At 71.6% G+C, this 57,315-nt stretch carries 47 protein-coding genes (1 of these 47 only partly in view); 23 read left to right on the plus strand and 24 right to left on the minus strand.

Features of this window, described 5'->3' with window-relative positions; all coding sequences use genetic code 11:
• Window positions 1–132: 132 nt before the first annotated feature.
• Window positions 133–3,150 (minus strand): excinuclease ABC subunit UvrA, encoded by a 3,018-nt coding sequence (uvrA, locus tag ACFYQ6_RS00860; RefSeq protein ID WP_388759550.1) that lies wholly within the window; start codon window positions 3,148–3,150, stop codon window positions 133–135.
• A gap of 175 nt (window positions 3,151–3,325) precedes the next feature.
• Between uvrA and ACFYQ6_RS00865 the strand changes: the two genes are divergently transcribed.
• Complete coding sequence (locus ACFYQ6_RS00865) at window positions 3,326–4,015, plus strand: maleylpyruvate isomerase family mycothiol-dependent enzyme (protein ID WP_388759552.1); 690 nt, start codon at window positions 3,326–3,328, stop codon at window positions 4,013–4,015.
• A gap of 10 nt (window positions 4,016–4,025) precedes the next feature.
• On the plus strand, window positions 4,026–4,682 hold the full coding sequence (locus tag ACFYQ6_RS00870) for an MBL fold metallo-hydrolase (protein ID WP_388759555.1): 657 nt from the start codon (window positions 4,026–4,028) through the stop codon (window positions 4,680–4,682).
• Window positions 4,683–4,748: 66 nt separating this feature from the next.
• Here the strand turns inward: ACFYQ6_RS00870 and ACFYQ6_RS00875 are convergent, their stop codons facing one another.
• The 5 genes from ACFYQ6_RS00875 to ACFYQ6_RS00895 form a co-directional block, all read right to left on the minus strand.
• Entirely contained in the window at window positions 4,749–5,756 is a 1,008-nt protein-coding gene (locus ACFYQ6_RS00875; RefSeq protein ID WP_361583206.1) for a TerC/Alx family metal homeostasis membrane protein, read from the minus strand.
• A gap of 267 nt (window positions 5,757–6,023) precedes the next feature.
• The gene (locus ACFYQ6_RS00880; RefSeq protein WP_361583209.1) at window positions 6,024–7,961 is read right to left on the minus strand and encodes a TerD family protein; all 1,938 of its coding nucleotides are present in this window, start codon (window positions 7,959–7,961) and stop codon (window positions 6,024–6,026) included.
• Window positions 7,962–8,073: 112 nt separating this feature from the next.
• Entirely contained in the window at window positions 8,074–8,652 is a 579-nt protein-coding gene (locus ACFYQ6_RS00885) for a TerD family protein (RefSeq protein WP_124718298.1), read from the minus strand.
• Between the two features lie 130 nt (window positions 8,653–8,782).
• The gene (gene uvrB / locus ACFYQ6_RS00890) at window positions 8,783–10,912 is read right to left on the minus strand and encodes an excinuclease ABC subunit UvrB (RefSeq protein WP_361583211.1); all 2,130 of its coding nucleotides are present in this window, start codon (window positions 10,910–10,912) and stop codon (window positions 8,783–8,785) included.
• 39 nt (window positions 10,913–10,951) lie between these two features.
• Window positions 10,952–11,821, minus strand: coding sequence for an MHYT domain-containing protein (locus ACFYQ6_RS00895; protein WP_388759560.1), 870 nt, complete (start codon window positions 11,819–11,821; stop codon window positions 10,952–10,954).
• 214 nt (window positions 11,822–12,035) lie between these two features.
• Between ACFYQ6_RS00895 and ACFYQ6_RS00900 the strand changes: the two genes are divergently transcribed.
• Both ACFYQ6_RS00900 and ACFYQ6_RS00905 read left to right on the plus strand, forming a co-directional pair.
• Window positions 12,036–12,908: a glycerophosphodiester phosphodiesterase gene (locus tag ACFYQ6_RS00900; protein WP_388759563.1), complete on the plus strand. Its 873-nt coding sequence runs from the start codon at window positions 12,036–12,038 to the stop codon at window positions 12,906–12,908.
• A gap of 46 nt (window positions 12,909–12,954) precedes the next feature.
• Complete coding sequence (locus ACFYQ6_RS00905) at window positions 12,955–13,500, plus strand: methylated-DNA--[protein]-cysteine S-methyltransferase (RefSeq protein WP_388759566.1); 546 nt, start codon at window positions 12,955–12,957, stop codon at window positions 13,498–13,500.
• Between the two features lie 170 nt (window positions 13,501–13,670).
• On the opposite strand, the gene ACFYQ6_RS00910 is transcribed toward ACFYQ6_RS00905, so the two are convergent.
• Window positions 13,671–14,369, minus strand: a complete 699-nt coding sequence (locus ACFYQ6_RS00910; protein WP_388759568.1) for a 2-phosphosulfolactate phosphatase — start codon at window positions 14,367–14,369, stop codon at window positions 13,671–13,673.
• 357 nt (window positions 14,370–14,726) lie between these two features.
• Here ACFYQ6_RS00910 and ACFYQ6_RS00915 point away from each other — a divergent pair, with 357 nt between their 5' ends.
• Entirely contained in the window at window positions 14,727–15,674 is a 948-nt protein-coding gene (locus tag ACFYQ6_RS00915; protein WP_361583224.1) for a pseudouridine-5'-phosphate glycosidase, read from the plus strand.
• Entirely contained in the window at window positions 15,671–16,564 is an 894-nt protein-coding gene (locus ACFYQ6_RS00920) for a PfkB family carbohydrate kinase (RefSeq protein WP_361583227.1), read from the plus strand. The genes ACFYQ6_RS00915 and ACFYQ6_RS00920 overlap by 4 nt, the downstream gene beginning before the upstream one ends.
• Window positions 16,565–16,580: 16 nt before the next feature.
• Here ACFYQ6_RS00920 and ACFYQ6_RS00925 read toward each other — a convergent pair whose 3' ends face one another.
• Window positions 16,581–17,243, minus strand: coding sequence for a uridine kinase (locus ACFYQ6_RS00925; RefSeq protein ID WP_361583230.1), 663 nt, complete (start codon window positions 17,241–17,243; stop codon window positions 16,581–16,583).
• Between the two features lie 34 nt (window positions 17,244–17,277).
• On the opposite strand from ACFYQ6_RS00925, the gene ACFYQ6_RS00930 reads away from it, so the two are divergent.
• Window positions 17,278–17,643: a nuclear transport factor 2 family protein gene (locus tag ACFYQ6_RS00930; RefSeq protein ID WP_361583233.1), complete on the plus strand. Its 366-nt coding sequence runs from the start codon at window positions 17,278–17,280 to the stop codon at window positions 17,641–17,643.
• A 16-nt stretch (window positions 17,644–17,659) separates the two neighbouring features.
• On the opposite strand, the gene ACFYQ6_RS00935 is transcribed toward ACFYQ6_RS00930, so the two are convergent.
• Together ACFYQ6_RS00935 and ACFYQ6_RS00940 are read right to left on the minus strand one after the other, a co-directional pair.
• The gene (locus tag ACFYQ6_RS00935; protein ID WP_361583235.1) at window positions 17,660–18,187 is read right to left on the minus strand and encodes a cupin domain-containing protein; all 528 of its coding nucleotides are present in this window, start codon (window positions 18,185–18,187) and stop codon (window positions 17,660–17,662) included.
• A 36-nt stretch (window positions 18,188–18,223) separates the two neighbouring features.
• Window positions 18,224–18,931, minus strand: coding sequence for a helix-turn-helix domain-containing protein (locus ACFYQ6_RS00940; RefSeq protein ID WP_361583238.1), 708 nt, complete (start codon window positions 18,929–18,931; stop codon window positions 18,224–18,226).
• A gap of 86 nt (window positions 18,932–19,017) precedes the next feature.
• On the opposite strand from ACFYQ6_RS00940, the gene ACFYQ6_RS00945 reads away from it, so the two are divergent.
• From ACFYQ6_RS00945 to ACFYQ6_RS00955, 3 genes are all read left to right on the plus strand, one after another.
• Window positions 19,018–20,229, plus strand: coding sequence for a pyridoxal phosphate-dependent aminotransferase (locus ACFYQ6_RS00945; protein ID WP_361583241.1), 1,212 nt, complete (start codon window positions 19,018–19,020; stop codon window positions 20,227–20,229).
• Entirely contained in the window at window positions 20,226–20,846 is a 621-nt protein-coding gene (locus ACFYQ6_RS00950; protein ID WP_388759574.1) for a peptidase, read from the plus strand. Before ACFYQ6_RS00945 ends, ACFYQ6_RS00950 begins: the two co-directional genes overlap by 4 nt.
• A gap of 113 nt (window positions 20,847–20,959) precedes the next feature.
• On the plus strand, window positions 20,960–21,451 hold the full coding sequence (locus tag ACFYQ6_RS00955; RefSeq protein WP_388759577.1) for a DUF3574 domain-containing protein: 492 nt from the start codon (window positions 20,960–20,962) through the stop codon (window positions 21,449–21,451).
• 54 nt (window positions 21,452–21,505) lie between these two features.
• On the opposite strand, the gene ACFYQ6_RS00960 is transcribed toward ACFYQ6_RS00955, so the two are convergent.
• From ACFYQ6_RS00960 to ACFYQ6_RS00970, 3 genes are all read right to left on the minus strand, one after another.
• Complete coding sequence (locus tag ACFYQ6_RS00960; RefSeq protein ID WP_361583250.1) at window positions 21,506–22,783, minus strand: SWIM zinc finger family protein; 1,278 nt, start codon at window positions 22,781–22,783, stop codon at window positions 21,506–21,508.
• Window positions 22,780–25,686 carry a DEAD/DEAH box helicase gene (locus ACFYQ6_RS00965; protein ID WP_388759581.1) on the minus strand — a complete coding sequence of 969 codons (2,907 nt, stop codon included), beginning with the start codon at window positions 25,684–25,686 and terminating at the stop codon, window positions 22,780–22,782. Before ACFYQ6_RS00965 ends, ACFYQ6_RS00960 begins: the two co-directional genes overlap by 4 nt.
• A gap of 380 nt (window positions 25,687–26,066) precedes the next feature.
• Window positions 26,067–27,122, minus strand: a complete 1,056-nt coding sequence (locus tag ACFYQ6_RS00970; protein ID WP_361583453.1) for a slipin family protein — start codon at window positions 27,120–27,122, stop codon at window positions 26,067–26,069.
• A 224-nt stretch (window positions 27,123–27,346) separates the two neighbouring features.
• Here ACFYQ6_RS00970 and ACFYQ6_RS00975 point away from each other — a divergent pair, with 224 nt between their 5' ends.
• Window positions 27,347–27,703, plus strand: a complete 357-nt coding sequence (locus ACFYQ6_RS00975; RefSeq protein ID WP_388759584.1) for a hypothetical protein — start codon at window positions 27,347–27,349, stop codon at window positions 27,701–27,703.
• Here ACFYQ6_RS00975 and ACFYQ6_RS00980 read toward each other — a convergent pair.
• From ACFYQ6_RS00980 to ACFYQ6_RS00990, 3 genes are all read right to left on the minus strand, one after another.
• On the minus strand, window positions 27,685–28,158 hold the full coding sequence (locus ACFYQ6_RS00980; protein WP_361583259.1) for a DoxX family protein: 474 nt from the start codon (window positions 28,156–28,158) through the stop codon (window positions 27,685–27,687). The two genes, ACFYQ6_RS00975 and ACFYQ6_RS00980, sit on opposite strands and share 19 nt — an antisense overlap.
• A gap of 139 nt (window positions 28,159–28,297) precedes the next feature.
• The gene (locus ACFYQ6_RS00985) at window positions 28,298–28,996 is read right to left on the minus strand and encodes a class I SAM-dependent methyltransferase (RefSeq protein ID WP_361583261.1); all 699 of its coding nucleotides are present in this window, start codon (window positions 28,994–28,996) and stop codon (window positions 28,298–28,300) included.
• 37 nt (window positions 28,997–29,033) lie between these two features.
• Window positions 29,034–30,155, minus strand: coding sequence for an ADP-ribosylglycohydrolase family protein (locus ACFYQ6_RS00990; RefSeq protein ID WP_388760885.1), 1,122 nt, complete (start codon window positions 30,153–30,155; stop codon window positions 29,034–29,036).
• A gap of 145 nt (window positions 30,156–30,300) precedes the next feature.
• Between ACFYQ6_RS00990 and ACFYQ6_RS00995 the strand changes: the two genes are divergently transcribed.
• Window positions 30,301–30,543, plus strand: coding sequence for a DUF6343 family protein (locus ACFYQ6_RS00995; protein ID WP_388760888.1), 243 nt, complete (start codon window positions 30,301–30,303; stop codon window positions 30,541–30,543).
• 23 nt (window positions 30,544–30,566) lie between these two features.
• Here the strand turns inward: ACFYQ6_RS00995 and ACFYQ6_RS01000 are convergent, their stop codons facing one another.
• The 4 genes from ACFYQ6_RS01000 to ACFYQ6_RS01015 all read right to left on the minus strand — a co-directional run bounded on the left by ACFYQ6_RS01000 (window position 30,567) and on the right by ACFYQ6_RS01015 (window position 34,333).
• Window positions 30,567–30,935 carry a tetratricopeptide repeat protein gene (locus ACFYQ6_RS01000; protein ID WP_145802325.1) on the minus strand — a complete coding sequence of 123 codons (369 nt, stop codon included), beginning with the start codon at window positions 30,933–30,935 and terminating at the stop codon, window positions 30,567–30,569.
• 208 nt (window positions 30,936–31,143) lie between these two features.
• Entirely contained in the window at window positions 31,144–31,746 is a 603-nt protein-coding gene (gene coaE / locus ACFYQ6_RS01005) for a dephospho-CoA kinase (RefSeq protein ID WP_361583264.1), read from the minus strand.
• A gap of 43 nt (window positions 31,747–31,789) precedes the next feature.
• Window positions 31,790–32,728: a PAC2 family protein gene (locus ACFYQ6_RS01010; protein WP_361583267.1), complete on the minus strand. Its 939-nt coding sequence runs from the start codon at window positions 32,726–32,728 to the stop codon at window positions 31,790–31,792.
• 81 nt (window positions 32,729–32,809) lie between these two features.
• A complete protein-coding gene (locus ACFYQ6_RS01015; protein ID WP_388760891.1) occupies window positions 32,810–34,333 on the minus strand; it encodes a flavin monoamine oxidase family protein in 1,524 nt (507 codons plus the stop codon).
• A gap of 389 nt (window positions 34,334–34,722) precedes the next feature.
• On the opposite strand from ACFYQ6_RS01015, the gene ACFYQ6_RS01020 reads away from it, so the two are divergent.
• Complete coding sequence (locus tag ACFYQ6_RS01020; protein WP_388759588.1) at window positions 34,723–35,682, plus strand: right-handed parallel beta-helix repeat-containing protein; 960 nt, start codon at window positions 34,723–34,725, stop codon at window positions 35,680–35,682.
• Window positions 35,683–35,780: 98 nt separating this feature from the next.
• On the opposite strand, the gene rpsA is transcribed toward ACFYQ6_RS01020, so the two are convergent.
• A complete protein-coding gene (rpsA, locus tag ACFYQ6_RS01025; RefSeq protein WP_356884803.1) occupies window positions 35,781–37,292 on the minus strand; it encodes a 30S ribosomal protein S1 in 1,512 nt (503 codons plus the stop codon).
• A gap of 397 nt (window positions 37,293–37,689) precedes the next feature.
• On the opposite strand from rpsA, the gene ACFYQ6_RS01030 reads away from it, so the two are divergent.
• Complete coding sequence (locus ACFYQ6_RS01030) at window positions 37,690–38,514, plus strand: class I SAM-dependent methyltransferase (protein WP_361583272.1); 825 nt, start codon at window positions 37,690–37,692, stop codon at window positions 38,512–38,514.
• A 46-nt stretch (window positions 38,515–38,560) separates the two neighbouring features.
• Window positions 38,561–41,191: an ATP-dependent helicase HrpB gene (gene hrpB / locus ACFYQ6_RS01035; RefSeq protein WP_388759592.1), complete on the plus strand. Its 2,631-nt coding sequence runs from the start codon at window positions 38,561–38,563 to the stop codon at window positions 41,189–41,191.
• 498 nt (window positions 41,192–41,689) lie between these two features.
• On the opposite strand, the gene ACFYQ6_RS01040 is transcribed toward hrpB, so the two are convergent.
• Entirely contained in the window at window positions 41,690–43,366 is a 1,677-nt protein-coding gene (locus ACFYQ6_RS01040) for a lytic transglycosylase domain-containing protein (RefSeq protein ID WP_388759595.1), read from the minus strand.
• A gap of 186 nt (window positions 43,367–43,552) precedes the next feature.
• Here ACFYQ6_RS01040 and ACFYQ6_RS01045 point away from each other — a divergent pair, with 186 nt between their 5' ends.
• Entirely contained in the window at window positions 43,553–44,518 is a 966-nt protein-coding gene (locus ACFYQ6_RS01045; protein WP_388759597.1) for a DUF4184 family protein, read from the plus strand.
• Window positions 44,519–44,552: 34 nt separating this feature from the next.
• Here the strand turns inward: ACFYQ6_RS01045 and polA are convergent, their stop codons facing one another.
• The gene (gene polA / locus ACFYQ6_RS01050) at window positions 44,553–47,264 is read right to left on the minus strand and encodes a DNA polymerase I (RefSeq protein ID WP_361583284.1); all 2,712 of its coding nucleotides are present in this window, start codon (window positions 47,262–47,264) and stop codon (window positions 44,553–44,555) included.
• A 305-nt stretch (window positions 47,265–47,569) separates the two neighbouring features.
• Between polA and ACFYQ6_RS01055 the strand changes: the two genes are divergently transcribed.
• From ACFYQ6_RS01055 to ACFYQ6_RS01085, 7 genes are all read left to right on the plus strand, one after another.
• Window positions 47,570–49,837 carry an FdhF/YdeP family oxidoreductase gene (locus ACFYQ6_RS01055; RefSeq protein WP_361583287.1) on the plus strand — a complete coding sequence of 756 codons (2,268 nt, stop codon included), beginning with the start codon at window positions 47,570–47,572 and terminating at the stop codon, window positions 49,835–49,837.
• A 122-nt stretch (window positions 49,838–49,959) separates the two neighbouring features.
• Entirely contained in the window at window positions 49,960–50,430 is a 471-nt protein-coding gene (locus tag ACFYQ6_RS01060) for a hotdog fold thioesterase (RefSeq protein ID WP_145802307.1), read from the plus strand.
• Between the two features lie 606 nt (window positions 50,431–51,036).
• Window positions 51,037–52,245 carry a branched-chain amino acid ABC transporter substrate-binding protein gene (locus tag ACFYQ6_RS01065; protein WP_361583465.1) on the plus strand — a complete coding sequence of 403 codons (1,209 nt, stop codon included), beginning with the start codon at window positions 51,037–51,039 and terminating at the stop codon, window positions 52,243–52,245.
• A 108-nt stretch (window positions 52,246–52,353) separates the two neighbouring features.
• The gene (locus ACFYQ6_RS01070; protein WP_356736136.1) at window positions 52,354–53,283 is read left to right on the plus strand and encodes a branched-chain amino acid ABC transporter permease; all 930 of its coding nucleotides are present in this window, start codon (window positions 52,354–52,356) and stop codon (window positions 53,281–53,283) included.
• 5 nt (window positions 53,284–53,288) lie between these two features.
• Window positions 53,289–55,097 carry a branched-chain amino acid ABC transporter permease gene (locus ACFYQ6_RS01075; RefSeq protein ID WP_361583290.1) on the plus strand — a complete coding sequence of 603 codons (1,809 nt, stop codon included), beginning with the start codon at window positions 53,289–53,291 and terminating at the stop codon, window positions 55,095–55,097.
• A 5-nt stretch (window positions 55,098–55,102) separates the two neighbouring features.
• The gene (locus ACFYQ6_RS01080; protein ID WP_388759603.1) at window positions 55,103–56,062 is read left to right on the plus strand and encodes an ABC transporter ATP-binding protein; all 960 of its coding nucleotides are present in this window, start codon (window positions 55,103–55,105) and stop codon (window positions 56,060–56,062) included.
• Window positions 56,059–56,775 carry an ABC transporter ATP-binding protein gene (locus ACFYQ6_RS01085; protein ID WP_109880125.1) on the plus strand — a complete coding sequence of 239 codons (717 nt, stop codon included), beginning with the start codon at window positions 56,059–56,061 and terminating at the stop codon, window positions 56,773–56,775. The genes ACFYQ6_RS01080 and ACFYQ6_RS01085 overlap by 4 nt, the downstream gene beginning before the upstream one ends.
• A gap of 75 nt (window positions 56,776–56,850) precedes the next feature.
• On the opposite strand, the gene ACFYQ6_RS01090 is transcribed toward ACFYQ6_RS01085, so the two are convergent.
• A protein-coding gene (locus tag ACFYQ6_RS01090; protein WP_145802285.1) for a response regulator crosses the window boundary here: on the minus strand, window positions 56,851–57,315 show its 3' portion. 192 nt of this gene lie beyond the right edge of the window; 465 of the gene's 657 nt are visible here — the last part of the coding sequence; its start codon lies off the right edge, out of view; the stop codon is at window positions 56,851–56,853.

Genomic DNA, 57,315 nt, shown 5'->3' on the forward strand with positions numbered 1-57,315 from the left:
GGCCCCTCCCCGGCCTTTCCCCCGGCTTCCGGCCGTACCCCCCCCGGCCCCCCGCCCCCGGGGGGGGGGGCCCCCCCCGGGGCCCCCCCCCCCGCCCCCGGGGCGGGGGCCCCCGCCCCGTCCGGCGGCTGGTCAGGCCTTCCGCGCGCGGACGGCCTTCTTGGGCGCGGGCTTCTCGGCTGCCGCCTTCTTGGCGGTCCTGGCCGTGGCCGTCCTGCGGGCCGTCGAGGCCTTCGCGGCCACGGTCTTCTTCGCGGGCGCCTTGCGTGCCTTACGGGCCGAAGGCACCACCGCCTCACCGATCCGCTCCGCGCCCAGGATCTCCTGGAGGAACTTCCCGGTGTGGCTGGCCGGCACCGAGGCGACGTGCTCCGGCGTGCCCTCGGCGACGACGAGACCGCCCCCGCTGCCGCCCTCCGGACCCATGTCGACGACCCAGTCGGCGGTCTTGACGACATCGAGGTTGTGCTCGATGACGATCACCGTGTTGCCCTTGTCGACAAGGCCCGAGAGCACCGTGATGAGCTTGCTGATGTCCTCGAAGTGCAGACCGGTCGTCGGCTCGTCCAGGACGTAGACCGTGCGCCCGGTGGAGCGCTTCTGCAGCTCGCTCGCCAGCTTCACGCGCTGCGCCTCACCGCCCGAGAGCGTGGGCGCGGACTGGCCGAGCCTGACGTACCCGAGGCCCACCTCGTTGAGGGTGCGGAGGTGACGGGCGATCGTCGGGACGGCCTCGAAGAACTCCAGGCCCTCCTCGATCGGCATGTCCAGCACCTCGGCGATGGACTTGCCCTTGTAGTGGACCTCCAGCGTCTCCCGGTTGTAGCGCGCACCGTGGCAGACCTCGCACGGGACGTACACGTCGGGCAGGAAGTTCATCTCGATCTTGATCGTGCCGTCGCCCGAGCAGTTCTCGCAGCGTCCGCCCTTGACGTTGAAGGAGAAGCGGCCCGGCAGATAGCCGCGCACCTTCGCCTCCATCGTCTCGGCGAACAGCTTGCGGACGTGGTCGAAGACCCCGGTGTACGTGGCCGGGTTGGACCGCGGGGTACGGCCGATCGGCGACTGGTCGACATGCACGACCTTGTCGACCAGGTCGTCCCCGTCGACCCTGGTGTGCCGTCCCGGGACGGACTTCGCGCCGTTGAGCTCCCGCGCCAGGTGGGTGTAGAGGATGTCGTTGACCAGGGTCGACTTGCCCGAGCCGGAGACACCCGTGACGGCGGTGAGCACACCGAGCGGGAAGGAGACGTCGATGTCCTGGAGGTTGTTCTCCCGGGCGCCGTGCACGGTGAGCAGGCGCTTCGGGTCGACCGGACGCCGGATCTCCGGCAGCTCGATCGCCCTCGCGCCGGAGAGGTACTGGCCGGTGACCGACTCCTCGTTGGCCAGGAGCTCCTCCAGCGAACCGGAGTGGACGACCTTGCCGCCGTGCTCACCGGCACCGGGGCCGATGTCGACGACCCAGTCCGCGACCTTGATGGTGTCCTCGTCGTGCTCGACGACGATGAGGGTGTTCCCCATGTCCCGGAGTCGGACCAGGGTCTCGATCAGGCGGTGGTTGTCACGCTGGTGCAGGCCGATGGACGGCTCGTCCAGGACGTACAGCACGCCGACGAGGCCTGAGCCGATCTGGGTGGCGAGCCGGATGCGCTGGGCCTCGCCGCCGGACAGGGTGCCCGCGGCCCGGTTCAGCGAGAGGTAGTCGAGACCGACGTCGACGAGGAACCGCAGCCGCTCGTTGACCTCCTTGAGGACCCGCTCGGCGATCTTCTTGTCGCGGGCGTTGAGCTTGAGACGGCCGAGGAACTCGGCGCACTCGCTGATCGACATCGCGGCGACCTCGGCGATGGACTTCTCCATCACCGTCACCGCGAGCACCAGCGGCTTGAGGCGGGTGCCCTCACAGGTCGGGCAGGCCACCTCGCGCATGTATCCCTCGAAGCGCTCCCTGCTGGAGTCGCTCTCGGCCTCGGAGTGGCGCCGCTTGATGTACTGGGCCGCCCCCTCGAAACGGGGGGTGGTGTAGGCGCGCTCGCGGCCGTACCTGTTGCGGTAGCGCACCTCGGTCTGGATCTTGTGCCCGTGGAGCAGCGCCTTCTTGGCGCGCTGCGGCAGTCCCGCCCAGGGGATGTCCGTGCGGAAGCCGAGGGCATCCGCGAGCGCCGAGATCTGGCGCCCGAAGTACTCCTTGGTGTGGCCGTGCGACCAGGGGTGGATCGCGCCCTCGTCGAGGGACTTGTCCTCGTCCGGGACGATCAGCTCCGGGTCGACCTCCATCCGCGTGCCGATGCCGGTGCAGTCGGGGCAGGCGCCGAACGGGGAGTTGAAGGAGAAGGAGCGGGGCTCCAGCTCCTCGAAGGAGAGGTCGTCGTACGGACAGTAGAGGTGCTCGGAGAACATCCGCTCACGCTCGGGGTCGTCCGCGTCGAGGTCGACGAAGTCGAGCACGACCATGCCGCCGGAGAGGCCGAGGGCGGTCTCGACGGAGTCGGTCAGCCGGCGCTTGGCGCTGTCCTTCACCGTGAGGCGGTCGATGACCACCTCGATGGTGTGCTTCTCCTGCTTCTTCAGCTTCGGCGGCTCGGACAGCTGGATCGTCTCGCCGTCGACCCGGGCCCTGCTGTAGCCCTTGGTCTGGAGGTCGCCGAAGAGGTCGACGAACTCTCCCTTGCGCTCGCGCACCAGCGGCGAGAGCACCTGGAAACGACTGCCCTCGGGCAGGTTCAGCACCTTGTCCACGATGGCCTGCGGCGACTGCCGCGAGATGGGCCTGGCGCACTCGGGACAGTGCGGCTTGCCGATCCTGGCGAAGAGCAGCCGGAGGTAGTCGTAGACCTCGGTGATGGTGCCGACCGTCGAGCGCGGGTTGCGCGAGGTCGACTTCTGGTCGATGGAGACGGCGGGCGAGAGGCCTTCGATGAAGTCCACGTCCGGCTTGTCCATCTGGCCGAGGAACTGCCGGGCGTACGAGGAGAGCGACTCCACGTAGCGCCGCTGCCCCTCGGCGAAGATCGTGTCGAACGCGAGCGAGGACTTGCCCGATCCGGAGAGCCCGGTGAAGACGATGAGGGAGTCACGGGGGAGATCGAGCGAGACGTTCTTCAGGTTGTGCTCGCGCGCGCCACGGACGATGAGACGGTCGGCCACGCCGGTCCGCACCTTTCTGGAGAGAAGTGGGAGAACTGAGCCCCTCTCCCAGGGTATGGGGGGCGCCACAGCGATGTACGAAGCTTTCGACTCCGAGCGTATAGCACGCGCATTCGATTTACGGACGACCGCAGACCGCATCACCCGAACGAGTGGTGAGAGCTACGCTCGAGCCATGACTGATCATGCGCGCGACCTGGAAGCTGTACGTGAAGCGACCGATCGACTGCTCAGCGCCATGGGCGAATTCGACGACGGTTCCGTCACAGAGCCGTCGTTCCTGCCGGGCTGGAGCCGCGGCCATGTTCTCGCCCACCTGTCACGTAACGCCGACGCCCTCGTAAATGTTCTCCGGGGGCGCCCCATGTACGCGAGCAGCGAAACCCGGGACCACGAGATCGAGCGTGATGCGCCGCGGCTCCTGCCCGAGCAGCTCGCGGACCTGAGCAAGAGCGGGGCGGCCTTCCTCGCGGCAGCGGCGGAGCCGGCCGACTGGTCGCGCACGGTGACGCTGCGCAACGGCGTGACGGACTCGGCGTCCCGGGTTCCCTTCCGCCGCTGGGTCGAGGTCGAGCTGCACCATGTCGACCTGGGGACCGGGTACGGGCTGGAGGACCTGCCGGACGAGTTCGTGACCCGGGAGAACGACTTCCTGGCCGAACGTTTCGCCGGGCACCCCGGCGTCCCGCCCACGACCGCCGTCACCGAGGACGGCCGGATCTGGACGACGGGCGGCGGCGCCGACGGCCCGCCGGCCACCGTCCGGGGCACGGCCACCGACATCCTCGGCTGGCTCTGCGGGCGCCGTGACGGCTCCGCGCTCACCGTCGACCGTGGCAGCCTTCCCGCGCTGCCCCCGCTATAGGCTGCGTCACATGACGTACAGCGGAACGGTCAAGGTCGGCGGACCTGCGGATGTGCACGAGCTGACGGATCTGATGATCTCCAAGGTCGCCGTCGGTTCGATGAACAACAACGCGTACCTGCTGCGCTGCCGGGCCACCGGCGAGCAGCTCCTGATCGACGCGGCGGCGGATGCGGCGACCCTGCTGCGGCTGATCGGCGAGGACGGCATCGCGTCCGTCGTCACGACGCACCGGCACGGTGACCACTGGCAGGCACTCGGCGAGGTGGTGGCGGCCACCGGCGCGCGGACCTACGCCGGGCGCTACGACGCCGAGGGCATCCCGGTACCGACCGACGAGCTCGTCGAGGACGGCGGCACGATCCGGGTGGGGCAGGTCATGCTGACCGCCAGGCATCTGACCGGTCACACCCCGGGCTCCATCGCCCTGGTCTACGACGACCCGCACGGGGCCCCGCACCTGTTCACCGGGGACTGCCTCTTCCCCGGCGGTGTGGGCAACACGCACAAGGACCCGGAGGCCTTCGCGAGTCTGCTGCACGACGTGGAGACCAAGCTCTTCGACCGGCTGCCGGACGAGACGTGGGTCTACCCGGGCCACGGCCACGACACCACGCTCGGCGCCGAGCGTCCGCATCTGCCCGAGTGGCGCGAACGCGGCTGGTGAGCCGGTGAAAGCCTGACGGCCGGGTGCCCCCAGGGGCCCCGGCCGTCGGTGTGTGTCGGTCCTGCGCTACTTCTCCGCGCCGACGTTCTCGCTGTCGTCCTTCTGCTCGTCCTTCGCCGCGGCCTCGGCCGCCGCCGTCTTCTTGTTGGCGATGAGGCTCGTGATCGTGGTGACCACCAGCACGGCACAGATGAAGGAGAGGGAGAACGCGATGGTGATCTCCGGGACGTGCACCCCGGACTCGTGCAGCGCGTGCAGCACCAGCTTGACGCCGATGAACCCGAGGATCACCGAGAGCCCGTAGCTGAGGTGGACCAGCTTCTTCAGCAGACCGCCGATGAGGAAGTACAGCTGACGCAGGCCCATCAGGGCGAAGGCGTTGGCGGTGAAGACGATGTACGGGTCCTGGGTCAGGCCGAAGATCGCCGGGATCGAGTCCAGCGCGAACAGGATGTCGGTGGTGCCGATGGCGAGCATGACCACCATGAGGGGGGTCATGATGCGCTTGCCGTTGTTCCGGATGAAGAGCTTGGTTCCGTGGTAACGGTCGGCGACACCGAAGCGGTGCTCGATCGACTTGAGGAGGCGGTTCTCCTCCCAGTCGTCCTCGTCCTCGTCGGCCCGTGCCTCCTGGATGAGCTTCCAGGCGGTGAAGATCAGGAACGCGCCGAAGATGTAGAAGATCCACGAGAAGTTGGCGATGACCGCGGCACCGGCGGCGATGAAGATCGCACGCAGCACCAGGGCGATCAGCACACCCACGAGCAGAACCCTCTGCTGCAGATGGGAGGGCACCGAGAACTTCGCCATGATCAGGATGAAGACGAAGAGGTTGTCGACACTGAGCGACTTCTCGGTGATGAATCCGGCGAAGAACTCGCCCGATGCCTGGCTCTCGCCGAACAGCAGCAGACCGAGTCCGAAGAGGCCGGCCAGTGCGATCCAGACGATGGTCCAGATTCCGGCTTCCTTGGTCGACACGTCATGGGGCTTGCGCCCGATGAAGAAGTCGACGGAGATGAGGGCGACGAGACCAAGGATGGTCAGCGTCCAGAGAGTCCATGAAACGTCCACTGCGCCTCCGGCAGTTCGCTACGGCTATAGATCAGCGTCGTCGCTGCCGGAGGTCTCTTCCACCCGGGACACGCGGGCTGCGTGCCGGGCCGACGCCCCGGGACCGGTCACAGTCCGTACTGACGGGAACGCCGCGATCGGGAGTACTCCCCTCCGCACCAAGAACAGTACATGAAGCACCAAGAAACGGTAAAGTCCTCGCCAAGGCGTGATCAAAATACCTGGTCAGAGGCTATATGGAGCAGACTTGACCCGCTGTCGTCCCTCTCAGCGGTAGCCGGCGCGCCGGGCAGCCGCCACCAGCGCCAGGACCTCTTCCAGGACCCGGCTCCCCTGCGGCACCCTCAGCGGTTCGTACGTCCAGGCCTGTCCCACCCACGGGTCGGCGAGGTGGTCGTCGGCGACGGGGGTGATCCGCAGCAGGGAGCGCCACAGGGGGTCGAGGACCGGGCCGTAGGCGCGGGCTTCCTCCCGGTCGGCGACCATCAGCAGGTGCACACCCACCGAGGGGCCTTCGTCGGCCAGATAGCGCAGCTGGGTGACGGCCCGGTCGTCGAAGCCGTGCGGGAAGTCGTTGACGATCAGCAGCTGCTCGCCCGGGTCGAGGTCCGGAGGCAGGGAGTCGGCGGCCCCGGCCCGGAGCGCCATCTGCACCAGATCGACGCGCCGGGTGAGGTGGGCGAGGACCGAGGACACGCCGGCGGCCCCGGCGGCGGGCGGACCGGACAGGGCCCCGGAATCCACCAGGGGTGACAGCGCGGCGGCGGCGGAGCCGGCCGGGTCGATGACGTGCACCGAGAACTCGTTCGCCGGGTAGACCGCGAGCAGCCGGGCGGCCAGGGCGACCGCGGTCTCCATACCCAGCCTGCGCAGCTGGTCCCCGTCCGTCGCCGCGGCGGCCTCCGAAGCCGTGCGTCCGCTGTCGACCCAGATCCCACGCTCCAAGGGGAGGCGCACCAGCAGCGGGATGCGCAGGTCGGTGCGCTCCGGGAGATGGAGGTCGCCGATGCGCAGCGCCATGGGGATCTCCATCGGGACGCGGTAGCCGTGCCAGACGGGGTTGTCCCAGCCCGCGTAGGAGGCGGGGAGGGCGGGCTCCACGACGGCGGACTCGGCGGCCAGCTGGGCGAGGTCGCGGTCCAGCACCTCGCGGGCCCTGGCGGTCAGATCGTCACGCTTGGCCCTGGCCTCCTCGCGGACACGGTCGCCCGTGCCTCCGATGCGGCTGCGGGGGTCGGAGAGGGCCCGGTCGAGCTCCTGGTCCATCCGGGACTCGGCGAAGTCGACGGCGCTGCGGTAGGCCGCGACCGCCCGCGCGAGATCCTGGAACATGTCCCAGACCTGGTTGTACAGGCGCTCGTCCATGGACCAGCCGGTGGCGTCGCCCGCGACGGGCTGCGCGGGCCGGCCCGGCTCGGAGGGCGGGGCAGCCGGAGGCGGCGGGGGCGGGGCCGAGGTCTGGCGCCGGGGGTGCGCGTAGTCGATGGGACCGCCCGGCGCGGTGGCCGGGGGCTGAGGCGTGCTGTCGCCCAGTGGCTCGGGCGCCGGGCGGCCGGGCGGCTGTCCGGCGCCTCCGGACGGCGCGGGGCCCGCCGGGTGGCGGACCCGCTCGCCGTCCGGGGCGCGGGGCGGCGGGGGCGCCACGGAGCGCGCGAGCCCCGAGGCGACGGCCTGCTGTATCGAGGCGGCCAGCTCCGCCGCGTCCGCCACGCCCTGGTCGGCGAGCATCTCGGCGAGCCCGGAGGCGTACCCCTGGCCCACGGCGCGGACCTTCCAGACGCCCTGGCGCCGGTACAGCTCCAGCGCCGACACGGCGGACTCGGTGTCCAGGCCCGTCAGGGTGAATGTGGCGATCTCGGTGCCGTCGAGTCCGGTGACGGCGACGAAGGGCGCGGCGACCGCGCCGAACCTGACCGGCCGCCCGGCCCCCGTCGGCAGGGCGAGGAGCACGGTGACGCGGTGCACCGCGTCGGGCAGGGCGTCGAGGTCCACGGCCAGGCGGTGGTCGGCCGCGGCCTGACGGGAGACCTCCAGGCCGGGCAGCCGGTGCGATCCGGGATGGGCGATCCACTCGGCGCCACGGACCGTGCCCCGCTCGTCCCCGAGCGTGGCCCCGGCCACGACCGGTGTGCCCGCCGACACCCTGATCTCCAGTCGGGTCTGGGGCAAGGTGTGGTTCTGCCCCCGGACCAGCTCGGCCGTCATTGCCCTGTCCCCTCGACGTTCGGTTGGAGCCCTGCCATGGGCGCAGCTCCCGGCGGCGGTGCCTCCGGGAGCTGCTCGTACGGATCCGCGGGCCGTGCCGCCCGCGCCTCGTCTACAGGTGCGGCAGGATCGCCGGCATCAGGTCCTGGAACGTCCGGCCGTTGGCCGGGTTGCCCAGGGCGGTCATCTGCCACCCGTTGCCCGCGCGGTGCACCTTGGCCATGATCTGCGCCGTGTACTGGCCGCCGCCGTCCAGCGTGTAGCGGGCGAGCTCCTGGCCGTTGGTCTCGTCGACGATGCGGCAGAAGGCGTTCTGCACCTCCTGGAACGTCTGTCCGGTGAAGGAGTTCACCGTGAAGACGATCTGGTCGATGTGGACCGGGACCCGCTGGAGGTCGACCAGGATCGCCTCGTCGTCGCCGCCCGAGCCCGCACCGCCGACGAGGTTGTCACCGGTGTGCTTGACCGAGCCGTCGTCGCTGACGAGGTGGCGGAAGAACACGACGTCCACGGGCTGCTTGTCGGCGAAGAGAACCGCCGAGGCGTCCAGGTCGATCTCCCGCGTACGCGAGCCGAACAGCCCGCGGCGCGGGGCCGCCTGCCAGCCGAGCCCCATCCGTACCGCGGTCAGGGTCCCCCCGTCGCTCTTCTGCAGGCTGATGGCCTGGCCCTTGGTCATGTTGACCGTCACGCGCTGTCCCCTCTCCGCTTGCCCCGCAGCAGTCGATGTGCGGTTCCCCGCACCCTACGCAGTCCCCGGCGGCGAGAAGCAGTGATGGGCCGTTTTTGTGTCGTTCCTGCAACACTGCGGGTCCCACCGGTCAGGCCAGCCCCGCTTCCCTCATCTGACGCAGCTCCTTCTTCAGCTCCCCGACCTCGTCACGGAGCCGGGCGGCGACCTCGAACTGCAGGTCGGCAGCCGCCGCCCGCATGCGGTCCGTCATCTCCTCGATGATCCCCGCGAGCTCCGTCGCGGGGCGGTCGGTGACCACCGCGCCTTCGGCCTTGCGGCCCTTGTCCTTGCGGCCGGCCGGGGTCTGCGTGCCGAGCGTGGGCACCGGCGCCTTGGCTCCCTTGGTCTGCCGGTAGCCGGTGCCGAGCAGCTGCTCGGTGTCGACCTCCTCACGGGCGATGGAGGCGACGATGTCGTTGATCTTCTTGCGGAGCGGCTGGGGGTCGACGCCTCGCTCGGTGTTGTAGGCGATCTGCTTCTCGCGGCGGCGGTTGGTCTCGTCGATGGCCTGCGCCATGGCCGGGGTGACCTTGTCGGCGTACATGTGGACCTGCCCCGAGACGTTACGGGCGGCACGTCCGATGGTCTGGATCAGCGAGGTGCCCGAGCGCAGGAAGCCCTGCTTGTCGGCGTCGAGGATGGCCACGAGGGAGACCTCGGGGAGGTCGAGGCCCTCACGCAGGAGGTTGATGCCGACCAGGACGTCGTACTCCCCGGAGCGCAGCTCGCGCAGCAGCTCGATGCGGCGCAGGGTGTCCACGTCGCTGTGGAGGTAGCGGACCTGGATGCCGAGCTCGAGGAAGTAGTCCGTGAGGTCCTCGGACATCTTCTTGGTGAGGGTGGTGACGAGGACGCGCTCGTCCTTCTCGGTCCGCTTGCGGATCTCGTGCACCAGGTCGTCGATCTGTCCCTCGGTCGGCTTGACGACGACCTCGGGGTCGACGAGCCCGGTGGGCCGGATGATCTGCTCGACGAAGCCGTCGCCACGGGACATCTCGTACTTCCCGGGGGTGGCGGAGAGGTAGACCGTCTGCCCGATCCTGCCGAGGAACTCCTCCCACTTCAGCGGGCGGTTGTCCAGGGCGGAAGGCAGCCGGAAGCCGTGGTCCACGAGGGTCCGCTTCCGGGAGGCGTCGCCCTCGTACATCGCGCCGATCTGCGGCACGGTGACGTGCGACTCGTCCAGGACGAGGAGGAAGTCCTCGGGGAAGTAGTCCAGGAGGGTGTTGGGGGCGGTGCCGGGAGAGCGGCCGTCGAAGTGCATCGAGTAGTTCTCGACGCCCGAGCAGGTGCCGATCTGGCGGAGCATCTCGATGTCGTACGTCGTGCGCATGCGCAGTCGCTGGGCCTCCAGCATCTTGCCCTGCTTCTCCAGCTCGGCCAGGCGCTGCTCCAGCTCCCGCTCGATGCCGCCGACCGCCTTCTCCATGCGCTCGGGCCCCGCCACGTAGTGGCTGGCCGGGAACACGTGGAGCGAGGAGTCCTCGCTGATGACCTCGCCGGTGAGCGGGTGGAGGGTCGAGAGCGCCTCGATCTCGTCACCGAACATCTCGATGCGGACGGCGAGCTCCTCGTACACCGGGAAGATCTCGATGGTGTCGCCGCGCACCCGGAAGGTGCCGCGGGTGAACGCCAGGTCGTTGCGGGTGTACTGGATCTCGACGAAACGGCGCAGCAGCTGGTCCCGGTCGATCTCGTCGCCGACCTTGAGCTGGACCATGCGGTCCACGTACTCCTGCGGTGTACCCAGGCCGTAGATGCAGGAGACGGAGGCGACCACGACGACGTCGCGCCGGGTGAGCAGGGAGTTCGTCGCCGAGTGCCGCAGCCGCTCGACCTCCTCGTTGATCGAGGAGTCCTTCTCGATGTAGGTGTCCGACTGCGGGACGTACGCCTCGGGCTGGTAGTAGTCGTAGTACGAGACGAAGTACTCCACGGCGTTGTTCGGGAGGAGCTCGCGGAACTCGTTGGCCAGCTGGGCGGCCAGCGTCTTGTTCGGCGCCATCACCAGGGTGGGGCGCTGCAGCTTCTCGATCATCCAGGCGGTCGTCGCCGACTTCCCGGTGCCGGTCGCGCCGAGCAGGACGACGTCCTTCTCGCCGGCGCGAATACGCCGGTCCAGCTCGGCGATGGCCGCGGGCTGGTCACCGCTGGGCTGGTAGGGACTGACGACCTCGAAAGGCGCCACCGAACGTTCGATCTTCGAAACGGGCCGCATGCACCCACCGTACGACCCCCCACTGACAACGGCCGGTGATCAGCGGTTGCGCTGCTGCCGGTACTCGCGGTGGGAGACCGCTTCGTAGGGCGTGTGCCGGCGCTGCACGGGGATGGCCGTCACCCTTCCGCCGCGGCCCGGGGTACGGCCGGCCGGCCGCACGGGGCCCGCGGCGGTGGCGGTCACCACGAGCGGGTCGATCGTCACGACCACGGCGGCGAGGAGCAGGAAGCAGCCCGGCCCGATCATCATCGGCAGGAGCAGCGAGACGGGCGCGTCGCCGGGTGGTGCGGGCACCGCGTCGGGATGCAGGTGCACCTGGAGCGCGGCCATCCCGGTGTAGTGCATCCCGCTCACCGCCACGCCCATGACCACGCTCGCGCCGAGGCTGGGGAGGAAGCCGTCGATGGAGACGGTCGCCCACAGGGCGGCGGTGGCGGCCACGACGGCGATGACGACGGAGAGCGAGACGGTGAGCGTGTCGTATTCGAACAGCCCCTCGAAGCTCATGCCGGCCATGCCCAGGTAGTGCATGGAGGCGACGCCCAGGCCGGTGATCGTCCCGCCCGTTACCAGCGCCATGGGGGTGGCACCGCGGTAGCCGACGAGGAAGATGCCGATCCCCACCATCACGATCGCCACGGCGAGGCTGGCGATCGTGAGTGGCCGGTCGTAGCTGACGGGGGCCTCGCGGACGCTGAAGCCCAGCATCGCGATGAAGTGCATAGTCCAGATGCCGGAACCGATGGAGGTGGCCCCCAGGGCCAGCCAGCCCGCTCTGGACACCCCCCTGGTGCGCAGGGACCGGTTGGTGCAGCGCAGACCGAGCGCCGCACCGAGGCAGGCCATGAGGAACGCCGCGACCGGCGTCACGAGGCCGTAGGTGAATCCGTCAACTGTGCCCTGCATCCTGGTACGCCCTTCGCGGTGGCCCGGGTTCGGGGGTGACCCTAAAGGGCAAGGCCCGGCAAGCAAACATAAGAACGGCATTTTATCCGCTCCCCGAGCGGGCCGGGCCCAAGTACCCGACAATCCGTTCACATCATGGTCACCGTCCTCCCGCCGTCCGTTGGGGATCGGCTGAGAGTCTCTTCCTGCCCTTACACCGATGCGAGGAGTACACGTGTCCGCACGCACAGCAACCGCCTCCGCCGCCGTCGCCGGCCTGCTCGGCGCCTGCGTCCTCCTGCCCGCCACCCAGGCGCAGGCCTCCGGCGCCCAGGACGGCCCGGCGGTCTACGCCCACCGCGGAGCCTCCGCCTACGCCCCGGAGAACACCCTGGCGGCCGTGGACGCGGCCGACGACCTCGGTATCGCGTGGGTGGAGAACGACGTGCAGCTCACCAAGGACGGCGTGCTGGTGGTCGTGCACGACACCACGCTGAGCAGGACCACCGACGCCGAAGAGGTCTTCCCCGGCCGGGCACCCTGGGCGGTCAAGGACTTCACCGCTGCCGAGATCGCGAAGCTGGACGCGGGCAGCTGGTTCGGCGACCGCTTCGCCGGTGCCAGGGTGCCGACGCTGGCGCAGTACCTGCACCGTGTCGAGCGCAACCACCAGAAGCTGCTGCTGGAGATCAAGAGCCCGGAGACCTACCCGGGTATCGAGAGGGAGACCCTGCGCGTCCTGCGTGAAGGGGGCTGGCTGGACCGCGCCCACGTCAAGCAGCGGCTGGTCATCCAGAGCTTCGGTGCAGAGAGTGTGAAAACTGTCCACGCCCGGCGTCCGGACGTCGTCACGGGCTTCCTGGGCACCCCGGCGGTGGCCGATCTGCCGTCCTACGCGAAGTTCACCGACCAGATCAATCCGGCGTACACCTCGATCGACGGCGACTACGTCGCGGCGGTGCAGAAGCTGAAGGGTGCCCACGGCAAGCCGCTCCGGGTGAACACCTGGACGGTGAACGACGCTGCCGCCGCGGTGAAGGTGGCCCGTTTCGGCGTCGACGGCATCATCACGAACTACCCCGACGTGGTCCGCGACGCCACTCGCTGAACCGCGGGCCGGGGGCGTTGTCGGTGGCCGGTCGTACGGTGGTGGCATGGAGAACGGCGAGCAGGTCGTGGAATGGTCGGTCGTGCCGAGCGACATCGGCCCCCTGCTGCTCGCCGCCACCCGCGCGGGCCTGGTGACCGTCGCCTTCCACGCGCACCCCAGGGCCCGGGACCGGGCACTCGGGCAGCTGCGGACACGCCTGGGCGCGGAGCTCGTGGAGGCACCGCACTCCGCGCGGCTGGCCGGGCCCGTCGGCCAGCTCGCCGCGTACTTCGCCGGCGGTCTGCGGGAGTTCTCACTGCCCCTGGACTGGTCGCTCACCTCCGGCTTCAACCGCGAGGTGCTCCGGGAGCTGGCCTCGGGCGTGCCGTACGGGACGGTCGTGGGCTACGGGGACCTGGCCGCCCGGGTCGGCCGGCCCGGCGGGGCACAGGCCGTGGGGGCGGCCATGGGCTCCAATCCCCTTCCGCTGGTGGTGCCCTGCCACCGGGTGGTGGAGAGCGACGGGGGCCTCGGCGGATTCGGCGGCGGGCAGGAGACGAAGCGCCGACTGCTGGCGCTGGAGGGGATACTCCCGCAGCCCCTCTTCTAGAGCTCACCGGACTTCCAGGGCCCGTCTGGCTTCTGTGGCCCGTCGGACCTTGAGGGCCCGCCGGACTTCCAGGACCCGTCGGGCTTCTGTGGCCCGTCGGCCTTCGAGGGACCGCCGGGCTTCCAGGGCCCGTCGAACGAGAGGCCCAGCCGTGCCGGCGCGGCAGCGGCTCAGCCGAGTCCGGAAGGGGCGCCGGGCACGGTCACGGGGCGGAGCACCGTCAGCGACTCCTCCCGGCGGGCCAGCATCGCGAAGGAGAACCTGTCGATCTCCAGGCAGAGCTCGACGTCGTCCGGGTGGTACCCGCTCCGCCGCCCCGCGGCGAGATCGGCGGCGGCGCGGGAGGTCCTCGCACGGTGGACGTACGGTGCCGCCTCGACCTCGCCTCCGGCCATGGACCGGCCGATGTATTCGGCGCAGGCCAGGTCCTCGTCGGCGCGGCCGTCCTCCCCGGTGACGACGAACGTGACGGGGCCCCCGCCGTCGGCCCGCAGGTACCGCGCGGTCGGGCCGGCCACCACGAAGCTCGCGCACAGGACCAGCGGTGCGTCGGCGACGGCCAGCGCGCCCACGGTCCCCGCCGTCGTCTTCTGCACCAGCGTGCGGCCCGTGAAGTCGCACGACCTCAGCAGGGCGGGTGAGTTCACCGCGTCGAAGCCGGCTGCCCGCTCCCCGTCCTTCAGGGCCAGCCAGCCCGGCCGGCTCTTCTTCAGGGCGAGTGCCTCCCTCTCCGTGGAGGCCAGGACTATCTTCTCCACGCCACGCGAGAAGGCCCAGGCGGCCACGGTGAAGGCGCGCATGACGTCGACGACGACAGCGACACGGGGGACGGAGGTCAACTCCGGGATGCCTACGAAGTGATGATCCATCGCACCATGGTGCAGGACTCCCGCGTCCTGCCGATGCTTCCGGGCCCGTCCCGTCCGGAACCCGCGGCGACGCGCGGCTCCGGATCGCCGCACCGGCCCGGGCCCCCGTCCTCCGCGGCGTCAGGCCGCTCGTCCCGGACGAGCCGGGGGTGCGGTTTCGGGCGTTCGTTGTCCGCCGCCGCCGGAACGCGGCGTGCCGTGCCGGGACCAGTGCGCGGTGGGTCTCGGCCCCATGATCCGGGCTGCCGGGCTCACGGCGCCGCTCCCGGACACGTTTCCCGTCGCGCCCGGGCCGGTCCCCGGCGAAAGGCTCCGGGACCTGGTTTGCGGCCCCGGTGGCCGCGACAGGGATGGGGCATGCCTCAGAATCCAGCACCCCTGTCGCAGGAATCCGGCCGCCACGCACCCCAGCTCTCCGAGGAGGTACGGGAGGCCCTCGCGGGGCGGCGGCCCGTCGTGGCCCTGGAGTCGACGATCATCGCCCACGGCCTCCCTCGCCCCCGCAACCTCCAGGTGGCCCAGGAACTCGAGGAGATCGCCCGGAAGGCGGGCGCGGTCCCCGCGACCGTCGCGGTGCTGGACGGCAGGGCCCATGTGGGCCTGACGCCGCAGCAGTTGCAGCGGGTCGCCGGGGACCCGGCCGTGCGGAAGCTGGGGCACCGTGATCTCGCGCCGGCCCTCGCGCTCGGGGCGAGCGGGGCCACCACCGTGTCCGCGACGGCGTTCCTCGCCGCGCGTGCCGGGCTCGGCGTCTTCGCGACCGGCGGGCTCGGCGGCGTACACCGGGAGTGGACGCAGACGCAGGACGAGTCCGCCGACCTGCGCCTGCTGGCACGCACCGGAATCACGGTGGTGTGCGCGGGCGTGAAGTCGATCCTGGACGTGCCTGCCACGCTGCAGCGCCTGGAGACGCTCGGGGTCGGAGTGCTCGGCTACGGCACGGAGAACTTCCCCGGCTTCTATCTGAGCAGTTCGGGCGAACCGGTCGACTGGACGGTGCGCACCCCTCAGGAGGTGGCCGACGTGATGCGGGCGCGGGAGGAGCTGGGCGGCCCGCCCGCCGCGCTGATCGTCGCCAATCCGGTGGCGGAGGAGGAGCAGTTGGACCCCGCCGTGCACGAGCGGGTGCTCGCCGGCGCCCTGGCCGCCTGCCGGGAGCGCGGGGTCACGGGTCAGGCGGTCACGCCGTTCCTCCTGGAGTACCTGATGACGGAGACCGGGGGCGCGTCGCTGGAGGCCAATCTCGCCGCCGTACGCGGGAACGTGGAGCTGGCCGCGCGGATCACCGTCGCGGCGTCCCGTTGAGCGGGGGCGCCCTGCTCGTGGTCGGGGAGGTGGTCACCGACGTGGTCGTCCGGCACGGCTCGGCACCGCTCACCGGTACGGACACGCCCGCCCGGATCACCACGCTGCCGGGCGGATCGGGGGCCAACGTGGCCTGCTGGGCCGTGCGTTCGGGCTGGCGGGACGTACGGCTGCTCGCCAGGGCGGGGGCGGAGTCGGCCCACTGGCACCGGGACGCGCTGCTGCGGGCTGGGGTGCGTCCGGTGCTGGCCGTCGACGAGGAGGTCCCGACCGGCACGGTCGTGGCGCTGGTCGACCCGTCGGCGGAGCGCACCTTCCTCACCGACAGCGGGGCGGTCCTGCGCCTCTCCCCCGGCGACTGGGAACCCTCGCTGCTCGACGGCGTGGCCCGGCTCCATCTGTCCGGCTACCTCCTCTTCGCCGAGACGAGCCGGGCGACGGCGGCGCTCGCGCTGCGGGAGGCGCGGCGACGGGGTGTGCCGGTGAGTGTGGACCCGGCCTCGGCCGGCTTTCTCGCCGGGCTGGGCGCCGGGGCGTTCCTCGATCTGGTCGAGGGCGTGGATCTGCTGCTGCCCAACGCCGACGAGGCACGTGAGCTGACGGGGCTTCCGGAGCCCGCGGACGCGGCGGTCAAGCTGAGCCGCCACGTCGGCCGGGTGGCCGTCACGCTCGGGGGCCGGGGCGTCCTGCTCGCGTCCGGTGGCACGGTGACCGCGCGGGTACCGGCGGCCGTGGTGCGGGCGCCGGTCGACTCGACGGGGGCGGGGGACGCCTTCACCGGAGGTTTCCTCGCCGCTCTGGCCGCCGGCGCGGACGAGGTGACGGCCGCCGCCGCGGGCTGCCGGACGGGGGCGGAGGCGGTCACGACGGTCGGGGGCCGCCCGGCGTGACCGGACCGCCGGCCGCTCACTCGGCCGTACGGTCGCCCGCGGCGCCCAGCCCGGTCCAGGCCGGGTGGCGCGGGTCGTCGGCACGGATCACCGTGTCCGCGCGTCCCGCGGGTCCGACCTCGTCCTCGTAGCGCGCGAAGGCGGGCAGCGTCCACCGCTCGCTCTCCTGCGTACGCCGCCGCAGCGCGCCCGGGGAGAGGCTCAGATGGATGCCGAGATCGAAGGGGAACCAGTGGCCGAGGAGCAGCGGCCCGTGGAGGATCAGCACGCCGCCCTGGGGCAGGTCCTGGTACGGGCTGCGGGTGGCGCGGTCCGTCACGGGGTTCCACAGATCGGGCAGCACGCGTCCACTGCCGTCGGCCTCCAGCGGGCGGAACACCTCGCGCCACAGCGCATTGGTGTCGAACCAGCTGTCGGCGTACGAGTCCGGGTCGTGTCTGCCGTACTCGTAGCGGAGGCTGGCCGGGCGCAGGAAACCGCTTGTGGAGACGGTGAGGACGGGGCGCCCGCGGGCGCGCAGCGCCTCGGCGAGCTGCGCGGCGGGCTCCTCGGGGCGGGCGGCGGGAGCGCCGTCCACGCCGACCTTCAGCCAGGGCCCGCCGTCGGCCGGTTCGAGTCCGTCGGCATGGGCGGCGAGGGCGCGGGCCAGCCGGTCCCAGGTGATGGGTTCAAAGTGCACTCATCCATCATCGCCCCGCGTCATCATGATGCGTATGGATCTCACCTTCGCCCGCCGGTTCGCCGCCCGGTGGCAGGACGACTGGAACTCCCACGACCTGGACCGCGTCCTCGCGCATTACCACGAGGACGTGACCTTCAGTTCGCCCATGATCGCCCGGCTGACGGGCGACTCGGCCGGAACCGTGCACGGCAAGGAAGCCCTGCGCGCGTACTGGGCGGCGGGCCTGGAGCGGATCCCGGACCTGAGGTTCGAGGTGATGGACGTGCGGGCGAGCGTCGACGCGCTGGTGATCGACTACCTCAACCAGATCGGCGGCCGGGTGAGCGAGGTGCTGACCTTCCGTGACGGCCTGGTCGTGGCGGGCTTCGGCGCGTACGGCGAGACGCCCGCCGACTGACCGGGCCTCTCCTCCACTACGCCGCCGGGCAGTCCACCGCCTCGGCGTCGTCGGAGAGTGCGCTGCCCTCGGGGAGCAGATAGGTCACCCACAGGACCACGGGTTGCGTCCCGAGGTTGCGCCCGATGTGCCGGTGGTCGCTCCCGGCCGGTTCGATGAAGGACGTCCCGGCGGGAGTCACCTCGACCGAGCAGTCGTCGAGAGTGCGGGTGAGCGTGCCGGACTTGACGACGGCGATCAGCTGCCCCCTGTGGGTGTGCCAGCCGGTCGAGCCGCCGGGCTGCACGGTGATCTCCCGGAAGGTAACGTCCGTAGGACCGTTCGGGGGCTTGATCTTGAGCTTGCCCGCCGAGGTGCCGACGGCGACGACGGTGCCGCTCACCCCGCTGCCGGGCGTGGCGACCGCCGCCGCGGGCACCAGCCCCAGCGCGGCCACACAGGCACCCACGAGCCCCGCCTTGCGCAGTACCCCGTACCGCACCGCGCTCCGCCCGTCCCTCCCGCGCCCGCCGCTCTTCGCGCCGGCCATGCCGCCGAACCTCATGAAGGACTCCCTCAGCACCGGGGACGATGAACACCCTTACGCTACCGGCGAGTTGCCCGGTTCACCTCGCTGACACGACGGTCGGCCCGCGCGGAGTTCCCCGGCGAGCGGCCCCTCCCCCAGCACGTCCACACGACCGGCCTCGACCGCCTCGGCGAGGGTGACCTCGCCGCGCGCGAGGGCGAGTGCCGCTTCCGTGCCGAGCACGAGGCACGCGTCGGGGTGGCCGGACGGTCCGTAGCCGTACACCTCCCCGGCGGTGGCCTCGCTCCCCGTACGCAGATGGAACTGCCCCTCGGCCAGCCTGACTTCGATCACTCCGGCGCCGGTGAGGCCGTCCAGGGCGCGCAGCAGCGGCAGGGCGAACCAGTGGGCCCTGACCGCGTCCGTGGGGCGGCGTTCGGCGAGGGCGGGCGCACCCCAGTGGGCGAGCGCCGTGAGGACCGGGAGCAGCCCCCGGCCGTGCTCGGTCAGTTCGTACACCGAGGCGGCGGCGGGGGGCGGCAGCCGGCGGCGCACGGCCAGGCCGCTCTGCTCCATGTCCTTGAGCCGGGAGGCCAGCACGTCCGTGCTGACTCCGGGCAGATCCGCGTGCAGGTCCGTGTAACGGCGGGGCCCTGCCAGCAGTTCACGGACGATCAGCAGTGTCCAGCGGTCCCCTACGGAGTCGAGGGCGCGGGCGGTGGCGCAGAACTGGTCGTAGCTCCTGCGGCGGGCTGGACGTGCGGGCTGCTGACGTGGCATGCGACGCAGTCTAGACATGTTGTTGGACTTTCCAAGCCCGAGCTTGGTAAAACCAAGTATCGCAATTCGGGTCGGGGAGGCACCGCATGGAGTTCCGGCAGTCCAGCAAGCTCAACGAGGTCTGTTACGAGATCCGGGGCCCGGTCATCGAGCAGGCCAACGCGCTCGAGGAGGCGGGGCACAGCGTGCTCCGGCTCAACACGGGCAATCCGGCGCTCTTCGGCTTCGAGGCACCGGAGGAGATCGTCCAGGACATGATCCGGATGCTCCCACAGGCGCACGGCTACACCGACTCGCGCGGCATCCTCTCGGCGCGCCGCGCCGTCGCCCAGCGCTACCAGGCGATGGGGATGACCGAGGTCGACGTGGACGACGTCTTCCTGGGCAACGGGGTCTCCGAGCTGATCTCCATGGCGGTGCAGGGACTTCTGGAGGACGGGGACGAGATCCTGATCCCGAGCCCCGACTACCCCCTGTGGACCGCCGTGACGACGCTCGCGGGCGGGAAGGCCGTGCACTACACCTGCGACGAGGGGGCGGACTGGAATCCGGACCTCGCCGACATGGCCTCCAAGATCACCGACCGCACCCGCGCCATGGTGATCATCAACCCGAACAACCCGACGGGCGCGGTCTACTCCCGCGAGGTACTCGACGGCATGCTGGACCTGGCCCGCAGGCACGGCCTGATGGTGTTCGCCGACGAGATCTACGACCAGATCCTGTACGACGACGCCGAGCACCACAGTGTGGGCGTCCTGGCTCCGGACCTGCTCTGCCTCACCTTCAGCGGGTTGTCCAAGACGTACCGGGTGGCGGGGTTCCGCTCGGGATGGATGGTGGTGTCGGGACCGCGGCAGCATGCCCGCAGCTATCTGGAGGGGCTCACCATGCTCGCCTCCATGCGGCTGTGCCCCAACGCCCCCGCCCAGTACGCGATCCAGGCGGCACTCGGCGGCCGGCAGTCGATCCGCGAGCTCACCGCCCCGGGCGGCAGGCTCCACGAGCAGCGCAACCGGGCCTGGGAGCGGCTGAACGAGATCCCCGGGGTGTCCTGCGTCAAGCCGAAGGGCGCGCTGTACGCCTTCCCCCGCATCGACCCGAAGGTGCACGCGATCGTCGACGACGAACGCTTCGTCCTGGACCTGCTGCTGCGGGAGAAGATCCAGGTGGTACAGGGCACGGGCTTCAACTGGCCGCGCCCGGACCACTTCCGCATCCTGACCCTGCCGCACGCGGACGACCTGGACGCGGCGATCAGCCGCATCGGCCGCTTCCTGGACGGATACCGCCAGTGACCTGCAGGACCTGCCGCCTCCCCGTCCACACCCAGTTCGCCTCGCCTGACCTGGTGGGAGCGATCGTGGAGGGCGGGCTCGATCCGGCCGAGGACCCGCGCTGGGCGGACTCGGGCGCCACCTCTGCCGCGGAGTACGCGCGCTGGGCGGGGCACCTGTGCGGGATGACCTGTCTGCGGATGGCCCTCGGCACCGGCGCGCCGTCCCTGTTCGCCCTGCGGGACGGCGCGGCGAGGTACGACGCGTACACCGAGGACGCCGACGGGGTGATCAAGGGGCTGGTCTACGCCCCCTTCGCCCGTTACGTCTCCGAGGTCCACGGCCTGGACGCCGTCGTCCACCGGGAACTCTCCCCCGCCGCCGTCCTCGGCCTGCTGGACGAGGGCCGCACGGTGATGGCCTCGGTGCACTACGGCATCCGGCACCCCGACCGCCCCGCTCCCGGCCGCGGCGGCCATCTGGTGCTGCTCACCTCCCGCACCGCGGACGGGGAGCGGGTGCACTTCCACAACCCGTCGGGCACGACGGCGGCAACGCGAGCGGCCACGCTTCCGGTGCCCGTCTTCGAGCGCTTCTTCGCGGGGCGCGGGGTGTCCCTGCCCGGCCCGGTCGCCTGACCACTCACCGGTACGGGTGGTTCGCCCGCGAACCGGATGTCCTGTCACGCCGTCACGGGCCTTCCGTGCCACGGTGGGCGCCGGCCGGTATCCGAGCGAGCGGGGAGACCCACATGCAGCGTCCGTGCAGAGAACCCGGGCCGTACCCGAGGCGTTCGGCGCCGCGCACCGCGCTCACGGCCGCCGTGGCGGCCTGCGCCGTGCTGGCCGGCGGGGCGCCGATCGCATACGCCACCCTCGGCGAAGGGACGCCCTCCGCCACGGCCGTGCGGGGCACGGCGTACGTCGAGACGCGCCTCTTCTTCGGCACCCAGCGCCCCGACGGCGGTCCCGATGTGACCGCGCGTCAGTTCCGGTCGTTCATCGACCGCCAGGTCACTCCGGCCTTCCCGGGCGGGCTCACGGTGCAGGAGGGCCGGGGCCAGTGGCGCGACTCCCACGGGGTGATCGAGCGGGAGCGTTCGTACGAGCTGATCCTGCTGTACCCGGCTTCCGAGGCCCGGACGCGGGACCCCCAGGTCGAACGTGTCCGCGCCGCGTACGAGAAGGCCTTCGCCCAGGACTCGGTGGCGCGGCTGGACGAGCGCACCCTCGCCGACTTCTGAGACCCGGCCCCACGCCGTCCGCGGGTTCCCAGGAGGCCGTACCGCGGCGGTCCGTCAGCGCCGCAGGGCGGTGAGCGCGGCGACCGGGTCGGGATCGGGCGCGCCCCGCGGCCACCAGTCGTCCTCGCCGGGGTCGGATTCGTAGCCGTACCACCGGCTGTCACGGCCGAAGCGGAGCTGCAGCGTGCCTCGCGCATCGGTCAGGTGGTTGCGCCAGGGCTGGAAGCGCGGGAGGTCCGCGGCGGCCAGGGCGGGGCGTGCCCGGTCGAAGGGGCCGGCGGGCGGGTCCCACGGATGCTCCAGGACGTCCAGGCCCTGGGCGCCGCCCTGTCGCCAGGCCGCGACGGCACGGGCCAGGTCGGTCGTGCTGCGGCCGGTGGCGAAGGCCAGCTCGCGGTAGAGGGCCCTGGTCGTGGCGGTGAGCCCGGCGGTGGGCCGGGACGCGGCGATGCGTACGGCGTCCTGCCAGGTGCTGAGCCCTGCGAGCGGGTCGTCCCCGGTGGCCAGGAGGGTGTGGGCGCGGATCGCGGCGTCCGCGGCGAGGTGGTCCAGGCCGAGCGGGTCGCGGGCACCGGGCAGCTCGGGGTAGGAGGGCGGCTCACCGGCGTACGGCGGCACGGGGAGGGGCGCGGGCAGCGGTGGCAGGAAGCGGTCGGCGAGAGCCTCGGTGGCCGGGACCGAGGGCATGGCGGGCGCCTCGGGGCGTTCCCGGGCGGAGTGCTCCGCGTTGCGGCGGCCCAGTTCGTCGAGGAGTTCGCGCTCGCCCCGCCCGCGCATCAGCAGGAGGACGAACGGGTCGCTGTCGAGCAGCCGCGCCGTCTGGTAGCAGAGGGCGGCGACATGCTTGCAGGGCCAGCCACGGTCCGGGCAGGAGCAGTCCGGGTCCAGGTCACCGGCGGTGGGCAGCAGCCGGATGCCGGTCTCGCCCGCCGTGTCGACCAGCGAGTGCGGCATCTCCTTGTCGAGCAGCGAGGACAGGTGCCCGGGCCGGGCGGCGACGGCGTCCAGGAAGGTGTCCCAGTCCGACGCCGAGAACGTACGGAGACGGAGCTCCGCGCGGTAGGGGCGGGGGCGGCTGCCGTGGACGTAGGCGATGACCCGGCCGGGGGTGACGGTGATCCCTGCGACATGGCCGCCGTCGGCATACGTGCGCCCGCGTTCGAGGCGCCCCTCGTCCATCGACAGGGACTCCAGGGCGTCCACCCAGGCCCGGCCCCACCAGCTGTCGGCGAAGGGGCCGTCGGCCTCGGAGGCACGGGCGGGCACCGCCTCGAACGAACGCCGCAGGTCGTCGGGGCCAGGGCGGGCGGCTGGGCCCGCGCCGGGGGTCATGCCGCCCTCCGGAGCGAGACGAGATCGGCCAGGTCACGGTCGCTGAGCTCGGTCAGGGCGGCCTCGCCGGAACCGAGCACCGCGTCGGCGAGGACCCTCTTGGAGGCCAGCAGTTCACTGATCCGGTCCTCGACGGTGCCCTCGGCGATCAGCCGGTGCACCTGCACGGGCTGGGTCTGGCCGATGCGGTACGCGCGATCGGTGGCCTGCTCCTCGACCGCCGGGTTCCACCACCGGTCGTAGTGGATGACATGGGCGGCGCGGGTGAGGTTGAGCCCTGTGCCGGCGGCCTTGAGGGAGAGCAGGAAGACGGGGGCCTCGCCGGACTGGAACCGGTCCACCATCCGCTCCCGCTCCGCGACCGGCGTGCCGCCGTGGAGCAGTTGGGAGGGGATGGAACGGGCGGCGAGGTGGGCGGAGAGGAGCCGGGCCATCGAGACGTACTGGGTGAAGATCAGGACGGAGCCGTCCTCGGAGAGGATGGTGTCGAGGAGCTCGTCGAGCAGGGCGAGCTTGCCCGAGCGGCCCGTGAGCCGCGTCGGCTCCTCCTTCAGATACTGCGCGGGGTGGTTGCAGATCTGCTTGAGCGAGCCCAGCAGCTTCATGATCAGCCCTCGCCTGGCGATGCCCTCGGACTGCTCGATGAACGCCATGGTCTCGCGGACGGCCGCCTCGTAGAGCGTGGCCTGCTCCCGGGTGAGGAAGACGGGGTGGTCGGTCTCCGTCTTGGGCGGCAGCTCCGGCGCGATGCCCGGGTCGGACTTCTTACGGCGCAGCAGGAAGGGGCGGACCAGCCGGGACAGCCGCTCGACCGCCTCCTCGTTGCCCAGGCCCGCGGCCGTACCGGTGTTCTCCACGATGCGGGCGTGCCGGGCGCGGAAGGCCTTGAGCGGGCCGAGCAGCCCGGGGGTGGTCCAGTCGAGCAGGGCCCAGAGCTCGGAGAGGTTGTTCTCGACGGGGGTGCCGGTCAGCGCGACCCGGGCGGGGGCGGGAATGGTGCGCAGCGCCCTGGCCGTGGAGGAGTGCGGGTTCTTCACGTGCTGCGCCTCGTCGGCGACGACCAGCCCCCAGGTGTGCGCGGCGAGTCGCTCCGCGCTGGATCGCATCGTGCCGTACGTCGTGAGGACGAACCCCGCGTCCGCGCCGGTGAGGCTGCGGTCGGTGCCGTGGAAGCGGCGGACCGGGACTCCGGGCGCGAAACGGTTGATCTCACGGTGCCAGTTGCCGAGGAGGGAGGCGGGACAGACGACGAGGGTCGGGGCGGGGTGGGCACGGTGCAGGTGCAGCGCGATCACGGTGATCGTCTTGCCCAGGCCCATGTCGTCGGCCAGACAGCCCCCGAGCCCGAGAGAGGTCATCCGGTCGAGCCAGGCCAGGCCGCGGAGCTGGTAGTCGCGGAGGGTGGCATCGAGACCGGGTGGCGCGGGGAGCGTGGCGTGCTCGTCCAGGAGGCGGGTGCGGAGCGCGGCGAGCGCCCCGGCCGGCACGGCCTCGACCTGCTCGCCCTCGACCTCGGCGGTGCCGGTCAGGGCGACGGCGAGCGCGTCGACGGGGTCCAGGAGCCCGAGCTCCCGCTTGCGCGCCTTGCGGACGAGCGCGGGGTCGACGACGACCCACTGGTCGCGCAGCCGGACGACTGGGCGGTGTGCCTCGGCGAGGGTGTCCATCTCCGCCTCGGTGAGCCGGTCGTCGCCGAGGGAGAGCTGCCAGTCGAACGCGAAGAGGTGCTCGGCGTCGAAGAACGAGGTGCCGTCGGTGGCCGAACCGGGCGCCGGGCGGACGACGGCCGCCGCGGTGAGCGAGCGGGCGAGCTCGCGCGGCCAGTGGACCGCGACCCCCGCCGCCGCGAGCCGCGCTCCGCCTTCGCCGATCAGTTCGTAGAGCTCGTCCTCGGTGAGGGCGAGGACGTCGGGGACAGGCTGGTCCAGCAGCCGCTCCAGGGGCGGCCAGACGCGGGCTGCGCGGCGCAGTGCGAGCACGGCGTCGATCCGGGCCCTCGGCCCGAACGGCTCACCGGCCTCGCCGTTCCACAACGCGGCCGCGTCGGTGACGTACGTCGGATCGGCCAGGCTGTGCACCTGGGTGATGGCCGCGGCGGCATGGCGCGAGGCGGCCGGCGCGCCCTGCGCGTCCGCCGTCCCGGGCTCCTGCGCGCCGTCGCCGGAGGTGTCGAAGAGGGCGTACGCCGACAGGTCGAGGCGCAGCGAGACGCGTACCCCGGCGTCGAGCCCGGCGGCCACCTCGACGGCCCAGGCCCGGGCCTCCGGCAGCCGCTGCGGCTCGCGGGCGGCGAAGGGCGCTCCCATCGCGTGCGCGGCGGCGGGCGTACGGGGCAGGGTGTCGGCGACGGCGTCGAGGAAGGCGCTGATCAACGCGCGGGCTTCGGGCACCCGCAGGGGTGTGCCCCCGACCGGGACCGCGTGCCCTTCGGGCGGCATCGAGGCGGCGATCGCCCTCAGGTGGGCGATGTCCTCGGCGTCGCGCGGCCCTGCCCGCCAGGCGTCGTGGTCGTCCGCCGTCAGACCGGGAAGCAGCCGGCCGCGCGCCACGAGGGAGAGGGCGTGCAGGGCGGCCGCGCCCCAGGCGCGGGTGGCGGGGTGGGCGGCGGCACGGTGCCGGGCGCGGGCGAGCAGGGGCACCGCCTCCTCCACGGGGAGCGTCACGCAGGGCACCGTGCGGGAGCGGGCACCGGCGTCGCCCTGCCGCCCGACGACCGTGAGCTCGCCGACGGGGTAGGCAGGCCCGTCCTCGCCGGGGAACACCGCGCCGGAACCGCTGATACCGGCGCTGCCGTCCGGGTCCCAGAACGCGATCCGGCCGTCCCGGGGAAGCGCGCCCGGCAGGAACACCGCGGCGCACCGGAGCAGCCGGTCCACGGCTGCGTCGTGCGCCTGCCGCACCATGTCCCCCACCCCTCTCCGCCTCGGTCGTGTGCCGTTTCGCCTGCTCCCGTGAGTCTAGGCGGGGGGTGTGACAGTGCCCGCGACGGCCGTGTCCGGAAGGTGCGGACGACGCGGAGGCACCGGCTCGCGCGGGCCGCACGAAGGGGGCGGACCACGCGGAGGCACCCGGTCGCGCGGGCGGCACGGAAAGGGCGGACAGACGGGCGCGGGCGACGGGGTGCGACCCCGCGCGGGGGGAACGGACGGGGCCGAGAGGCGGGGGCATCGACGGCAGGGCAGGTGCAGCGGTGACGCCGCGGGGGTGTCCACGGCCGGGCGAAGCGGGGTCTCCACGGCCGGGCGAAGCGGGGTCTCCACGGCCGGGCGGGGCGGCAGGCGGGTCAGTGGCGGGTGAAGGGCTCGGAGCGGTGCCGCTCGGGGGGCAGCTCGGGCTCGGGCTCAGGTTCGTACGCGGGCAACGCGTCCGGGTCGAACTCCGGCACCGGGCCCGGACCCGTTCCCGCGAGGGGCTGCTCCGTCATGAACCGGTCCGGCACGTCCTGTTCCGTCAGGGGCCGGTCCTGGCCGAGCCGCTCGGCACCAGTCTCCTGCGTGCCGCCCGGCTCCGGAACGCCCTGCTCCCCGGCGGCCGGCCCGGCCCCTTGCTGCGCTCCGGGGACACCGGGCGGCTGCTGCCCCTGCTGGGCCCGCTCCAGGAAGCGGAGCAGTTCCACGGGGAAGGGCAGCACCAGCGTGGAGTTCTTCTCCGCCGCCACCGCGACCACCGTCTGCAGCAGACGGAGCTGGAGCGCCGCCGGCTGGGTGGACATCTGCTGAGCCGCCTGGGCCAGCTTCTTCGAGGCCTGCAGCTCCGCGTCGGCGTTGATGACCCTGGCGCGCCGCTCACGGTCGGCCTCGGCCTGGCGGGCCATGGAGCGCTTCATCGTCTCCGGCAGCGAGACGTCCTTGATCTCCACCCGGTCGATCTGCACGCCCCAGCCCACGGCCGGGCTGTCGATCATCAGCTCGAGCCCCTGGTTGAGCTTCTCGCGATCGGACAGCAGGTCGTCCAGGTCGCTCTTGCCGATGATCGACCGCAGCGAGGTCTGCGCCATCTGGGACACCGCGAACCGGTAGTCCTCCACCTGGATCACGGCGCTCGCGGCGTCCACCACCTTGAAGTAGATGACGGCGTCCACCCGTACCGTCACGTTGTCCCGGGTGATCCCGTCCTGGGCCGGAACCGGCATCGTGACGATCTGCATGTTGACCTTGCGGAGCCGGTCGACCCCCGGGACGATCATGGTGAAACCAGGGGGGCGCACCTGATCGTGCAGCCGGCCGAGCCTGAGCACCACGCCCCGCTCGTACTGCTTGACCACCCGAGCCGCGGCCATGGCGTACGCCACGCAGCCCGCGATCACCGCCACCAGCGCGATTACCAGCTCCTGGACCATCACGGCCCCCTGCGTCTCGGGAGTGCGTTCCCGCACCCGCCTCATCATGCGCCTATTACCACGATATGCCCCATTCGCGCACCTTCGAACCTCTGTCCGGGTGCCCATGGCCACGGCCGGCCGCGCCCCGGGTGCCGGCGCACGGGGAAACGGGCAGGGTGGCCAGCGCCAGCACGTCTCTGTGACGTACCGATGAGCCGGACGAGCAGACGAGGACCCCGCCCATGTCCGTGACCGCGCCCCCCACCGTTCTCCGCCGACGCGCCGGCATCGCCGCAGGCGCCGTCCTGCTCACTCTGATCACCACCGGCTGCTCCGGCGTCGGGCGCACGGCGGTGGGGCCGGTCTCCTACACGACGGAAGGGGACAAGGTCGTCACCGTGCACAGCCCGTCGGTGAACGGCTGCCACAAGATGACGCCCGCCGGGGCGCACGCGATCGACAACCGCACCCTCGTCGACATCATCCTGTACCCCACCCGCGACTGCTCCGGCCGCAGCACCGCCTACGTCGCCACCACGTTCTCCGACGCCAACGCCGCACGCGCGCTGCCCTGGCGCAGCTACCGGTTCGTCCACTGACCGGAGCGGCCCGGCCGGCCCCGGCCGCGCAGCAGGGCGAACAGCTCCGCCGTCCGCTCCTGCCGGTCGCGGGCGATCAGCACGACCAGCACGACCAGGAGCGCCGGCATGACCGCGTTCGGAGGGTCGAGCAGGGTCAGCTGGACCACGGCGGCGCCGGCCAGCAGCCCGGCCAGGGCGATCGCCGCCACTCCGGCGAGCAGGGGGATCAGCAGGGCGAGGGCGCCTGCCATCTCCAGGCCCCCGATCGTGTACATCGCGCCGCTGCTCCAGCCCATCCGGCCGAAGGAGGCGACGGCCGACTCGTGGGCGACGAGCTTGGCCACGGCACTGAATCCGAGGAACAGCGCGAGGGCGACACGGGCGCCGGTCAGGGCGACCGCGGCGGGACGACGGCGCGTCGCGGCGGCCTCCGGTGCGCTGAGGGTGGTGGCGGTCGGGGTGGCTTCGGACATGGAGGTCTCCTCGCGGGACGTGCGCCGGGGGGCGCGGCCCTTGCCGCACCGCCTCCCGGCGCTCACAGAAGGACAGACCGCGCGGAGCTCCGGAACTCATCGCCCGCCGGGCATCGGACCCACATCCCCTCGGGCGCGTTCAGCCCTTCCCCGGACGGGCGAGCACCCACATGCCGTCCGGCGTGAGGTAGCGGTCGACCGCCAGACCGGCCTCGCCCAGGCAGGCCTCGAACCGCTCGGCCGAGAGCGCGCGGGAGCGGAAGGTCTGGGTCCAGCGGGCGTCCTCGAAGACGTACTCCGCGCGCACCTCGTCCACCCCGTCGCCGAGGGGTTCTGCCGACAGGATGCGTATCGTGCACCCCGCCGCCGGGTCCTCCCGCTCCCGGGGGAGGTCGCTGTGGTAGTCGGCGCCCTCCCGCTGGACGAGCACGACGCCGTCGTCCTTCACATACCTGCGACAGGTCCTGAGCAGCCCTTCCCTGACCCGATGGTCGCTCGTGTGCACCAGGAACGACCCGAGCACGACCGCGTCGAACCGCTCGTCGCCCAGGTCCAGCGTCTCGATCGGGCTCTGCACGGTACGCGCGCCCCGCACCCGCTCCAGCATCTGCGCCGATTCGTCCACGGCGGTCACCACGAAGCCGGACCCGACCAGCGGATGGGTCACCCGGCCCGCCCCGCAGCCCAGTTCGAGCACGCTCGCACCGGGCGGCACGGCCGACCGGATGACGTCCGGTTCGGTGCCGGCGGACAGACGCGCGTACAGCTCGACAGCGCAGCCGTCCGGTGTGATCGAGCCGGGCCCCGTCCCTGTGTGTCCCTCGCGTATCAGGCTCATACCGGGCTGAACGTGCCGCCGGGGCCCGGCGTTCCGCTCAGCAATGCGGATAGCGGCCTTCCGGCCAGGCCACCTGACCGCCGGACTCCATGCAGAGGTCGTCGGCGAGTTCGGTGATCACGGAGCGGCCCTCGACGACGGCCAGCCACGAGGCCGGCAGGGCCGCGTCGCCGTGGCGGGCGCCGAGCAGATTGCCGCAGACGGAACCGGTGGAGTCGCTGTCCCCCGAGTGGTTGACGGAGAGCAGCAGCGCTTCGGCCGCGTCCTCGGCGCGCGGGAACACGAGCGCGCAGTACACGGCGATGGCGAGCGCCTCCTCGGCGACCCATCCGGCGCCGAGCGACTCGACGCGCTCGGCGGCCGGCCGCCCTTGTGCCGCGAGGTCGACCGCCGCGCGCAGCGCGGCCGACGTCTCCTCGTGGCCGTGGTGGCGTGCCAGCAGGTCCATGGCGCGCAGGACGGCCCCGGCCGGGGAGTCGCCTTCCAGGAGATGCGTGACGATCGCGGCCAGAGCCCCGGCCGCGTACGCGCCCGTCGGATGGCCGTGGGTGATCAGCGCGCACCTGGCTGCCAGCCGGAAGCCCGTGTCCGCGTCCTCGCCGAGCAGCCCGAAGGGGGCCGACCTCATGACGGTCCCACAGCCCTTGGAGTGCGGGTTGACGGGACCGGGCCGGCCGAGCGGAGCATCGGAGGCAGGGACCTGGCCGGCTGCCAGTCCCGTGAGGCAGGCGTTGCCGGGTGCCCGGCGCGCGTACAGCCAGGGCTGCTGCCTGAGCCATCCCGTACGTACGCGGTCCTCGCCGCCGCGCACCGGCGGGGAGGGGTGGTTCTGGGTGTCGAGCCAGCGCAGGTAGGCATTGCGGACGATCTCGGTCTCGGCTCCCCCGATGCCCTTCGAGGCCGCGCGGGCACGGGCCCTGATCAGCCCTTCGACCGTGAAGAGCGTCATCTGGGTGTCGTCCGTGATCCGCCCGACGACCCCGTCGGGGTCGGCCACGGGACCGCGGAGACCGCTCTGCCCGTGGGCGCGGCGGATGCCGTCGAGGGAGAGGAACTCGACCGGATTTCCCAGCGCGTCACCGACCGCGCCGCCCAGCAGCGCACCGCGCACCCTGGACCGGCGGGCGACCTCGGCGCCCCATGACGTGCTGTCCCTCATCGTGTGCCCCTGCCCCGTCGTCGTCACGGTCCGCTCCCCGCGTCCGCGTCTGCTTCCGAACACCACGCCGCTGGTTCATGCTGGAGAGGAGGCGATGGTGATGCGTACCGGAAGTGAACCGTCCACCGCGCGCAGTCCCCTGCGGATGCGACTCTCACTGAGTGTATGGGGCATGCTCTGGGCCGTGTTCGGCCTGACGGCATTCCTGTGGGCCGGCCGCCCGGGATGGGCGACGGCCTGCGGGGTGCTGCTGGCGGTCACGGTGACGGACTTCTGCCTCATCCTCCGCCACATCCGCCAGGGCCCGCACTACCAGCCCGGCAGGGACATCCCCCCGTACGAGCCGGACCGGGGCGGGCAGCCCGGCAGGCGCGGCCGCGACCGCTGAGGCAGCCGCGACGGCCGCGGCCTTCAGGGGCGGTCGTCGAAGCGGGCCGCGCGCAGGTATTCCGGGTTCGGGTCGAGCGCGGCGGCCAGCCGGAAGTGGCGGGTGGCCTGCTCGGGACGACCGGCGCGCTGGAACGTGCGGGCCAGGGCGAAGTGCGCGAAGGCGTTGTCCGGCTCGCGCTCCAGGACCAGCTCGAACTCGAGCTCGGCCGGGCGCAGTTGGGCGGCGGCGAAGAAGGCGCGGGCCCGCAGCAGGCGGGCAGCGGTGTTCTCCGGGTGTGCGGCGATCACCGAGTCGAGCAGCTTCACCGCACCCCTCGGGTCCCGCGCGGCGAGCAACTGCTCCGCCGCACGGAAGTCGATGACATGCGTTTCCGGGTTCCTCTCGGGCACGGCCCCATCCTTCCCCTCGCCTTCCGCTCTTCAACATCGGGCCGGGTGCCCGTATTCCGCCGAGCCGAGGACGAGCCGGAGACGGGCGGGAGGCGTCGGGAGCCGGACCGGAGGAAGAAGGACGCCCACGCGGTCCGGGCGGGGCCGGCCGAGAGGCCTCCCGGCCGGGAACGGGCCCGGCCGGGATCAGGCCGGGCCGCGCACAGGGTCAGCCGGTCGCCGCGCGGGTGGTGAGCTCCGACCAGAGCTTGTCGACCTGCGGTTCCAGGTTCTCCAGCGGCCCGTCGTTGTCGACGACGAAATCGGCGACGGCCAGCCGCTCCCCCCGGGTGGCCTGGACCGCCATCCTGGCGCGGGCGTCGGATTCCGTCATGCCGCGCAGCCGGACAAGCCGGTCGAGCTGGGTGCCGGGGCTCGCGTCGACGACGACGACCAGGTCGTAGAGGGGGGCGAGGCCGTTCTCCGTGAGCAGCGGGACGTCGTGGACGACGATCGCGCCGGGTCCGGCTGCCCGCTCCAGTTCGGCGGAACGCGCGCCCACCAACGGGTGCACGATGCCGTTGAGCGTGGCAAGGCGCGCGGAGTCGGCGAAGACGATCTCGCCGAGCGCCGAGCGGTTCAGGGACCCGTCCGTGTTGAGGATGTCCGGACCGAAGGCCTCGACGACGGCGGTGAGCCCGGGGGTGCCGGGCTCCACGACCTCGCGCGCGATCCGGTCCGCGTCGATCAGTACGGCTCCGCAGCGTGCGAGCAGCCGTGACACTTCGCTCTTGCCGGCGCCGATCCCGCCGGTCAGGCCCACTTTCAGCATGCGCCGAGCCTAGCCTCCGGCCGGGGAGCGGCCGGAGGCACACTCAGGAATCGCCCTCACGTTCCGCGAGGAAGCGTTCGAATTCCCTGCCGATCTCGTCCGCCGACGGCAGGTCGACCGGCTCCGCGACGAGGTTGCCCCGCGTCTCGGACCCCGCGACCGCGTCGTACTGGTGCTCCAGCCCTTCGACGAGTGCGACGAGTTCCTCGTCGCCCTGGCCGATCTGACGGTCGATCTCCGTCTGGGTGCGGTGCGCCTCCGTGCGCAGGGTGTGCGCGACGCTCGGCAGGACCAGTCCGGTCGCCCCCGTGATCGCCTCCAGGGTGGTCAGCGCGGCGTCCGGGTAGGCGGAGCGGGCGACGTAGTGCGGCACATGGGCGGCGACACCGAGGACGTCGTGCCCGGCCTCCATCAGCCGGTACTCCACGAGCGCCTCGGCCGAGCCCGGGACCTGCGCCTCGTCGAAGGGGCTGCGGTGGCCGGGCATGAGGTCGGTTCGATTGCCGTGCGGGGTGACGCCGACCGGGCGGGTGTGCGGAACGCCCATCGGGATGCCGTGGAAGTTGACCGAGAGGCGGACACCGAGCCGCTCCACGATCTGCTCCACGGCTGCGGCGAACCTCTCCCACTCCACGTCGGGCTCGGGCCCGGACAGGAGCAGGAAGGGTGCGCCGGTGGCGTCCTGCACGACCCGTACGTCCAGCGTGGGCGCCTCGAACGACGTCCACCGGTCGCGCTTGAAGGTCAGCAGCGGGCGGCGCGCCCGGTAGTCGACGAGCCGGTCGTGGTCGAAGCGGGCGACGATCTGGTGCGGCAGCGTCTCGAGCAGGCCGTCGACGATCTGCTCGCCGGTCTCACCCGCGTCGATGTATCCGTCGAAGTGGTAGAGCATGACCAGGCCGGCCGACTCCTGGGCGAGCGCCATGTCGACGACGGCCAGGCCCTTCGGCTCCCATTCGTACAAACTCTGCGGATCAGGCACGGTTACCGCTCCTCCTCGTGTTCCTCGACAAGAACACCCTGCCCGGCCACGGCATTCCCGACCGCGCCGCTTCACGTCCGGTCAGGCGAGGACGCGGCTGTGCAGGGCTGTCACCGCCTTCCGTGCGGAGGTGAACGCTCCGTGCTGCCAGGCGTCGGTGTGGCTGAGGTAGTCACCGGCGAAGTACACATGCCCGGCACCGCTGTTGAGCGGGGCGAAGGCCGCGGCGTCGGGCCCGCCGGACAGGGAGTGCCAGGCGGCCTCCACGTACGGGGTCTGGCGCCAGTGGTGGGAGAAGGACGTGGCGAGTTCCGTTCGGTACTTGTCGCCGTGGATCTTCACGCCCTGGGCCACCGCCCGCGCCTCCCGCTCGCGCGGCGGGAGGGCGGCGTACGCGTCGGCGTTGGAGCCGGTGTTGTAGTAGCCGATGAGGGTGCCGCGCTCACCGAGGTGCCCGTAGGACGGGTACCAGATGTGGGAGAGATCCATGTCCGTCTCGGTGATCCCGCCGAAGATCCGGTGGTCGGTCTCCCACCAGCGGCTGCGGTACTCCAGCGCGATCTTGCCGGCCGACGACGGCCTGCAGGCCTCCAGGGCGCTCTGCACGGCCTGACCGAGGTTGTGCCGGGTCTTGGCGAGGATGTTGGGCGGCAGGGCGGCGATGCAGTAGTCCGCTTCGATTCGGCGGGTGCGGCCGGACCTCGTGTAGGTGACGGTGACGCCGTGGGCGGTGTCGGTGATGTCGGTGACGGCCGCTCCGGTGAGGACCCTGCGCTCGCCGACCGCGCGGGTGAGGGCCGCGGGTATCCGGTCCATGCCGCCGACGGGCTGGAACATCAGCATGGCCTGGTCGTACTCGAACTCGAAGGAGAAGTAGCGTCCGACGCCGCTCGCGAAGACCTCCGACGCGGTGGGTACGGAGCCGAGCTCCTCGCCCGGGGTGCCCGCGGCGGCGGGGTCGACGCGGTAGCCGCGCCGGGAACTGCCGGTGTAGTCGAGCGTATCGCCGATGTCGCCGAAGTCCTTGAGGAATTCCAGCAGCCTCTCCTGGTCCTCTGCGGTGATCTCCCGGTCGAGTGCGCCCTTGTCGCCGGCCTTGGCCAGGAGCTCGGCGACGTAGCCGTACATGTCGGCCTTGGCGGTGCGGTAACGGACCGGGGCCTTCATGCCGGCCTTCTCGTTGAAGAGGTAGGCGTTGGCGTTCTCGTTGGTGAACACCTCGACGGGTACGCCGAGTTCACGGCAGTAGTCGAGGGTGACCATCCACTGCGGGATCCGGCCGGGCCCCGCGTTCATGTACTGGCCTTCACTGAAGCGGGCGGTCTGCTCGTTGCCGTAGGTGTCGGTGGTCGAATCACCGCCCCGGACGGTGAAGTTGCGCCCACCGGTGCGGCCCCTGGCCTCCAGGACCGTACAGTCGTACCCCGCCTTGCCCAGCTCGTACGCCGCCGCGAGGCCGGCGATGCCGCCTCCGACGACGACCACCTTCGCCGCGGCTCTTCCCTTCAGCGAGAAGTCGCCCGGGCTCGGCGCCCGGAAGGCGGGTTCACGGCCGGCGGCCTGGGCGGTGGGGGCGAGGCCGAGTGCGCCCATGGTGGCGAACATCGCGCCCGCGCCGCCGGTGATGCCCACACTGCGCAGAAAGCTGCGGCGGCTGGCACCTGCCGGCACGGGAGGGGTCTGCGCGACGCGTGAGGCATTCGAGACGTGAGTCATTCCCAAGCTCCCCTGGTGATCCTGATGTTGCGCCGGATCCTGACAAGGGTGTGTTACGGGGCGTCAGCAACTCGTGTATCTCACACGTTTCCACTTCCACTTCCCCGGGCCGGCTCGTCGACCCGGAGTTCAGCGCCTCGGAACCCATCAGGCCGAGCTCATTGGTCCAGACCTTGACATGCCCACACCCCGTCCCTACCGTCACGGGCAGCTTCAGAGCTTCGGCCTGCGTTCACGTACGCGAACCCCTGGAACTCCTCCGACGGGAAGGCACCCCCATGCGCACCCGCACACTGATCCCCGCCCTGCTGACGGCCGCTCTCGCCACGGGCTACCTGCCCGCCGCCACGGCCGGAGCGGCGCAGGCGGCCGGCATCGAGGTCGGAACGGCGGCGCAGCTCAAGGCGGCGCTCGCCGCCGCCGCTCCCGGTGACACGATCCGGCTCGCCGACGGCACGTACACCGGCAACTTCAAGGCGACCGTCCCGGCCACCCCGGCCGCGCGCATCACCCTCACCGGCTCCTCGCGGGCGGTCCTGACGGCGGGTGGAGGTTACGGCCTGCACCTGAACGGCGCGGACCACTGGACGGTCCGGGGGATCACGGTCACCGGCGGACAGAAGGGGATCGTGACCGACGCGGCGGACGGGGTCGTCATCGACTCGGTGACCGTGCACGACCTCGACATGGAGGGCATCCACTTCCGCGCGTCGAGCCGGGACGGGACCCTCGTGAACTCCTGGATCCACGACACGGGGCATGACGGGCGTGGGATGGGTGAGGGCGTCTACGTCGGCTCGGCGGGCAACCTGACCGACCGCAGCGACGGGGCGAAGATCATCGGCAACACCATCGGCCCGGGGGTCGGCGGCGAGAACGTCGACATCAAGGAGGGCACCACCGGCGCACAGATCATCGGCAACACCTTCGACGGCGGCGGGCTGACCGGCGCCAACTACGACGACTCGTGGGTCGACGTGAAGGGCAACGACGTACTGGTCGAGAACAACCGGGGCGTGCGCACCACGAACAACGGATACGAGACGCACACGCAACAGAGCGGCTGGGGCTGCGGCACCGTCTTCCGGGGGAACGTCTCGGACCTGACCGGCGCCACCGGCGGCAGGCAGCTCGCCGTCGACGTCACGAACCGGAGCGCGGACTGCCCCACCACCGTGTACGCGAGCAACACGGTCACCGGCGGAAAGGGCCTGACGAACATCCCCGTCACGCCCTGATCGCCGTCCGGGTACGAGTGAGGCCCGCCCCCCGAAGGGGACGGGCCTCACCTACAGCTCTACAGCTCTACGGCCGATGAGCGGCTGGAAGCCGAGCGTCAGCTCTGGCCGCCCGCCAGCTTCTCGCGCAGGGCAGCCAGGGCCTCGTCCGACGCCAGGGCGCCGGAGTTGTCCGCGGACTCCGAGGAGTACGAACCGCCACCGCTGCCACCGGAGGCAGCCGGGGCAGCGCCGGCCGGGGCGGCAGCACCCTCGGCAGCGGCAGCCTCGTCGGCCTCGCGGGACTTGATGACCTGGGCCTGGTGCTGCTCGAAGCGCTGCTGCGCCTCGGCGTACTGGGTCTCCCAGACCTCACGCTGCGACTCGAAGCCCTCGAGCCAGTCGTTGGTCTCGGGGTCGAAGCCCTCGGGGTAGATGTAGTTGCCCTGGTCGTCGTAGGACGCGGCCATGCCGTACAGGGTCGGGTCGAACTCGACCGAAGCCGGGTCGCCACCGAAGGCCTCGTTGGCCTGCTTCAGCGAGAGGCTGATGCGACGGCGCTCGAGGTCGATGTCGATGACCTTGACGAAGATCTCGTCGTTGACCTGGACGACCTGCTCCGGGATCTCCACGTGGCGCTCGGCCAGCTCGGAGATGTGGACCAGACCCTCGATGCCCTCGTCGACGCGCACGAACGCACCGAAGGGAACGAGCTTGGTGACCTTACCGGGAACGACCTGCCCGATCTGGTGCGTGCGGGCGAACTGCTGCCACGGGTCTTCCTGCGTCGCCTTGAGCGACAGGGAGACGCGCTCGCGGTCCATGTCCACGTCGAGGACCTCGACGGTGACTTCCTGGCCGACCTCGACAACCTCGGAGGGGTGGTCGATGTGCTTCCAGGAGAGCTCGGAGACGTGCACGAGACCGTCGACGCCGCCCAGGTCCACGAAGGCACCGAAGTTGACGATCGAGGAGACGACGCCGGAGCGGACCTGACCCTTCTGCAGGGTCGTGAGGAACGTCTGGCGCACCTCGGACTGGGTCTGCTCGAGCCAGGCACGGCGGGACAGGACCACGTTGTTGCGGTTCTTGTCCAGCTCGATGATCTTGGCCTCGAGCTCCTTGCCCACGTAGGGCTGGAGGTCGCGGACGCGACGCATCTCGACGAGCGACGCCGGGAGGAAGCCGCGGAGGCCGATGTCGAGGATGAGACCACCCTTGACGACCTCGATGACGGTACCGGTGACGATGCCGTCTTCTTCCTTGATCTTCTCGATGGTGCCCCAGGCACGCTCGTACTGAGCGCGCTTCTTCGAGAGGATCAGGCGGCCTTCCTTGTCCTCCTTCTGGAGAACCAGGGCCTCGATCTCGTCGCCGACCTTGACGACCTCGTTCGGGTCGACGTCGTGCTTGATCGAGAGCTCGCGGCTCGGGATGACGCCTTCGGTCTTGTAACCGATGTCGAGGAGAACCTCGTCCCGGTCAACCTTGACGATGACACCGTCAACGATGTCGCCGTCGTTGAAGTACTTGATCGTCTCGTCGATCGCCGCGAGGAACGCGTCCGCGTCGCCGATGTCGTTGACCGCAACCTGCGGAGTGGTGGCGGTGGTCTCGGTGCTGCTCGTCATGTGGGAAAGGGCTCCGGTACGGACAGTGAGTCGTAGGTACTGCTACGCCGAAAGCCCGTATCGCCTCTGCAGAAGCCGGACAGCCTGGAGGGCACCCAACCTGTACCGGATAGGCACCTCGACAACCGAGGGGACATGCAACAGACGCGAGCGCGGCCTGCTAGGTCTGAAGCGCGCAGGCTCGCAGCGCAACTTGTAGCATACGGGGGCAGCCGGACAGGGTCAATGCGCGAAGGCGCACACCCGGGGCACAACGCCCCAATCCCGGCACAACTCACGTTCACCGAGGCCACATCGGTCACAGTGGTGTGTTGCGCGCACACGAGCGTACTCACCCGTACGGCCCGTGGAGGCACCCGCGCGAGGCGGGTGAAGGCAAACTACAACGACGGGCACGATGAGCCAAGAGATCTACGGGTCCGAACCCGAGGCGACCCGCCGCGAAGCCGGCGCGGCCGAGAGCAGCCGGGCCAGCCGGGGCTGGTGGGACCGCAACGCCGACGAGTACCAGAGCGACCACGGCACGTTCCTCGGGGACGACCGCTTCGTCTGGGGCCCCGAGGGGCTCGACGAGGCCGAGGCCGCCCTGCTGGGCCCCGCGGCCGGACTGAAGGGCCTGGACGTCCTGGAGATCGGCGCCGGCGCCGCCCAGTGCTCACGCTGGCTCGCCGCGCAGGGCGCCCGCCCGGTGGCCCTGGACCTCTCCCACCGCCAGCTCCAGCACGCGCTGCGCATCGGGGGCGGCGTCCCCCTGGTGGAGGCCGACGCCGGGCGCCTCCCCTTCCGGGACGGGTCCTTCGACCTGGCCTGCTCCGCCTACGGCGCGGTGCCCTTCGTCGCCGACCCCGTCCAGGTCTTCCGTGAGGTGCGCCGGGTGCTGCGGCCGGGCGGCCGCTGGGTCTTCTCGGTGACCCACCCGATCCGCTGGGCCTTCCCCGACGAACCGGGGCCCGAAGGCCTCTCGGTCGCCGCCTCCTACTTCGACCGCGTGCCGTACGTGGAGCAGGACGAGCGCGGGGACGCCATGTACGTGGAGCACCACAGGACGCTCGGTGACCGGGTACGGGACGTGGTGGCGGGCGGCTTCCGGCTGGTCGACCTCGTCGAGCCGGAGTGGCCGGACTGGAACGACCAGGAGTGGGGCGGCTGGTCCCCGCTGCGCGGTCACCTCATCCCCGGGACCGCGATCTTCGTCTGCGAACGGGACGGCGCGGCCTCCTGAGGCACCGGCCGTCCTGCCGGGCCCGGGGGCGTACGAGACTGGGGGCGTGATCCGTACCGACGCGCTGGACCAGTTGCCCGTACGCACCGCTGTGCCCGCCCTGGAGCGGGCGCTGGAGGAGCGGGGGGCCGCCGTGCTCTGCGCGCCGCCCGGGACCGGCAAGACGACGCTCGTACCCCTGGTCCTCGCCGGGCTGACCGGAGGCGGGCCCCTGCGCCGGGTCCTCGTGGCCGAGCCCCGGCGCATCGCCGCGCGGGCCGCCGCACGGCGGATGGCGTGGCTGCTCGGCGAGGGGCCTGGGGGCCGGGTCGGGTTCACGGTGCGCGGTGAGCGGGTCGTGGGCCCGGACACGGTGGTGGAGGTCGTGACCACCGGGGTGCTGCTCCAGCGGCTCCAGCGCGACCAGGAGCAGGCCGGTGTCGACGTGGTGATCATCGACGAGTGCCACGAACGGCACCTCGACGCGGACACGGCCGCCGCGTTCCTTCTCGACGTACGGGAGACGATCCGGCCCGAGCTGCGCCTGGTCGCGGCGTCGGCGACGACCGACGCCGAGGGCTGGGCCCGGCTGCTGGGCGACGCCCCCGTGGTGGAGGCACAGGGCGTCTCGCATCCGGTCGAGGTGGTGTGGGCGCCGCCGGCCGGCCCGGTGAGGCCGCCGCACGGGATGCGGGTGGACCCGGCACTGCTGACGCATGTGGCCGCCGTGGTGCGCCGGGCGCTCGCCGAACGGGACGGTGACGTGCTGTGCTTCCTGCCCGGGGTGGGCGAGATCGGCCGCGTGGCGGGGCAGCTCGCGGGCGTGGACGCGGAGGTCCTCCAGGTCCACGGGCGGGCACCGGCGGGCGTGCAGGACGCGGTCCTGGCCGGTTCCTCGAAGGGGCGCCGGGTGGTCCTGGCGACCTCCGTCGCCGAGTCGTCGCTGACGGTGCCCGGCGTACGCGTCGTCGTGGACTCGGGGCTCGCCAGGGAACCGCGGACCGACCACGCGCGGGGGCTGAGCGCGCTGACGACCGTGCGGGCGTCCCGGGCGGCCGGGCGCCAGCGGGCGGGCCGTGCGGGGCGCGAGGCCCCCGGCGCGGTGTACCGCTGCTGGGACGAGGCCGAGGACGGCCGGCTGGCCGCGTTCCCCTCCCCTGAGATCAAGGTGGCCGACCTCGCCGCGTTCGCGCTGCAGGCGGCCTGCTGGGGGGATCCCGGCGCCACGGGACTCGCGCTGCTGGACGCGCCGCCCGCCGGGGCCATGGCCGCGGCACGGGAGGTGCTGGAAGCGGTCGGCGCGGTGGACGCGGCGGGCCACGCCACGCGCCGGGGGGCGCGGATGTCCCGCCTCGGCCTGCACCCCCGGCTGGCGCGCGCCCTCCTGGACGGCGCGGAGGAGGTGGGCGGGCGCCGGGCGGCGGAGGTGGTGGCGCTGCTGAGCGAGGAGCCGCCCCGGGAGTACGGGGACGACCTGGCGCACGCCCTGCGCACGGCGCGGCGCGGCGGGGACGGTTACGCGGCGCGGTGGCGGCAGGAGGTGCGGCGCCTCTCGCGGTTCCCCGGCTCGTCGGCGGACACGGCGTCCTCCGACGCGGGCACGGCGTCCGCCTCCGCAGTGGACACGGCTTCCTCCGACGCGGGCACGGCGTCCACCTCCGCAGTGGACACGGCTTTCTCCGCCGCGGGCACGGCGCACGGGCCGGACGACGCGGCCGTGGGGCTGGTGGCGGCCCTGGCGTTCCCGGAGCGGGTGGCACGGGCCCGGGGCGAGGGAGCGTTCCTGATGGCGTCCGGCACGGGCGCGGAGCTCGGGAGCGGCTCGCGTCTGCGCAGCGCGCCCTGGCTTGCCGTGGCGGTCGCCGACCGGCCCGCGCACGCCGCGTCGGCCCGGGTACGGCTCGCGGCGGTCGTCGACGAGGGCACGGCACGGCTGGCGGCCGGGCACCTGCTGTTCTCGGGCGAGGAGGTGCGCTGGGCCGACGGAGACGTGGTGGCCCGCTCCGTGGAGCGCCTCGGCGCCGTCGAGCTCTCGGCGCGCGCCCTGCGCGAGCCGGCGCCGGACCTGGTGCGCGGGGCGCTGCTGGAGGGACTGCGCCGCGAGGGGACGGGGCTGCTGCGGTGGACCAGGGACGGTGAGCAGCTGCGGCTGCGGCTCGCGTTCCTGCACCGGGTGCTCGGGGAGCCGTGGCCCGACGTCTCGGACGGCGCGCTGCTGGCACGGGCCGAGGAGTGGCTGGATCCCGAGCTGTCGCGGTCCCGGCGCCGGTCGGACCTGGGCCGGATCGATGCCGCGCAGGCGGTGCGGCGGCTGCTGCCGTGGACGACGGGCGACGCCGCCCGGCTGGACGAGCTGGCCCCGGAGCGGATCGAGGTGCCGAGCGGGTCCAGGGTCCGGCTGGAGTACGGCGGGGAGCAGCCCGTACTCGCGGTGAAGCTCCAGGAGCTCTTCGGGCTGCGCGAGACCCCACGGGTGGCCGGGGTGCCGGTCCTCGTGCACCTGCTGTCGCCCGCGGGGCGGCCCGCCGCGGTGACGGCGGACCTGGCGTCGTTCTGGCGGGACGGCTACCGGGACGTACGGGCGGAGCTGCGGGGCCGCTACCCGAAGCACCCGTGGCCCGAGGACCCGGCGACGGTGGAGGCGACCCGCTTCACCTCCGCACGGCTGCGACGCGACCGGGGCGGCTCGTCCCGGTGAGCCGGCCGGGGCGACCGTTCCGACCACCACGCGGCCGGGCGCGCTCGGTGCCGGTGTGGCGGCCGGGGCGACGGTTCGGATCAGGCGGCCGGGCGCGCTCGTCCCGTGACGCGGCCGGGCGGGCTCGTCCGTCGACGCAGCCGGGCGGGCACTTCCCGGTGAAGCGGCCGGGTGGGCTCGTCCCGGTGAGCCGGCCGGGGCGACCGTTGGCCGGGCGCGCTCGGTGCCGGTGAGCCGGCCGGGGCGACCGTTCGGATCAGGCGGCCGGGCGGGCACTTCCCGGTGAAGCGGCCTGGCGGGCTCGTCCCGTCGACGCGGCCGGGCGGGCACTTCCCGGTGAAGCGGCCTGGCGGGCTCGTGCCGTGGACGCGGCCGGGGCCACCGTCCTGGCGGCGGAGGGCGCTGGACCTGCCCTGCGTCGTCCTCGGAACGGTGGCCCCGTCGTCCTTGCGAGGTGTCGCCGTGAGGCCCGGCCCCCGAGGGAGCCGGCGGTGCGGGTCAGGCCTCGGCCGCCTCGACCTTCAGCTCGACGGCCAGCGTGGCACCGCTCGCGGTGGTCAGCCGCAGCGTGAAGGTGCCCTCGGTGGTGTCGGCGAAGATCTCCGGGAGCGTCAGCAGCCCGTCGTCCCCGGTCTTCAGCTCCAGGGTGCGGACGGGTTCGCCGTTCGCGTCCTTGAAGTACGGTCCCTTGTCGTTCTCGGCGGGCGTCTCCGCGTCGGTGATCATCGTCGCGGTGACGGCGGTGTCCGCGACACCCGTGCCCTTGTACGTCGTGCGGACCTCGACCCGGTCGGCGAACTCGGCGCCGGGGGCGGCCGTCAGGACCTTGTCGTCGGTGCGGGTGACCGTGTCCGCGACCCGGGCGACGACCTTCGCCGAGAAGCTGAGGGCGCGCGGCACGGTGGTGCCGGCGACGGCCGTCACCCGGAAGGTGCCCGGCTTCTCACCGGCCGTCAGCACCGGCGCGGTGACGGTGCCGTTCGCTCCGGTCCTCAGCGTGACGGTGCTCTTCCCGCCCGCGAAACGGGTGTCCGTGTCGCCGACGACGGTGAAGGTCACGGACGTCCCGGCGAGTGAGGCGCCCAGCAAGTTCCTCGCCCGTACCGTGACGCGCTCGGCGAACGCGTCGCCTGCCGTGGCGCTGAGAACCCCGGTGCCGGCGTTCTCGAGGCTTCCGAACGTCTGGGACGGCGACGGCGACGGCGTGGGCTCGGTCGTCGGCGGCTTCGGCGTGGCGGGGGGCGTCGGCGTGGGGTCGGGGGTCGGCGTCGCGCTCCCACCGGGGTTCGACGGCTTCGGGTCGGGACTCGGCGTCGTGGACCCGGGAGAGGGGCTGGGCGACGGGGTGGTGTTTCCGCTGTCCGTGCCCACCGGGAGGACGCCCGTGCCGTCGGGAACCTCGTGGGTGCCCCGGTTGTAGAAGTCGAACCAGGAGCGGACCGTGCGCAGGTACTCCGTCGAGTGGTTGTAGCTCAGCACCGCCCGGTCGAGGTCCGCGGCGAGTGACAGGTCGCGGGTCCCTGCGCAGAGGTAGCGGCCGGCGGCCAGCGCCGCGTCGTAGATGTTGTTGGGGTCCTTGCGTCCGTCGCCGTTGCCGTCCTGGCCCCAGGTGGCCCAGGTGGACGGGATGAACTGCATGGGGCCGACCGCCCGGTCGTGGGTCGCGTCGCCGTCGTACGCCCCGCCGTCGGTGTCCTTGATCAGCGCGAAGCCCTGGCCGTTGAGGGCGGGGCCCAGGATCGGGGAGAACGTGGTGCCGTTCGCGTCGACCTTGCCGCCGCGGGCCTGGCCGGACTCGACCTTGCCGATGGCGGCCAGGAGCTGCCAGGGCAGCCGGCACGCGGCGTCGGTGCCCGCGACATCCTGCTCCGCCTTCTTGTACGCGGCCAGGATCGAGGCGGGTATGCCCGCTTCGGCACTGCCTGTCACGGGCAGATTCACGGACGTACCGGGCTTGTTGGGCGTGTTGAGCGGCGGCAGGTCCGTGTAGTAGGGCGAGTTGCCGGTGGCCGCGCCGTCGCCGGCCGGGACGGTACCGGCCGCGGTATGGTCACCGGCACTGTCGGGCTGCGGGACGGCGGGCGCCTGCGAGGCGGACAAGGCCGCCACGGCAGCCGCCGCCACCGCCGTGGTGGTGGCCCCCCTGCGAAGTCTGCGGCCGAATTGCGCTGCCATACGTGTCGGTCCCTCCCCGTCGACGGCTGTTCGCGCTCCCCAGCGCGAGGACTCAGGCGACCCTACGGCAACTCCCGCCGACCGGACACTGCCCCTTGCCCGCTTCTCACCGATTCTTCAGCTTCTCGCCCCGCAAGTCCTCGCGATCCGCGGGCGGGTGACCCGGGCTCACGCATACTTGCCGCCATGCCGTTCACGCTCAGTCATGCCGCAGCCGTGCTCCCGGGGATCCGCCGGTCCGGCAAGGGCCGCGGTCCGCTCGTCGCGTCCGCCCTCGTGGCCGGGTCGTTCGCCCCTGATGTCACCTATTACGCCGATACCGTCATCCCGGGCGGGATGGAGTTCGGTGCCGTGACGCATGCCGTATGGGGAGTGTTCACCGTCGATCTCCTCATCACCGGGGCCCTGGTGGCACTCTGGCTGATGCTGCGCGAACCGCTGGTCGCCCTGCTGCCCCGGGCGGCGCGGGGACGCGTCCACACCTTCGTACGGGGGCGGCGCAGGGAGCCCGGCGGCCTCACCCTGTCCGAGGCCGGGTGGTTCGCCCTGTCCGCGGTGATCGGCTCGGGCACCCATGTCGTCTGGGACGCCTTCACCCATCACGACCGGTGGGGCACGGAGCTGCTGCCCGTCCTCGCCCGGTCCGTCGGTGGTTTCCCGGTGTTCCAGCTCGTCCAGTACGGCAGTTCGGCCGTGGCCCTGACGGTCCTGGCGTGGTTCACGTACACCGGGCTACGGCGCACCGAGCCCGCGCCCGCGCCGGAGGGCATCCCTGCACCGGAGGGCGTCCCGGCACCGGACGGTGTCCCGGCACCGGACGGTGTCCCGGCACCGGACGGTGTTCCGGCACCGGCGGGCGTCCCGGTGCTCGGCCGGGCGGAACGGCGGTGGGCGGGGGCGTTCCTCGTGCTGTGTGTGCTGCTGGGCGTCGTCCACCGGTGCGCCCGCTGGTACGCCTACTTCGGGGAGCTGCACACGCCCCTCGACATCGTCCCGACCGCGTGCTTCGGCGCCGGGGCGGGCCTGGCGGCGGGACTGGTGTTTTACGGGGTGTGGATGAGGCTGTGGCGGAAACCGGCCCGCTCCCGGCCGGCGGAGGGCTCCGAGGCGAGGGCCGCGCACAGCCGCCCCGCGGGCCGGGACGCCGGCTGACGGCGTCCCGGGGCCGCGGCATCGGTGCGCAGCATCAGTGCGCTGCCGTCTCCCAGTCCGTGCCGACGCCGACCGAGACGTCCAGCGGCGCACGGAGCTCGACCGCGGTGGACATCTCGCGTCGCAGGATCTCCTCGACCTGCTCACGCTCGCCCTTCGCGATCTCCAGGACGATTTCGTCGTGGACCTGGAGCAGCATCCGCGAGGAGAGCCGCGCCTCCGTCAGCGCCCGGTCCACGTGCAGCATGGCGACCTTCACGATGTCGGCCGCGGTCCCCTGGATCGGGGCGTTGAGCGCCATCCGCTCGGCGGCCTCCCGGCGCTGGCGGTTGTCGCTGTTCAGGTCCGGGAGGTAGCGACGGCGGCCGAGGATCGTCTCCGTGTACCCGGTGGCCCTGGCCTCCTCGACGACCCGGTGCAGGTAGTCGCGCACCCCGCCGAACCGCAGGAAGTAGGTGTCCATCAGGCCCCGGGCCTCACCCGCCTCGATGTTCAGCTGCTGGGAGAGGCCGAACGCGGACAGCCCGTAGGCCAGTCCGTAGGACATCGCCTTGATCTTGCGGCGCATCTCCGCGTCCACGGCCGTCTTCTCGACGCCGAACACCTGCGAGGCGACCGTGGTGTGCAGGTCCTCCCCGGAGGTGAACGCCTCGATCAGGCCGGCGTCCTCGGAGAGGTGGGCCATCACCCGGAGCTCGATCTGGCTGTAGTCGGCCGTCATCAGCGTCTCGAAGCCCTCGCCGACGACGAAGCCCCGGCGGATCGCCCGCCCCTCGTCCGTGCGGACGGGGATGTTCTGCAGGTTGGGGTCGGTGGACGAGAGCCGGCCCGTCGCCGCGACCGTCTGGTTGAACGTGGTGTGGATACGGCTGTCAGCACCGATCGTCTTGATCAGGCCCTCGACGGTGACCCGCAGCTTCGCCTGCTCCCGGTGGCGCAGCATGATGACCGGCAGCTCGTGCTCGGTCTGCGCGGCGAGCCAGGCCAGCGCGTCCGCGTCGGTGGTCCAGCCCGTCTTCGTCTTCTTCGTCTTCGGCAGGGCCAGCTCGCCGAAGAGGACCTCCTGGAGCTGCTTGGGCGAGCCGAGGTTGAACTCACGGCCCACCGCGGCGTGCGCCTCCTTCACCGCCTGCTGCACCGCACCGGCGAACTGCTGCTCCATACCCTCCAGATGCGCCCGGTCGGCGGCGATGCCGTGCCGCTCCAGGCGGGCCAGCATGATGGACGTGGGGAGCTCCATGTCGTGCAGGAGCCCGGTGGCGCCGACCTCCTTCAGACGTGTCGTGAACGCGTCCCCGAGGTCCAGCACAGCGCGGGCCTGCGCCATCAGCGCGTCGGCCTCCGCACGGTCGTCGGCGCCGAACGCCAGCTGCCCGTCGGCCGAGGCGGCGGGTGCCAGCTCGCGGCCGAGATACTCCACCGCCAGCGCGTCCAGGGCGAAGGAGCGGCGGCCCGGCTTCACGAGGTAGGCGGCGAGCGCCGTGTCCATCGTGATGCCCTCCAGCCGCCAGCCCTGCTCGGGGAAGACCCGCAGGGCGTTCTTGGCGTTGTGGAGGACCTTGGGCCGCTCGGGATCCGCGAGCCAGGCGGCGAACGCCCGCTCGTCGGCCTCGTCGAGCTCGGCCGGATCCAGCCAGGCCGCCGAACCGTCCGCGGCGGCGAGCGCGACCTCCGTGACCGAGCCGGTGCCCAGCGACCAGGTGTCGACGCTCATCACACCGAGCGGCTGAGCGCCGTGCGCCTCCAGCCACGGGGCGACCTCGCCGTGCCCCAGCACCGCACCGTCCAGCTCGATCCCGGCCGCCGGCTCCGGCGGGCCGGCCTCGGCCGCCCCCGGGTCGACGGCGAGCAGCCGCTCGCGCAGGCTCGGGTTGCGGATCTCCAGGATGTCCAGCACACCGGTGACCGCCGTGCGGTCGTACGGAGCGCGCTCGAGCTCGGCCGGGCCCTTCGGCAGCTCCACGTCACGGACCATCTCGGTCAGCACACGGTTCATCTTCACCGCGTCGAGGTGGTCCCGGAAGTTCTGCCCGGCCTTGCCCTTGACCTCGTCGGCCCGCTCGACCAGCTCGGCGAACGAACCGAACTGGTTGATCCACTTCGCCGCCGTCTTCTCACCCACACCGGGGATGCCCGGAAGGTTGTCCGACGGGTCACCGCGCAGCGCCGCGAAGTCCGGATACTGGCCGGGCGTGAGGCCGTACTTCTCCTGGACCTTCTCCGGGGTGAAGCGCGTCAGCTCCGAGACGCCCTTCGTCGGATACAGCACCGTGACGTTGTCCGTGATCAGCTGGAACGAATCCCGGTCACCCGTGACGATCAGCACCTCGAAGCCCGCCGCCTCGGCCTGCGTGGCCAGCGTCGCGATGACGTCGTCCGCCTCGAAGCCGTCCACCGCGAACCGGTCCGCGTGCATCGCGTCCAGCAGCTCGCCGATCAGCTCGACCTGCCCCTTGAACTCGTCGGGGGTCTTGGAGCGGTTCGCCTTGTACTCGGGGAACTCCTGCGCACGCCACGTCTTGCGGGACACGTCGAACGCGACCGCGAAATGCGTGGGCGCCTCGTCGCGCAGCGTGTTCGCCAGCATCGACATGAAGCCGTACACGGCATTCGTCGGCTGCCCCGTCGCCGTCGTGAAATTCTCCGCGGGCAGGGCGAAGAACGCCCGGTACGCCAGGGAGTGCCCGTCCATGAGGAGCAGGCGCGGTCGGTTGTCTGCCGTCTTCTTCGATGCCGTCTCAGCCACGCCCCCGATCCTGCCACGGACCGCTGACAATCCGGACCGGCCGCCACCGCCCCCGCCCGGCCCACGGCCCCGGCGCCTGCCACACCCGCGGGGCCCGCACCCCTGCCTCCGGGTTTCCCGCGCCACCGCCCGGCACGCGTGCATGACAGGATCGAACGACGGTGCGGCGCCGAACGGAGCGGCGTACCGGGCAAGGCCGCCGCGTCGCCGCAAGGACGGCGCGACGGAGAAGGACGGTGCGCGCCGGCCGGAATCAGCGCGCCACCGACATCGTGAAGGCGCACGAAGGCTCGAAGGGGAGCACCATGGCCACCAAGCCCCCGACCGGTGACCCGGTCCAGGACGCGCCGCGGATCGACGCGGCCCAGCACGCCGCCGCCGGACTGCCCGCCGTCGCCCACACCCTGCGCATCGCCCAGCAGCAGATGGGCGTACGCCGCACCGCGCAGACCCTCCTCAAGGTCAACCAGAAGGACGGCTTCGACTGCCCCGGCTGCGCCTGGCCCGAGGGCGACAAGCGGCACACCGCGGAGTTCTGCGAGAACGGCGCCAAGGCCGTCGCCGAGGAGGCGACCCTGCGACGCGTCACCCCCGACTTCTTCGCCGCCCACCCCGTCGCCGATCTGGCCGGCCGCAGCGGCTACTGGCTCGGCCAGCAGGGACGCATCACGCAACCTGTGTATCTGCCCGAGGGCGCCGACCGGTACCAGGCCGTGACGTGGGAGCGCGCCTTCGAGATCATCGCCGAGGAGCTCACCGCGCTCGCCTCCCCCGACGAGGCCCTCTTCTACACCTCGGGGCGCACCAGCAACGAGGCCGCGTTCCTCCTCCAGCTCTTCGCCCGGGAGTTCGGCACCAACAACCTGCCCGACTGCTCCAACATGTGCCACGAGTCGTCCGGCTCGGCCCTCACCGAGACCATCGGGATCGGCAAGGGCAGCGTCAGCCTCGAAGACCTCCACCAGGCCGACCTGATCATCGTCGCCGGACAGAACCCCGGCACCAACCACCCCCGGATGCTCTCGGCCCTCGAACAGGCCAAGTCCGCCGGAGCGAAGATCATCTCGGTGAACCCGCTGCCCGAGGCCGGCCTCGAACGGTTCAAGAACCCGCAGACCGCCCGGGGCATGCTCAAGGGCGCCGCGCTCACCGACCTCTTCCTCCAGATCCGCATCGGCGGCGACCAGGCGCTCTTCCGGCTGCTCAACAAAATGATCATCGAGGCCGGAGCCGTGGACACCGGCTTCGTCGCCGAGCACACCCACGGGTACGAGGAGTTCGCCGAGGCGGCACGCGCCGCCGACTGGGACGAGACCCTCACCGCGACCGGCCTCGACCGCGCCCCCATCGAGGAGGCGCTCGCCATGGTCCTCGCCTCGCGGCGCACCATCGTCTGCTGGGCCATGGGCCTCACCCAGCACAAGCACTCCGTGCCGACCATCCGCGAAGTGGTCAACCTCCTCCTCCTGCGCGGCAACATCGGCCGCCCCGGCGCCGGCGTCTGCCCCGTCCGCGGCCACTCCAACGTCCAGGGCGACCGCACCATGGGCATCTTCGAACGGCCCGCCCCCGCCTTCCTCGACGCCCTCGACCGGGAATTCGGCATCACCTCGCCCCGCCACCACGGCTACGACGTCGTACGGTCCATCCAGGCACTGCGCGACGGCGAAGCCAAGGTCTTCTTCGCCATGGGCGGCAACTTCGTCGGCGCCACCCCCGACACCGCCGTCACCGAAGCCGCGATGCGCCGCGCCAGGCTCACCGTCCACGTCTCGACCAAGCTCAACCGCTCGCACGCCGTCACCGGCACCCGCGCCCTGATCCTGCCGACGCTCGGCCGCACCGACAAGGACGTCCAGGCCGGCCGGAAGCAGTTCGTCACCGTCGAGGACTCCATGGGCATGGTCCACTCCTCACGCGGCAACCTCACCCCCGCGAGCCCCCACCTGCTCTCCGAGCCCGCCATCGTCGCCCGCATGGCCCGCGCCGTCCTCGGACCCGCCTCCACCACCCCCTGGGAGGAGTTCGAGAAGGACTACGGCACCATCCGCGACCGCATCTCCCGCGTCGTGCCCGGCTTCGAGGACTTCAACAACCGCGTCGCGCGGCCCGGCGGCTTCACCCTCCCCCACGCCCCCCGCGACGAACGGCGCTTCCCCACCGCCACGGGCAAGGCCAACTTCACCGCCGCACCCGTCGAATACCCCGAGCTCCCCGAGGGCCGGCTGCTCCTGCAGACCCTGCGCTCCCACGACCAGTACAACACCACGATCTACGGCCTCGACGACCGCTACCGCGGCATCAAGGGCGGCCGCCGCATCGTCATGGTCAACCCCGAGGACGCCCAGGCCCTCGGCCTCGCCGACGGCGCCTACACCGACCTCGTCAGCGAATGGAAGGACGGCGTCGAACGCCGCGCCCCCGGCTTCCGTGTCGTGCACTACCCCACCGCCCGGGGCTGCGCGGCCGCGTACTACCCGGAGACCAACGTGCTCGTCCCCCTCGACGCCACCGCCGACACCAGCAACACCCCGGCCAGCAAGTCGGTCGTCGTCCGCTTCGAGACCCCCTGAGCCCGCCCGGCCCCGCGTCCGGCCCGCACGGTCCGGACGCGGAACCCTAAGCGTTTGCTCAGCCGTCTGATAAGAACAGTGCACACAGCAACGACCCGCCGCACACGATCGGAGCCGGACCCATGGGCGAGCACACCGCACCCACGTTCCCCCAGGAGATCATCGACGAGTACGCCGCACTCGGTGTCGACCTCCCGGCCCTCTTCTCCGCCGGGCACCTCGGCGAGCGCATGGGCGTCAGGATCGTCGAGGCCTCCGCCGACCGCGTCGTGGGCACCATGCCGGTCGAGGGCAACACCCAGCCCTACGGACTGCTCCACGGCGGCGCCTCCGCCGTCCTCGCCGAGACCCTCGGCTCCGTGGGCAGCATGCTCCACGGCGGCGCCACCAAGATCGCCGTAGGCGTCGACCTGAACTGCACCCACCACCGGGGCGCCCGCAACGGACTCGTCACCGGCGTCGCCACCCCCGTCCACCGGGGCCGCTCCACCGCCACGTACGAGATCGTCATCACCGACGAGCACGACAAGCGGGTCTGCACCGCCCGCCTCACCTGCCTCCTGCGCGACGCACCTCGCCCCGACGCGGACTGAGACCGTACGCCCAACACCCCTCTGCCCGGCCGGAATGCACACCGCATACCGGACCGGGCAGACCCATATCCGGAAGATTTCGCGGAAGTTGCCGAACACGCACGGTCAACACCCCCGACCGACAGCGCTGTTCCATGACCCGCTTCAACAGCCACGCCGCACCCGCCGCATGTCAAACACATCCCGCGGATGTAACACTGCGTAACATGTGTGCAATACACGTAAAAGCCCGCTCGTCGCGGCCCGGCCCACCCCCCGACCGCCCGCCGCGCCCCTTGCGCCCCGATTCGCGCGACAGCACCAAGATCGCCCCAAGCCCCTTAGCAGAGCTGCGCGTTCTCACCATGCGGTCACTTCTCCACCCGACGAAAAGCCGTACATGTCCACACAGTGGCCACGAAGCCTTCCCCACGGCATAACAAGACAGTCACATCATCAGCCGACCCGTCCCGCACCCCCTCACCTGCCCATAGAGTCACGGCCAGTCACCGCGCCGCCGGGCGCGTCCACTGCACGGCCCACAGACCAGTACGGCCCGGCGAACGTCACGGCACCTCAGCAGAGGAGGCCGCGCCAGGGAAAGGACCTTTCGTGCGACACCGTTCTTTGCTCATCCTCACCACAGTGCTCACCACAGGCGCACTGACGCTCACCGCCTGCGGCTCGCGCGACGACGACTCCAAGGGCAGCGGCAGTGGCGACACCCAGACCGTCGTCATCGGTGTCGACGCACCCCTGACCGGCGACCTCTCCGCCCTCGGCCTCGGCATCAAGAACTCCGCCGACCTCGCCGTGAAGACCGCCAACAAGGACAAGACCGTCCCCGGCATCAAATTCGAACTCCAGGCGCTCGACGACCAGGCCCAGCCCTCCGTCGGCCAGCAGAACGCCCAGAAGTTCATCGGCAACAAGGACCTCCTCGGCGTCGTCGGCCCGCTGAACTCCGGCGTCGCCCAGTCGATGCAGAAGCCCTTCACCGACGCCAAGCTCACCCAGGTCTCCCCCGCCAACACCGGCACCGAGCTGACCCAGGGCAACAACTGGAAGACCGGCGACAAGAAGCGCCCCTACGCGGCCTACTTCCGCACCGCCACCACGGACGCGATCCAGGGCGCCTTCGCCGCGAACTACCTCTTCAAGACCGCCAAGGTCAAGGACGTCTACCTCATCGACGACCAGAAGCCCTACGGCGCCGGCCTCGCCGCCTCCTTCAAGACCACCTTCACCGAGCTCGGCGGCAAGATCGTCGGAACCGACCACATCAACCCCGACGACCGCGACTTCAACTCCGTCGTCACCAAGGTCAAGAGCTCCGGCGCCAAGGCCGTCTACTACGGCGGCGAGTACCCCGCCGGCGCACCCCTGAGCCAGCAGCTCAAGGACAGCGTCAAGATCCCCCTCATGGGCGGCGACGGCATGTACAGCGCCGACTTCATCAAGCTCAACAAGAAGGCCGAAGGCGACATCGCCACCTCCGTCGGCAAGCCCGTCGAGGAGCTCGACTCCGCCAAGAAGTTCATCGCCGACTACAAGACCGCCGGCTACAAGGACGCCTACGAGGCCTACGGCGGCGGCACCTACGACGCCACCTGGTCGATCATCGAGGCCGTCAAGGCCGTTGTCGCCGAGAACGACGGCAAGCTCCCCGACGACGCCCGCGCCAAGGTCCTCGACGCCATGGCCAAGGTCAGCTTCGAAGGCGTCACCGGCCCCGTCGCCTTCGACGAGTACGGCGACACCACCAACACCCTCATGACCGCCTACCAGGTCACCGGCGGCAAGTGGGTCTCCAAGCTCAGCGAGGCCGTCAAGTAGGTCCGCAAGGACCCACCACAGCCACAGCGCACGCAAACAACCCGCGCGGGAGCGCTACGAGCGCTCCCGCGCGGTGCCATATCCGAACCACTCCACGGAGGCCCTGCGGTGAACGAACTGCCGCAACAGCTGGCCAATGGACTCATCCTCGGCGCGATGTACGGTCTCATCGCGATCGGCTACACGATGGTCTACGGAATCATCCAGCTCATCAACTTCGCACACGGCGAGATCTTCATGATCGGGGGCTTCGGAGCCCTCACGGTCTACCTCGGGCTTCCGTCCGGACTCTCCCTGCTCGCTGCGATACCCCTCATGATCGCCGGCGGAGTCATCTGCTCCGTCGCCGTCAGCGTCGCCGCCGAACGCTTCGCCTACCGGCCCCTGCGCACGGCACCACGCCTAGCCCCCCTCATCACCGCCATCGGCCTCTCCCTCGCACTCCAGCAGGCCGTGTGGATGTGGTACCCCGACGCCACCAAGGACCGCTCCTTCCCCCAGTTCAAGGGCGAAGCGATCGACATCTTCGGCGCCCACATCCAGCGCGGTGACCTCTTCGTCCTCATCGCCGCACCCGTCTGCATGCTCGCCCTCGGCCTCTTCGTATCCAAGACACGGGCCGGCCGCGGCATGCAGGCCACCTCGCAGGACCCCGACACCGCCAAGCTCATGGGCATCAACACCGACCGCATCATCGTCATGGCCTTCGCCATCGGTGCCGCGTTCGCCGCCGTCGCCGCCGTCGCCTACGGGCTCAAGAACGGCCAGATCGGCTTCCGCATGGGCTTCATCATGGGCCTCAAGGCCTTCACCGCAGCCGTACTCGGCGGCATCGGCAACATCTACGGCGCCATGCTCGGCGGAGTCGTCCTCGGCGTCGCCGAAGCCCTCGCCACCGGCTACATGAGCGAAGTACCCGGCATGGAACTCTTCGGAGGCGGCGCCTGGAAGGACGTCTGGGCCTTCGTGCTCCTCATCCTCGTCCTCCTCATACGCCCGCAAGGCCTGCTGGGCGAACGCGTCGCGGACAGGGCGTGATACCGATGACCACCACGACCCCCACCGCGAACACCGCCACCCTCCCGCTGCCCACCACAGCAGCCCGCGCCGCCACCACCACCGGCGCCGCACTCGCCCTCATCGGCACCTTCCTCGCCTGGACCTACACCGACACCTTCCCCGGCGACCTCACCGTCACCGGCTACCCCGGCGGCCTCCAGGTCCTCACCCTCATCAGCGCAGCACTCACCCTGCTCTTCGCCCTCTCCGGCTACGGCATCAAGGGCCTGCGCTGGCTCACCCCCGGCGGCACCAACAGCCCCACCCGGCTGCTCGCCCTCGGCACCCTCGTCACCACCGCCTACACCGTCATCGCCGTCATCCTCACCAAGGACGACAACGGCAACCTCCTCGGCGCGATCGAGCTGGAGCCCGGCGCCTGGATCAGCCTCGTCGGCGCACTCGTCGCCGCCGTCGCCTCCCTCGGACTCCCCAACGACCTGCCCCTGGACGACACCACCGGCACCAGCGCACTCAAGCGATTCCTCGGCAGCCTCCGCGCCCCGGCACCCGCCCGCGCCAAGGCACTCCCCTCCTGGGCCGAGATCCTCATCATCGCCGGAGCCTTCGGCGTCGCGCTCTACGTCTTCACCTACGGCATCGACACCGAGTACGCCGAACTCTTCATCGGCTACGTCCTCGCCGTCGCCTTCGGCTTCACCGCACTCACCCGGGCCGGCCTCATCGCCCGCATCACCGCGCTGACCGCCAAGCACCGCAACGTCACCCTGTGCGCCGCACTCGTCGCAGCCTTCTGCTTCCCCTTCACCCAGCAGAACGAGGAATACGCCCTCATCGGCGCCAACATCCTCATCTTCGCGACCGTCGCACTCGGCCTGAACGTCGTCGTCGGCCTCGCCGGCCTCCTCGACCTCGGATACGTCGCCTTCCTCGGCGTCGGCGCCTACGCCGCGGCACTCGTCTCCGGCAGCCCCCTCTCCCCCGTCGGCGTCCAGTTCCCCTTCTGGGCCGCCGTCCTCACCGGCGCCGCGGCCTCACTCGTCTTCGGCGTCGTCATCGGCGCCCCGACACTCCGGCTCCGCGGCGACTACCTCGCCATCGTCACCCTCGGCTTCGGAGAGATCTTCCGGCTCACCGTCAACGCCCTCAACGGCGTCAGCGGCCCGGACCTCACCAACGGCTCCCAGGGCATCCCCAGCATCCCGGACCTCAAGCTCCTCGGCTTCGACTTCGGGATCAGCCACGACATCGGCGGCATCACCCTCGGCAGGTCCGCCAACTACTACCTGCTGATGCTCCTCTTCACCGCCGTCGTCGTCCTCGTCTTCCGGCGCTCCGGAGAATCCCGCATCGGCCGCGCCTGGGTCGCCATCCGCGAGGACGAGACCGCAGCCACCGCCATGGGCATCAACGCCTTCCGGCTCAAGCTGCTCGCCTTCGCCCTCGGCGCCACCCTCGCCGGCCTCGCCGGAACCGTGCAGGCGCACGTCTCCTACACGGTCACCCCCGAGCAGTACCAGTTCGCCGGCTCCGTGCCTCCGAACTCGGCGTTCCTCCTCGCCGCCGTCATCCTCGGCGGCATGGGAACCCTCAGCGGACCCCTCGTCGGCGCCGCACTGCTCTATCTCATCCCGGCCAAGCTCCAGTTCATGCAGGACTACCAGCTCTTCCTCTTCGGAATCGCCCTCATCCTGCTCATGCGCTTCCGTCCCGAAGGCCTCGTCGCCGACCGCAGGAAGCAGCTCGAGTTCCACGAGACCGGCCAGCTCGACGTACCACCGGACACACCACTCACCGACACGGCCGCCGGCACGACGAAGGCGGGGGCGTGACCACCATGACCAAGACAGACGCACCCACCGGCACCACGGTCCTCGACGCGAGCGGCGTCACCATGCGCTTCGGCGGCCTCACCGCCGTACGCGGAGTCGACCTCACCGTCAACGCGGGCGAGATCGTCGGCCTCATCGGCCCCAACGGCGCCGGCAAGACCACCTTCTTCAACTGCCTCACCGGCCTGTACGTCCCCACCGAGGGCAAGGTCAGCTACAAGGGCACCGTCCTGCCGCCCAAGCCCCACCTCGTCACCCAGGCAGGCATCGCCCGCACCTTCCAGAACATCCGCCTCTTCGCCAACATGACCGTCCTGGAGAACGTCCTCGTCGGACGCCACACCAGGACCAAGGAAGGCCTCTGGTCCGCCCTCCTGCGTCTGCCCGGCTACAAGAAGGCGGAGAACGCCAGCCGCGAACGCTGCATGGAACTCCTGGAGTTCATCGGTCTCGCCGACAAGGCCGACCACCTCGCGCGCAACCTCCCCTACGGAGACCAGCGCAAGCTGGAGATCGCCCGCGCCCTCGCCAGCGACCCCGGCCTCCTCCTCCTGGACGAGCCCACCGCCGGCATGAACCCCCAGGAAACCCGCGTCACCGAAGAACTCATCTTCGCCATCCGGGACCAGGGCATCGCCGTACTCGTCATCGAGCACGACATGCGGTTCATCTTCAACCTCTGCGACCGCGTCGCCGTACTCGTCCAGGGCGAGAAGCTCGTCGAGGGCACCGCCCCCGTCGTCCAGGGCGACGAACGCGTCGTCGCCGCCTACCTCGGCACCCCCTTCGAAGGCGCCCCCGGCGCCGAGGAGGCCGCCGAGGTCGAAGCCGCCGAAGCCTCGGCGGCGGGCGCGAGCACCGGCACCGGCACCGGCAAGAAGGACACCCCGGCCACCACCACCGGCGCTGGCAAGAAGGACACCGCGGCCACCGCCACCACCACCGAGGAGGAGGACACCCGATGACCGCACTGCTCGAGGTCGAAGACCTCCGCGTCGCCTACGGCAAGATCGAAGCCGTCAAGGGCATCTCCTTCACCGTCGAGGCCGGCCAGGTCGTCACCCTCATCGGCACCAACGGTGCGGGCAAGACCACCACCCTGCGCACCCTCTCCGGACTCCTCAAGCCCTCCGGCGGCCGCATCCTCTTCGAGGGCAAGCCGCTCACCGGCATCCCGGCACACAAGATCGTCTCCCTGGGCATCGCCCACTCCCCCGAGGGACGCCACATCTTCCCCCGGCTGACGATCGCCGAGAACCTCCTCCTCGGCGCCTACCTCCGCAGCGACAAGGCAGGCATCGAGAAGGACGTCCAGCGCGCCTACGACCTCTTCCCCATCCTCGGGGAGCGGCGGAAGCAGGCCGCAGGAACCCTCTCCGGAGGCGAGCAGCAGATGCTCGCCATGGGACGCGCACTCATGTCCCAGCCCAAGCTGCTCATGCTCGACGAGCCCTCCATGGGTCTCTCACCGATCATGATGCAGAAGATCATGGAGACCATCGTCGAGCTCAAGGCGTCGGGCACCACGATCCTGCTCGTCGAGCAGAACGCCCAGGCGGCCCTCTCCCTCGCGGACCAGGGCCACGTCATGGAGGTCGGCAAGGTCGTCCTCTCCGGCACGGGCGCCGACCTGCTCCACGACGAGTCGGTCCGCAAGGCCTACCTCGGCGAGGACTGAGCACCCGGGCACACGAGAAGGGCCTGCCCCCGGACACCTCCGGGGGCAGGCCCTTCTCGTCGTCCGCGCAGGCGCCTACTCGGCGGCCTTCTTCTTCTCCTCGGCGTCCTCGATCAGCGCCTCGGCCAGCTGCTGCATGGACATCCGGCGGTCCATCGACGTCTTCTGGATCCAGCGGAACGCGGCCGGCTCGGAGAGCCCGTAGTCCGTCTGCAGGATGCTCTTCGCCCGGTCCACCAGCTTCCGGGTCTCCAGCCGCTGCGACAGGTCCGCGATCTCGTTCTCCAGCGCCTTCAGCTCGGCGAACCGGGACACGGCCATCTCGATGGCCGGGACGACGTCGCTCTTGCTGAACGGCTTCACCAGATACGCCATCGCACCGGCGTCCCGGGCCCGCTCCACCAGGTCGCGCTGCGAGAACGCGGTCAGCATCAGGACCGGGGCGATGGACTCCTCGGTGATCTTCTCGGCGGCGGAGATCCCGTCGAGTACCGGCATCTTCACATCGAGGATCACGAGGTCGGGGCGGTGCTCCCGCGC

The sequence above is a fragment of the Streptomyces sp. NPDC005494 genome, assembly GCF_042872025.1.
Lineage (GTDB): Bacteria > Actinomycetota > Actinomycetes > Streptomycetales > Streptomycetaceae > Streptomyces.

Bases quoted from the DNA above. Each gene is read 5' to 3' on its own strand.
- ACFYQ6_RS00865 (WP_388759552.1), top strand. From the start codon at position 3,326: ATGACTGATCATGCGCGCGACCTGGAAGCTGTACGTGAAGCGACCGAT.
- ACFYQ6_RS00870 (WP_388759555.1), top strand. From the start codon at position 4,026: ATGACGTACAGCGGAACGGTCAAGGTCGGCGGACCTGCGGATGTGCAC.
- ACFYQ6_RS00880 (WP_361583209.1), bottom strand. From the start codon at position 7,961: ATGACGGCCGAGCTGGTCCGGGGGCAGAACCACACCTTGCCCCAGACC.
- uvrB (WP_361583211.1), bottom strand. From the start codon at position 10,912: ATGCGGCCCGTTTCGAAGATCGAACGTTCGGTGGCGCCTTTCGAGGTC.
- ACFYQ6_RS00895 (WP_388759560.1), bottom strand. From the start codon at position 11,821: ATGCAGGGCACAGTTGACGGATTCACCTACGGCCTCGTGACGCCGGTC.
- ACFYQ6_RS00905 (WP_388759566.1), top strand. From the start codon at position 12,955: ATGGAGAACGGCGAGCAGGTCGTGGAATGGTCGGTCGTGCCGAGCGAC.
- ACFYQ6_RS00910 (WP_388759568.1), bottom strand. From the start codon at position 14,369: ATGGATCATCACTTCGTAGGCATCCCGGAGTTGACCTCCGTCCCCCGT.
- ACFYQ6_RS00915 (WP_361583224.1), top strand. From the start codon at position 14,727: ATGCCTCAGAATCCAGCACCCCTGTCGCAGGAATCCGGCCGCCACGCA.
- ACFYQ6_RS00930 (WP_361583233.1), top strand. From the start codon at position 17,278: ATGGATCTCACCTTCGCCCGCCGGTTCGCCGCCCGGTGGCAGGACGAC.
- ACFYQ6_RS00935 (WP_361583235.1), bottom strand. From the start codon at position 18,187: ATGAGGTTCGGCGGCATGGCCGGCGCGAAGAGCGGCGGGCGCGGGAGG.
- ACFYQ6_RS00940 (WP_361583238.1), bottom strand. From the start codon at position 18,931: ATGCCACGTCAGCAGCCCGCACGTCCAGCCCGCCGCAGGAGCTACGAC.
- ACFYQ6_RS00945 (WP_361583241.1), top strand. From the start codon at position 19,018: ATGGAGTTCCGGCAGTCCAGCAAGCTCAACGAGGTCTGTTACGAGATC.
- ACFYQ6_RS00955 (WP_388759577.1), top strand. From the start codon at position 20,960: ATGCAGCGTCCGTGCAGAGAACCCGGGCCGTACCCGAGGCGTTCGGCG.
- ACFYQ6_RS00960 (WP_361583250.1), bottom strand. From the start codon at position 22,783: ATGACCCCCGGCGCGGGCCCAGCCGCCCGCCCTGGCCCCGACGACCTG.
- ACFYQ6_RS00965 (WP_388759581.1), bottom strand. From the start codon at position 25,686: ATGGTGCGGCAGGCGCACGACGCAGCCGTGGACCGGCTGCTCCGGTGC.
- ACFYQ6_RS00970 (WP_361583453.1), bottom strand. From the start codon at position 27,122: ATGGTCCAGGAGCTGGTAATCGCGCTGGTGGCGGTGATCGCGGGCTGC.
- ACFYQ6_RS00975 (WP_388759584.1), top strand. From the start codon at position 27,347: ATGTCCGTGACCGCGCCCCCCACCGTTCTCCGCCGACGCGCCGGCATC.
- ACFYQ6_RS00980 (WP_361583259.1), bottom strand. From the start codon at position 28,158: ATGTCCGAAGCCACCCCGACCGCCACCACCCTCAGCGCACCGGAGGCC.
- ACFYQ6_RS00985 (WP_361583261.1), bottom strand. From the start codon at position 28,996: ATGAGCCTGATACGCGAGGGACACACAGGGACGGGGCCCGGCTCGATC.
- ACFYQ6_RS00990 (WP_388760885.1), bottom strand. From the start codon at position 30,155: ATGAGGGACAGCACGTCATGGGGCGCCGAGGTCGCCCGCCGGTCCAGG.
- ACFYQ6_RS00995 (WP_388760888.1), top strand. From the start codon at position 30,301: ATGCGACTCTCACTGAGTGTATGGGGCATGCTCTGGGCCGTGTTCGGC.
- coaE (WP_361583264.1), bottom strand. From the start codon at position 31,746: ATGCTGAAAGTGGGCCTGACCGGCGGGATCGGCGCCGGCAAGAGCGAA.
- ACFYQ6_RS01015 (WP_388760891.1), bottom strand. From the start codon at position 34,333: ATGTTCGCCACCATGGGCGCACTCGGCCTCGCCCCCACCGCCCAGGCC.
- ACFYQ6_RS01020 (WP_388759588.1), top strand. From the start codon at position 34,723: ATGCGCACCCGCACACTGATCCCCGCCCTGCTGACGGCCGCTCTCGCC.
- rpsA (WP_356884803.1), bottom strand. From the start codon at position 37,292: ATGACGAGCAGCACCGAGACCACCGCCACCACTCCGCAGGTTGCGGTC.
- ACFYQ6_RS01030 (WP_361583272.1), top strand. From the start codon at position 37,690: ATGAGCCAAGAGATCTACGGGTCCGAACCCGAGGCGACCCGCCGCGAA.
- ACFYQ6_RS01040 (WP_388759595.1), bottom strand. From the start codon at position 43,366: ATGGCAGCGCAATTCGGCCGCAGACTTCGCAGGGGGGCCACCACCACG.
- ACFYQ6_RS01045 (WP_388759597.1), top strand. From the start codon at position 43,553: ATGCCGTTCACGCTCAGTCATGCCGCAGCCGTGCTCCCGGGGATCCGC.
- ACFYQ6_RS01055 (WP_361583287.1), top strand. From the start codon at position 47,570: ATGGCCACCAAGCCCCCGACCGGTGACCCGGTCCAGGACGCGCCGCGG.
- ACFYQ6_RS01060 (WP_145802307.1), top strand. From the start codon at position 49,960: ATGGGCGAGCACACCGCACCCACGTTCCCCCAGGAGATCATCGACGAG.
- ACFYQ6_RS01075 (WP_361583290.1), top strand. From the start codon at position 53,289: ATGACCACCACGACCCCCACCGCGAACACCGCCACCCTCCCGCTGCCC.
- ACFYQ6_RS01080 (WP_388759603.1), top strand. From the start codon at position 55,103: ATGACCAAGACAGACGCACCCACCGGCACCACGGTCCTCGACGCGAGC.
- ACFYQ6_RS01085 (WP_109880125.1), top strand. From the start codon at position 56,059: ATGACCGCACTGCTCGAGGTCGAAGACCTCCGCGTCGCCTACGGCAAG.